44 protein-coding genes and 1 tRNA gene (1 of these 45 running past the window's edge) are annotated in these 57,671 nt (G+C 38.9%); 25 read left to right on the top strand and 20 right to left on the bottom strand.

Features of this window, described 5'->3' with window-relative positions:
* Both DXB58_RS16095 and DXB58_RS16090 read left to right on the top strand, forming a co-directional pair.
* A protein-coding gene (locus DXB58_RS16095; protein ID WP_122137516.1) for a hypothetical protein crosses the window boundary here: on the top strand, positions 1–55 show its final stretch. The gene continues 404 nt to the left of window position 1, outside the view; only the last 55 of its 459 coding nucleotides appear in the window; its start codon lies off the left edge, out of view; its stop codon occupies positions 53–55.
* Positions 52–588, top strand: a complete 537-nt coding sequence (locus DXB58_RS16090; protein WP_122137515.1) for a GNAT family N-acetyltransferase — start codon at positions 52–54, stop codon at positions 586–588. The genes DXB58_RS16095 and DXB58_RS16090 overlap by 4 nt, the downstream gene beginning before the upstream one ends.
* Before the next feature lie 4 nt (positions 589–592).
* Here the strand turns inward: DXB58_RS16090 and DXB58_RS16085 are convergent, their stop codons facing one another.
* Both DXB58_RS16085 and DXB58_RS16080 read right to left on the bottom strand, forming a co-directional pair.
* Positions 593–1,183 carry a YqgE/AlgH family protein gene (locus DXB58_RS16085; RefSeq protein ID WP_117933236.1) on the bottom strand — a complete coding sequence of 197 codons (591 nt, stop codon included), beginning with the start codon at positions 1,181–1,183 and terminating at the stop codon, positions 593–595.
* A gap of 94 nt (positions 1,184–1,277) precedes the next feature.
* Complete coding sequence (locus tag DXB58_RS16080; protein WP_122137514.1) at positions 1,278–2,594, bottom strand: pyridoxal phosphate-dependent aminotransferase; 1,317 nt, start codon at positions 2,592–2,594, stop codon at positions 1,278–1,280.
* A 152-nt stretch (positions 2,595–2,746) separates the two neighbouring features.
* Between DXB58_RS16080 and DXB58_RS16075 the strand changes: the two genes are divergently transcribed.
* A tRNA-Asp gene (locus DXB58_RS16075) sits at positions 2,747–2,820 on the top strand.
* Positions 2,821–2,892: 72 nt separating this feature from the next.
* Here DXB58_RS16075 and DXB58_RS16070 read toward each other — a convergent pair.
* Entirely contained in the window at positions 2,893–3,897 is a 1,005-nt protein-coding gene (locus DXB58_RS16070) for a beta-ketoacyl-ACP synthase III (RefSeq protein ID WP_122137513.1), read from the bottom strand.
* A gap of 281 nt (positions 3,898–4,178) precedes the next feature.
* Between DXB58_RS16070 and DXB58_RS16065 the strand changes: the two genes are divergently transcribed.
* On the top strand, positions 4,179–4,397 hold the full coding sequence (locus DXB58_RS16065; protein WP_117933171.1) for a DUF4248 domain-containing protein: 219 nt from the start codon (positions 4,179–4,181) through the stop codon (positions 4,395–4,397).
* Between the two features lie 123 nt (positions 4,398–4,520).
* On the opposite strand, the gene dnaB is transcribed toward DXB58_RS16065, so the two are convergent.
* The 3 genes from dnaB to DXB58_RS16045 all read right to left on the bottom strand — a co-directional run bounded on the left by dnaB (position 4,521) and on the right by DXB58_RS16045 (position 7,105).
* Complete coding sequence (gene dnaB / locus DXB58_RS16060) at positions 4,521–5,912, bottom strand: replicative DNA helicase (protein WP_122137512.1); 1,392 nt, start codon at positions 5,910–5,912, stop codon at positions 4,521–4,523.
* An 8-nt stretch (positions 5,913–5,920) separates the two neighbouring features.
* Positions 5,921–6,538: a hypothetical protein gene (locus tag DXB58_RS16055; RefSeq protein ID WP_117933175.1), complete on the bottom strand. Its 618-nt coding sequence runs from the start codon at positions 6,536–6,538 to the stop codon at positions 5,921–5,923.
* A gap of 264 nt (positions 6,539–6,802) precedes the next feature.
* Complete coding sequence (locus DXB58_RS16045; protein ID WP_122137510.1) at positions 6,803–7,105, bottom strand: DUF4248 domain-containing protein; 303 nt, start codon at positions 7,103–7,105, stop codon at positions 6,803–6,805.
* Positions 7,106–7,337: 232 nt separating this feature from the next.
* On the opposite strand from DXB58_RS16045, the gene DXB58_RS16040 reads away from it, so the two are divergent.
* The 9 genes from DXB58_RS16040 (at position 7,338) to DXB58_RS16000 (ending at position 17,237) form a co-directional block, all read left to right on the top strand.
* Positions 7,338–7,745, top strand: coding sequence for a hypothetical protein (locus tag DXB58_RS16040; RefSeq protein ID WP_122137509.1), 408 nt, complete (start codon positions 7,338–7,340; stop codon positions 7,743–7,745).
* Positions 7,746–7,857: 112 nt separating this feature from the next.
* Positions 7,858–8,265: a hypothetical protein gene (locus DXB58_RS16035; protein WP_122137508.1), complete on the top strand. Its 408-nt coding sequence runs from the start codon at positions 7,858–7,860 to the stop codon at positions 8,263–8,265.
* A gap of 3 nt (positions 8,266–8,268) precedes the next feature.
* A complete protein-coding gene (locus DXB58_RS16030) occupies positions 8,269–9,573 on the top strand; it encodes a DUF3440 domain-containing protein (RefSeq protein ID WP_008999483.1) in 1,305 nt (434 codons plus the stop codon).
* Entirely contained in the window at positions 9,570–10,112 is a 543-nt protein-coding gene (locus DXB58_RS16025; protein ID WP_008999484.1) for a ParB/RepB/Spo0J family partition protein, read from the top strand. The genes DXB58_RS16030 and DXB58_RS16025 overlap by 4 nt, the downstream gene beginning before the upstream one ends.
* Before the next feature lie 424 nt (positions 10,113–10,536).
* Positions 10,537–12,351, top strand: coding sequence for a DUF4906 domain-containing protein (locus tag DXB58_RS16020; protein WP_117933185.1), 1,815 nt, complete (start codon positions 10,537–10,539; stop codon positions 12,349–12,351).
* An 18-nt stretch (positions 12,352–12,369) separates the two neighbouring features.
* On the top strand, positions 12,370–12,942 hold the full coding sequence (locus DXB58_RS16015) for a DUF3575 domain-containing protein (RefSeq protein WP_122137507.1): 573 nt from the start codon (positions 12,370–12,372) through the stop codon (positions 12,940–12,942).
* 4 nt (positions 12,943–12,946) lie between these two features.
* On the top strand, positions 12,947–14,464 hold the full coding sequence (locus DXB58_RS16010) for a DUF3868 domain-containing protein (RefSeq protein WP_199487975.1): 1,518 nt from the start codon (positions 12,947–12,949) through the stop codon (positions 14,462–14,464).
* Positions 14,465–14,501: 37 nt separating this feature from the next.
* Positions 14,502–16,148, top strand: coding sequence for an Mfa1 family fimbria major subunit (locus DXB58_RS16005; RefSeq protein ID WP_122137506.1), 1,647 nt, complete (start codon positions 14,502–14,504; stop codon positions 16,146–16,148).
* Positions 16,149–16,280: 132 nt separating this feature from the next.
* Entirely contained in the window at positions 16,281–17,237 is a 957-nt protein-coding gene (locus DXB58_RS16000; RefSeq protein WP_122137505.1) for a FimB/Mfa2 family fimbrial subunit, read from the top strand.
* 96 nt (positions 17,238–17,333) lie between these two features.
* On the opposite strand, the gene DXB58_RS15995 is transcribed toward DXB58_RS16000, so the two are convergent.
* Together DXB58_RS15995 and DXB58_RS15990 are read right to left on the bottom strand one after the other, a co-directional pair.
* Positions 17,334–18,293: a hypothetical protein gene (locus DXB58_RS15995; RefSeq protein ID WP_117933193.1), complete on the bottom strand. Its 960-nt coding sequence runs from the start codon at positions 18,291–18,293 to the stop codon at positions 17,334–17,336.
* A gap of 237 nt (positions 18,294–18,530) precedes the next feature.
* Complete coding sequence (locus DXB58_RS15990; RefSeq protein ID WP_008999491.1) at positions 18,531–19,490, bottom strand: hypothetical protein; 960 nt, start codon at positions 19,488–19,490, stop codon at positions 18,531–18,533.
* Between the two features lie 200 nt (positions 19,491–19,690).
* Between DXB58_RS15990 and DXB58_RS15985 the strand changes: the two genes are divergently transcribed.
* Together DXB58_RS15985 and DXB58_RS15980 are read left to right on the top strand one after the other, a co-directional pair.
* On the top strand, positions 19,691–20,620 hold the full coding sequence (locus tag DXB58_RS15985) for a UDP-glucuronic acid decarboxylase family protein (protein ID WP_008999492.1): 930 nt from the start codon (positions 19,691–19,693) through the stop codon (positions 20,618–20,620).
* 19 nt (positions 20,621–20,639) lie between these two features.
* Positions 20,640–21,773 (top strand): hybrid sensor histidine kinase/response regulator, encoded by a 1,134-nt coding sequence (locus DXB58_RS15980; protein ID WP_008647350.1) that lies wholly within the window; start codon positions 20,640–20,642, stop codon positions 21,771–21,773.
* A 95-nt stretch (positions 21,774–21,868) separates the two neighbouring features.
* Here the strand turns inward: DXB58_RS15980 and DXB58_RS15975 are convergent, their stop codons facing one another.
* From DXB58_RS15975 to DXB58_RS15950, 6 genes are read right to left on the bottom strand one after another with little or no spacing between them, the layout of a single operon-like run.
* Positions 21,869–24,748 (bottom strand): PD-(D/E)XK nuclease family protein, encoded by a 2,880-nt coding sequence (locus DXB58_RS15975; protein ID WP_122137504.1) that lies wholly within the window; start codon positions 24,746–24,748, stop codon positions 21,869–21,871.
* Between the two features lie 30 nt (positions 24,749–24,778).
* Positions 24,779–25,798 (bottom strand): energy transducer TonB, encoded by a 1,020-nt coding sequence (locus DXB58_RS15970; RefSeq protein ID WP_122137503.1) that lies wholly within the window; start codon positions 25,796–25,798, stop codon positions 24,779–24,781.
* Positions 25,791–26,408: a radical SAM protein gene (locus DXB58_RS15965; RefSeq protein WP_122137502.1), complete on the bottom strand. Its 618-nt coding sequence runs from the start codon at positions 26,406–26,408 to the stop codon at positions 25,791–25,793. Before DXB58_RS15965 ends, DXB58_RS15970 begins: the two co-directional genes overlap by 8 nt.
* Complete coding sequence (locus DXB58_RS15960; protein WP_122137501.1) at positions 26,405–29,575, bottom strand: exodeoxyribonuclease V subunit beta; 3,171 nt, start codon at positions 29,573–29,575, stop codon at positions 26,405–26,407. The genes DXB58_RS15965 and DXB58_RS15960 overlap by 4 nt, the downstream gene beginning before the upstream one ends.
* 8 nt (positions 29,576–29,583) lie before the next feature.
* The gene (locus DXB58_RS15955) at positions 29,584–30,210 is read right to left on the bottom strand and encodes a YhcH/YjgK/YiaL family protein (RefSeq protein WP_004308167.1); all 627 of its coding nucleotides are present in this window, start codon (positions 30,208–30,210) and stop codon (positions 29,584–29,586) included.
* Positions 30,207–30,815 (bottom strand): RNA polymerase sigma-70 factor, encoded by a 609-nt coding sequence (locus DXB58_RS15950; protein ID WP_004300457.1) that lies wholly within the window; start codon positions 30,813–30,815, stop codon positions 30,207–30,209. Before DXB58_RS15950 ends, DXB58_RS15955 begins: the two co-directional genes overlap by 4 nt.
* Before the next feature lie 160 nt (positions 30,816–30,975).
* On the opposite strand from DXB58_RS15950, the gene DXB58_RS15945 reads away from it, so the two are divergent.
* A complete protein-coding gene (locus DXB58_RS15945; RefSeq protein ID WP_122137500.1) occupies positions 30,976–31,968 on the top strand; it encodes a FecR family protein in 993 nt (330 codons plus the stop codon).
* Between the two features lie 334 nt (positions 31,969–32,302).
* Here the strand turns inward: DXB58_RS15945 and DXB58_RS15940 are convergent, their stop codons facing one another.
* The 6 genes from DXB58_RS15940 to DXB58_RS15915 all read right to left on the bottom strand — a co-directional run bounded on the left by DXB58_RS15940 (position 32,303) and on the right by DXB58_RS15915 (position 41,879).
* Positions 32,303–33,253: a DUF4999 domain-containing protein gene (locus DXB58_RS15940; protein WP_122137499.1), complete on the bottom strand. Its 951-nt coding sequence runs from the start codon at positions 33,251–33,253 to the stop codon at positions 32,303–32,305.
* A gap of 23 nt (positions 33,254–33,276) precedes the next feature.
* Complete coding sequence (locus tag DXB58_RS15935; RefSeq protein WP_122137498.1) at positions 33,277–34,476, bottom strand: DUF1735 and LamG domain-containing protein; 1,200 nt, start codon at positions 34,474–34,476, stop codon at positions 33,277–33,279.
* A gap of 8 nt (positions 34,477–34,484) precedes the next feature.
* Positions 34,485–35,624 carry a glycoside hydrolase family 18 gene (locus DXB58_RS15930; RefSeq protein ID WP_122137497.1) on the bottom strand — a complete coding sequence of 380 codons (1,140 nt, stop codon included), beginning with the start codon at positions 35,622–35,624 and terminating at the stop codon, positions 34,485–34,487.
* A 27-nt stretch (positions 35,625–35,651) separates the two neighbouring features.
* The gene (locus DXB58_RS15925; protein WP_122137496.1) at positions 35,652–37,202 is read right to left on the bottom strand and encodes a SusD/RagB family nutrient-binding outer membrane lipoprotein; all 1,551 of its coding nucleotides are present in this window, start codon (positions 37,200–37,202) and stop codon (positions 35,652–35,654) included.
* Positions 37,203–37,219: 17 nt separating this feature from the next.
* A complete protein-coding gene (locus tag DXB58_RS15920) occupies positions 37,220–40,024 on the bottom strand; it encodes a SusC/RagA family TonB-linked outer membrane protein (protein WP_122137495.1) in 2,805 nt (934 codons plus the stop codon).
* 619 nt (positions 40,025–40,643) lie between these two features.
* Complete coding sequence (locus DXB58_RS15915; protein ID WP_122137494.1) at positions 40,644–41,879, bottom strand: site-specific integrase; 1,236 nt, start codon at positions 41,877–41,879, stop codon at positions 40,644–40,646.
* Positions 41,880–42,256: 377 nt separating this feature from the next.
* Here DXB58_RS15915 and DXB58_RS15910 point away from each other — a divergent pair, with 377 nt between their 5' ends.
* From DXB58_RS15910 to DXB58_RS15870, 9 genes are all read left to right on the top strand, one after another.
* The gene (locus tag DXB58_RS15910; protein ID WP_122137493.1) at positions 42,257–45,583 is read left to right on the top strand and encodes a TonB-dependent receptor; all 3,327 of its coding nucleotides are present in this window, start codon (positions 42,257–42,259) and stop codon (positions 45,581–45,583) included.
* 18 nt (positions 45,584–45,601) lie between these two features.
* Complete coding sequence (locus DXB58_RS15905; RefSeq protein ID WP_122137492.1) at positions 45,602–47,179, top strand: SusD/RagB family nutrient-binding outer membrane lipoprotein; 1,578 nt, start codon at positions 45,602–45,604, stop codon at positions 47,177–47,179.
* A 32-nt stretch (positions 47,180–47,211) separates the two neighbouring features.
* Positions 47,212–48,276 carry a glycoside hydrolase family 18 gene (locus DXB58_RS15900; protein ID WP_122137491.1) on the top strand — a complete coding sequence of 355 codons (1,065 nt, stop codon included), beginning with the start codon at positions 47,212–47,214 and terminating at the stop codon, positions 48,274–48,276.
* A 22-nt stretch (positions 48,277–48,298) separates the two neighbouring features.
* Positions 48,299–49,510 carry a DUF1735 and LamG domain-containing protein gene (locus DXB58_RS15895; protein ID WP_122137490.1) on the top strand — a complete coding sequence of 404 codons (1,212 nt, stop codon included), beginning with the start codon at positions 48,299–48,301 and terminating at the stop codon, positions 49,508–49,510.
* Positions 49,511–49,533: 23 nt separating this feature from the next.
* Positions 49,534–50,499: a BT_3987 domain-containing protein gene (locus DXB58_RS15890; RefSeq protein ID WP_122137489.1), complete on the top strand. Its 966-nt coding sequence runs from the start codon at positions 49,534–49,536 to the stop codon at positions 50,497–50,499.
* 163 nt (positions 50,500–50,662) lie between these two features.
* On the top strand, positions 50,663–52,861 hold the full coding sequence (locus DXB58_RS15885; protein ID WP_122137488.1) for a DUF4838 domain-containing protein: 2,199 nt from the start codon (positions 50,663–50,665) through the stop codon (positions 52,859–52,861).
* Between the two features lie 98 nt (positions 52,862–52,959).
* Positions 52,960–54,285, top strand: a complete 1,326-nt coding sequence (locus tag DXB58_RS15880) for an MFS transporter (RefSeq protein ID WP_122137487.1) — start codon at positions 52,960–52,962, stop codon at positions 54,283–54,285.
* Positions 54,286–54,305: 20 nt separating this feature from the next.
* Positions 54,306–55,274, top strand: coding sequence for a 1,4-beta-mannosyl-N-acetylglucosamine phosphorylase (locus DXB58_RS15875; RefSeq protein ID WP_122137486.1), 969 nt, complete (start codon positions 54,306–54,308; stop codon positions 55,272–55,274).
* A 7-nt stretch (positions 55,275–55,281) separates the two neighbouring features.
* On the top strand, positions 55,282–57,555 hold the full coding sequence (locus DXB58_RS15870) for a GH92 family glycosyl hydrolase (RefSeq protein WP_122137485.1): 2,274 nt from the start codon (positions 55,282–55,284) through the stop codon (positions 57,553–57,555).
* Positions 57,556–57,671: the final 116 nt, after the last annotated feature.

The raw sequence follows: 57,671 nt of genomic DNA, 5'->3' as shown, positions 1-57,671 counted from the left end.
CAGTGAGAAAAGATTACGTAATGAGCTTCACATTGCAAAAGATGAGAAACTATGAGACAATCTTTCTTAATGAACGAACGTATTTATCTTCGTGCAGTAGAACCGGAAGATATGGACATTATGTACGAGATGGAAAATGACCCTTCCATGTGGGATATTAGCAATTTTACGGTTCCTTATTCCCGTTATGTGCTTCGTCAATACATCGAAGGCTCACAGTGCGATGTGTTTGCTGATAAGCAATTGCGGCTGATGATTGTACGCAAATCTGACCAGTGCATACTCGGTACAATTGATATAACAGATTTTGTGCCCCTTCATTCGCGGGGAGAAGTAGGGATTGCCGTCCATAAGGATTATCGGCAACAAGGTTATGCTACTGATGCATTGAAATTGATTTGTGAATATGCTTTTGATTTTCTATCTTTAAGTCAACTCTATGCACATGTCATGACGGATAATAAAGTGTGTGTAAAACTGTTCACCTCTTGTGGTTTCGTTCAATGCGGAATCTTAAAAAACTGGTTGCAGGTGGAGGGTTGTTACAAAGATGCATTGCTTCTCCAATGTTTGAATCCTAAGAAATGAGATATTAATTGAGAGTAGGCACTTGTGGGAAACGTGACCACGTTTCATACTTGCTGCCTAACTTCTCTAAAGCTTTCCGCCACATATCTTTAATATTGTTTTTCATCAGATATGATTTCTCTTCCTCGGACACCAACCAAGTGTTTTCTCTGATTTCGTTGCTCAACTGTTCGCTATCCCAACCGGAATATCCCAAGAAGAAACGAATGCATTCACTGATTTTATTCCCTTGTAATATGTATTTCTTTATTTCATCAAAATCTCCATTCAGATAAAGCCCTTTACTGATAGAAATAGACCCTGGAATGTCAGATAATGTGTGGAGATAAAATAAGGTATCAGTGGCAATAGGTCCACCTTTATATAGAGGAATCTCATCCAGATATTTAAATTCCATGATGATATCATTGAGGAGTAGTGGCAGTTGCTTGTTGATAACCAATCCCATACTTCCTTCGTCCGTGTGATCGACCAGTAAAATTACGGATCTGCCAAACGTTGCGTCACGCAGAAAAGGTTCGGATATTAAAATCCTTCCTCTTGATGGTAACATATTATTCGATTGAATCTTAAATATGTCATAGTCGATATTCATGCCACTAAAGTAATAAAAAAAACGGAAAAACAATCGTTCTTTCCGTTTTTTTTCATTTTAAGAATGGCTTTTATGAATATCTGATGTCAAATAATCACGCTGTCGGATGATTTTCAGCGAATAGTTTCATTCTTTCATCCAGTTGTGCGTATTGATGGTCTTTAATAAAAGAGGTACACGCGCGCAATCCTTCCTGATGGCTTCCTGTGGTCACTAACGAGATAGCGCTTACTCCGTAGTACATCAATTCTTTCGCGAGTTCGCCACTGGTCATTCCCGGATATCCGATGGTGAAATAAAATCCGTCTGCAATCGGATCGCCCAGATCGTTGTCATATACCAGATGGAAACCGTGACGGAGGAAGATTTCTTTTAATTTCTGTGCCCTTTCGCCATATATCTTCACTTCGTTGAGGAAATTATATTGTCCTTCATTCGCTGCTTTCAGCATGGCGGCCATGGCGAACTGTGCAGAATGACTAGTTCCTGAAGAAAGCGCATAAAGCACACGGTGAATGAAAACCGTTCCGAAAGTTCCGCCACCATATCGTTTGGTCAGTCCCGGATAGCTTCGGTGGTATAGTTTATCAGAGATACAACTTACACCAATGCGTTGCCCGGCGTAACTGAATGCTTTTGAGCCGGAAATCAGCAATACGTAATTGTCCGTATAATGGGCAACCGATGGCTGGAAAGGAGATTGATACGGCTTGCTTAAATCTTGGCGGAAGTCCATGGCAAAATAAGCCAAATCCTCCAGAACAATCACATCATACAGTGTTGCCAATTCACCGATAATCCTCAATTCTTCCTCTTTCAGGCAAATCCAGCTGGGATTATTGGGGTTTGAATAAATGATGGCTGATATATTTCCTTTTTTCAGATAGCTTTCCAGTTTCTCTTTGAGTTTTTCTCCGCGGTAGTCATACACATCAAATGTTTCAAACTTTTGTCCCATTACAACCAACTGCTGTTTCTGTACCGGAAACCCTGGATCGATAAACAAAATCGTATCTTTCTTTTCATCACATTGGCTGCAAGTAAGAAATGAAGCGAATGTACCTTGCATGGAACCGGTGACAGGCACACAACCCTCCGGGCTTAAATCTACGTTGATGAATGCTTTGATAAAGTTGGATGCCTCTTTCTTTAGTTCCGGCAATCCGTTGATGTCTGGATATAGACTGGCAATGCCATTTTGTAGCGCTTCAATTTCCGCTTTCACGCCTACTGCGGAAGGAGGAAGTCCCGGAACACCCATTTCCATTTTAATAAATTCAACTCCCGATGCTGCTTCTGCTTTTGAAGCAATAGCTTTCACTTCACGAATGGTAGCTTTGGAAAAATCGACAATTTGAAACTCATTGATGGTTTCATCAATCAGATGTCGTTCAATTGGTGTATTTTTCATTCTATTTTCTATTTTATTAGTAGCTGCAAATGTACACGATAATTCTTAATAAACCCACTTTTTCAGAAAAAAGATACTGAAGCTATTGCAGGTTTCAAAAAAATATCTACCTTTGCATCCGCAATCGAGAGAGATGCTAAAGTGAATATTTTGGTGCGTTAGTTCAGTTGGTTAGAATACATGCCTGTCACGCATGGGGTCACGGGTTCGAGTCCCGTACGCACCGCACTAGGAAATAAAAAATCCTCTGATTTACTAGAAATCAGAGGATTTTTTATTTTGAAGATAGCGATTATCGCTATCTCTTTTTTCCATCATATCCCCATTTCACATAGATGGCTCCCCAGGCAAATCCTGCTCCAAATGCAGTAAGAATTAGATTATCTCCTTTTTTGAGCTTATCTTCAAAATCCCAGAGGCAGAGTGGGAGAGTACCGGCGCTAGTGTTGCCGTATCGTTCGATGTTGACCATGACCTTTTCGACAGGAACTTCCAAACGTTGTGTTACGGCGGTGATAATACGTTGATTAGCCTGATGAGGAATTACCCAGTCGATGTTGTCTTTGCTAAGATGGTTTCTTGCAATGATAGATTCACAGGCATCAGCCATGTTGGATACTGCATATTTGAATACAGTACGTCCTTCCTGATAGATGTAATGCATTTGATTATCCAATGTATAATAAGAAGGAGCACATACAGAACCACCCGCTTTAATGTGCAAGAAAGGCAATCCTTTGCCATCTGTCCTTAACACGGCATCCATAATACCTAAATCTTCAGTAGTAGGTTCAAGCATGACAGCTGCTCCGCCATCACCAAAAATCGGACAAGTTGCACGGTCGGTATAGTTGATTATTGACGACATCTTTTCAGCGCCTACAACTACCACTTTCTTATAATTTCCGGAACGGATAAAATTGGCTCCAGTCTCCAACGCATATAAGAAACCGCTGCAAACAGCTTGCATATCAAAAGCAAAAGCTCTTTTCAGTCCCAGTCTTTCACATAAAATAGAAGCCGTGGAAGGAAAGCGATAGTCAGGGGTTGTTGTAGCTACAATTATCAGATCAATATCATCCGGATTTGTTCGGGTACGTTTTATTAACTGTTTGACAGCTTTACGGGCTATGTAAGAAGTTCCCAGCCCTTCCTCTTTCAAAATTCGTCTTTCCTTAATGCCGATACGCCCCATAATCCATTCGTCGGTAGTGTCTACCATTTTGGAAATCTCATCATTGGTCAAGATATAATCGGGTACATAGCCTCCGACTCCTGTAATTACTGCGTTTATTTTTTCCATTCGTTTTATCTAGTTTTGGTAATTTGAATAAGGAGGTTCATTCGAAAATCAGAAATGCGGGCGCAAATATATGGAAAAGAGACCGAATTCCAATAGTAGTTTGTGAAACTGTAGCCTTTTTAATTAATAAAAAGGAATATTTGACCAAATTTTGTCTAATGCTTGGCAGGTGCTTTTTGTTAAAAGTAATGTGCAGTAATAGTCCGTTATTCATGAGGAAAGTATTGTGTATGTGAAAATGTTTTGTTAATTTTGTAGATATAAATCAAAGCATATCCATCATGAAAGAATTCACAATACGTGCCTATGGCCGCATGGAACTTGCATCACTTTATTCTCCCGAACTTACCGACATCGCTGCATACCGAAAAATGAAGAAATGGATCCAATTATGTCCAGGGCTTTTACAACGCTTGTATGACTTGGGCTACCAGCCTAACTGCCGCTCTTACACTCCTCTGGAAGTAAGAGTCATTATAGATGCATTGGGAGAACCTTGAAACCTGTAAAAAAGGACAGTTGAAACATGAAAAAAGAAGAGATCGTAAAGCAGCGCTTTGCATGGCCTAAAGCATAGCTTTACGACCTCTAAAGCTAAGCTTTAGACCTTACAAAGCACTATGTTATTTTGCGGATTCAGCAGTCGTATTCTTTTTCATCCAATCTATTCCGGGCACGTAATCTTCCAACTTCGTCATGCTCGGATCATGTCTGAAATAAAGCTCACGTGTTGCTCCGTTACGATGTTTGACAATATCCATTACGCCCAGCCCTTCGGTAGGGTACGTACTCTTACGGTCTGTAGTACGTCCGGAGAGGGCAGGACGGGAAAGCATTAGTACGACATCGGCATCCTGTTCGATGGCTCCACTCTCGCGAAGATCACTTAAGTTGGGACGGTTGTCCGGATGTCCTTCTACATTACGGTTTAATTGACTAAGTAGTATCACAGGTATATTCAACTCCTTTGCCAACATTTTGGCTTTACGACTGGCTTGTGCCACTTCCTGCTCACGATTTCGATTATGCTGGTCGCTTTTCATGTCACAAAGTTGCAGGTAATCGATAATGACTCCATCACATTTACCTTTGCTTTGCAGCAGTTTTGCAGAAGAACGAATGTAATCCATGCTTACGGACGGATTGTCATCAATATGGATGGGCAGACGGGAAAGTTCTGTCGATGCTTCATGTACTTGCCGTAGTTCGCTGGGAGTCAGTTGTCCACTACGAAGATGGTCAGGGTTTACTCCTGTAGTGGCAGCCAGTAACCAGCGATCTCCCAAACGCTCACCTAACATTTCAAGACTATACACAGCGATATGATAACCGGCAGAAGCGGCAGTACGTGCCAGATGCAGCGCGAATGCCGTTTTACCTACCGCAGGACGGGCGGCAATAACGATTTCCTCACCGGGTTGCCAGCCGCATGTCAGTCGGTCAAGGTCGGCAAATCCTGTGGGTAGTCCCGTAACACCGTTCTTGTTGCCGGCCACGCGGGCCTCTATCGACGTTATGGTATCCTCCATAAGCTGCAACATGGAACGGAGATGTTCGGCAGTACCACATTCATTTTCCAACCGGTCGAGGAGGGTATGGGCATCTGCCAGCGTATCGTCTATATCAGTTGTTTCATCGGCTGCCAGTGCGAGCAGTTTGTGGAATCCCAGAATTGCTTCACGACGGATATATTTCTGTTTGAGAATTCGTGCGTGATATTCCAGGTGTGCACTTGACACTACACGTGAACTGATGCGCACCAGCGTATAAAGTCCTCCTATCGATTCGAGCTTGCCACGTCGGGCAAGTTCTTCTTTTATAGTCATGATATCAATGGCCTGACCGGCATGGTACAGACTCTGCAGGGCAGCATAAATATCACGATTCGTTTCTGTATAAAACACTTCCGGTCGCAATATGCTTGCAACCAGTGTGATGGCTTTGCTTTCCAGCAGGCAGGCGCCGAGTACGATTTCTTCGAGTTCGACGTCCTGCGGGTTTGTTATTTCACTCATTTTCTTTTCTAATAATCATATTCATCCATAAATGCTTTATTTGACAGATAGGAAGCCGCCTGCATACAATATTTGATATCCGTTAGATTATCATAATACGCATCAATGTGATTCAGACTAAGACAACGTTCGTTGACAGATAGCTTTTTCCATTCCCGGCGGGCACGGCCGATATTGGTTTTAGGCTTCCGGGTAATCTCATGATATTTTTCCCAAAACGCATCGAAAGTGATACCGTCAGCTTCGGCACGGATACTTTCGCGGCGTTTCTGCCCGACCAGCAGATCGTAGTCGGGTATACGGATATGAGTGATATACGGATTAACCACCCTTTCAATAATACCTTCATCATACATCTTATTGAAAAAATACCGTGTGCGACTACGTTTCCACCCAAATAGTTCTGCCCAATGGGCAATGGAGATTACAGATTCGCCTCGTCGGCATTGAAAGGTGTAATGGTGGACGTGGCACTCTACAGTGCTATAATTGACATGGGTTAATACCAGAATAAACGCATCGAAATAACCCGTTGCACCTTTAGTCACTTTTATTTGCTCCTCGAATAAGACTTTAGGGAAGAGAAGATAGCCCTTTTTAAGCATTTCTGCCGTAGATTTAATCATGCTTTATATTGTTTTAATTCGGTGCGAAGGTAGCCCGACTGGTTGAACTGTACAATTTTCAGGTTATGAATGGCTAAATATCATAATTTTGGCTCATGTAACGATTATGCTGATTGTGTGCCAATATTTTTGAACCTTCCCGAACGCCCTCCTGCATTCTCTTTAAACGCCCTGCTGAAGGGGGAAGCCGACTTGCTATTTCTGCACATCGACCACCCCTTAGTCCATTAATATATAAATAAGAAAAGAATGTATTAAAATACATTATATCTTTTTCTTCATTTTCGGGACAGCGAGATATGAATTCTTTTTTATCATTTCAGATGCGAATGCAGGCATCCCCCAGAACCTTACAATAATGGCAATTTGCTGCGGAGTGAGTGTTGTAGTATGCGGGGTGAATCCCGCTTCCGTGAGTTGGGACAGTAATACCGCATGTTCTTTGATGGTCCGGCGGAATGCTTTCACCGCTGAACAATTATACCGATAGTTGGGAAAATAAGCTACTGCCACCTCGGACAGTACGTGGCAACCGTGAAGCAGCCAGTCAAAAGATTGATTATCCATTGTTTAAAATATTTTAGTACGCCGCAAAATTAAGACTCGTTTCATTGGATGGAAAAACCGTTTTTCTGATGCTGGTAATTTAAATGTGAAATAAGTATGAATATTTTTAAATAAAAATCTAATTATTTAAACAATCTTCTCTATATTTGCATTCGAGATTAGATTTTATATGGCAATTTTGTCGGTTAATAATCAGTAATATCAAACCATTTATATATAACTAAATTTTATAATTTTGAAAGGATTAGAAATAATAAAAGATCGTTTACAACGAAAGCGGGAACAGTACATTCATCAGGGAGAGAAAATAGAACAAATGAAGTGTACAATGCAAAACACCAGTGAGGAAATTGAGCAACTGGAATATGTGCTTAGTGAGATGGAGCATATAGAGGATGTAAATCGTGCGCCACGAGTGGTTTCAAATGCCAGGGTGGAGGAGGTGTTTGCCTATCTCTGCCGAGTGTTTGAGTTTTTGCAGCACCGTTTAAAATTGCATTTCAAATATAAATTGGCATGCGAAGTCATCTTTGCCCGCTATCAGTTTAAAAGTCGGTTGCATACTCCCGGACGGGAATATTTGAGTTTTGCCACTATACTGACTTACTTTAAACGTGAAAGAGGAATGGCGTATGGGTGATTTCAAAAATATCGAAATATAGAGATAATAGTATGAAAAACAAATGTTTTAGGAACAGAAATGACGAATTTGATATTTTTTCCTTATTTTTGTGTGTCCATTTTTGAATGATATGATGCAGATAATACGATTAAAAGGAAAAGACAAACATTTATATCGGCTTTTAGCGCCGATGGTGATGGATCCCGAAGTGATACGCGCAAACAATAATTACCCTTTCAAGACGGGCGAAGAGTATGTGTGGTTCATTGCGATTGAAGACAAAGAGGTAGTGGGTTTCGTCCCCGTGGAACAGAAAAGCCGGAAGAAAGCTGTAATCAATAATTATTATGTGAAGGCAGAAGGCACCGTACGGGAGGAAATCCTGTCGCATCTGTTGCCTGCCGTCGTTGCGGAATTCGGGCCCGAGAGTTGGTTACTCAATTCGGTCACACTGGTACAAGATAAAGAAACATTTGAAAAGTTTGAATTTGTATCCATGGACAAGAAGTGGACACGGTATGTTAAAATGTATAGATAGCTTATGGCGAAAAAGAAAATAGCAGGCACAAAGAATGTATATGAACTAGCACAAGAACGACTGAAAGTTATATTTAATGAATTTGATAATATATATGTGTCATTTTCCGGAGGTAAGGACAGTGGGGTATTGCTGAATATGTGCATCGATTATATCCGGAAGAACAATTTGAAGATACGTTTGGGAGTTTTTCACATGGATTATGAAATCCAGTATAAAATGACTATTGATTATGTAGACCGGATGCTGGAGGCCAATAAGGATATTTTGGATGTATACCGGGTATGCATCCCTTTCCGTGTGGCTACCTGCACCTCGATGTATCAATCTTTTTGGCGTCCGTGGGAAGACAGCAAAAAGAATATATGGGTTCGTTCCATGCCGAAAAAGGCAATGACCAAAGAAGATTTTCCTTTTTATAATACAACCATGTGGGATTATGAATTTCAGATGCGTTTTGCGCAATGGATACATAATAAAAAAGATGCAGTGCGCACTTGTTGTCTGATCGGGATTCGTACACAGGAAAGTTTCAATCGGTGGAGATGTATCTATATGAGCCGTAAATTCCAGATGTATCATAAATATAGATGGACTTCAAAAGTGGGGAATGACATTTATAATGCCTACCCTATTTATGACTGGAAGACAACGGATGTATGGACTGCCAATGGAAAATTCCAGTGGGATTATAATGTTTTATACGATCTTTATTATCGTGCCGGAGTCAATCTGGAGCGTCAGCGTGTAGCAAGTCCCTTTATTAATGAGGCCCAAGAGAGTTTGCAGCTTTACCGGGTGCTTGATCCCAATACCTGGGGTAAAATGGTGGGAAGGGTGAACGGTGTGAACTTTACCGGTATGTATGGTGGTACTCATGCAATGGGATGGCAGTCGGTGAAACTTCCTGAAGGATATACATGGCGCGAGTTTATGTATTTTTTGTTGTCCACTCTGCCGGAGCGGGCGAGGAAGAATTATCTCCGGAAACTTTCAGTAAGTGTGAATTTCTGGCGGACAAAGGGCGGATGTCTAAGTGATGCCACTATCCAAAAGCTGATTGATGCGAAGGTGCCGATTATCGTTATGGACAACAGTAACTACAAAACGTTGAAGAAACCGGTGCGTATGGAATATCAGGATGATATTGATATTCCGGAGTTTAAGGAAATACCCACGTATAAGCGGATGTGTGTCTGTATCCTCAAGAATGACCATGCCTGCAAATACATGGGATTCTCGCCAACAAAAGAGGAGATGAGTAAAAGAAGTCAAGTTATGGAACAATATAGAATCATAGTATCATGAGTGTAGATAAAAGCCCTGTTTACGAAGTAAAAGCAGTACCTGTAGAAAAAGTATATGCGAACGATTATAATCCGAATGTCGTAGCACCACCTGAAATGAAGTTGCTGGAACTTTCTATTTGGGAAGATGGTTTTACGATGCCTTGTGTATGCTATTATGATAAGGAGGCGGACAATTATATCCTGGTAGATGGCTACCATCGTTATACAGTATTGAAAACTTCCCAACGGATCTATAAGCGTGAAAACGGCTTATTGCCGATTGTGGTGATAGACAAGGACTTGTCTAACCGTATGAGTTCAACAATCCGGCACAACCGTGCCCGCGGAATGCATAACATTGAATTGATGTGCAACATTGTTGCGGAGCTTGACAAGGCAGGTATGTCCGATCAATGGATTATGAAAAATATCGGTATGGATCGTGATGAATTGTTGCGCCTGAAGCAAATTTCAGGACTTGCCGATCTGTTTGCCAATCGCGAATTCAGTATTCCTGATGAGGTGGCTCCTACGGAAACAGAACGCAAAACCTTATAATCTGATAGCTATATATATACAGGAATTGAACATTTTGTCATTTAGGCACAAATTATACAAGTTATCAGACTGCTTTATTGTATAAAATGGTCGTTGATCTTGCTTAATTTGTGCCTGAATTATATCTAAATGACATAAAAAACTATTAGCACATCTTGTTAGTGTGGTTTCAATAAACGAAACTCTTTTCTTTTAAATGGTGCGCATATCGCAAAAAAAACTTCCCGTCAACATTCTTCTTTTATAATGCGTAATCCCTTCGATTGTAAATAGCATTAATAGTCTTACTTCTGGAATCTGATTATCTGTATCAGAAATGAATACAATTTTGTATCTCCTTTAATATTCCGAAATTTGCAATATGAGATTTGGATAAAATTAGGTATCGCCAAGAATGAGGTGTTTAAGAGGTGTTTAAAAGGTAATGAGAGAGAGTAAGAGATATATAACTATTTTTTTCTATTTGATTCTTCTTCTATTTATGGCTGGATGCGAGCATGATGTAAGCACAATAGGTCAAGAGAATGAAGAGGAAGCACTGAAAGAAAAAGTGCAAATAGAGATTTTTGCCAGGGCAAAATCGTACTCTCTGCCTCCGACCAGAGCTTTGGAAAGTGAGGTCGGTAAAACTCCATGGATACTGGTCTTTAAGGGACAGGGTGCGGGAGCCACCTTTATAGAAGCTGTACAGGCTTTTGAAATGATAAACAAGCGATATGTGTTATTGACTAAGCAGCCTGCTGGTAACAAATACCAATTACTGATACTTGCTAATCCGTTGGATCAGTTCTATTATGGAAATGCATCTACGGGATATGATTTTAACCAGGCAGCTTTGCTTTCCAAGTTAACTCCGGGAGTGACTACTTATGGAGAAGCTTGTAGCAAGTTACTGACTAAACCATTGGGTAGTAATCCACTTACTACTGTACCGTATAGTGGAGATGAAGAGACGATTCCGATGAGTCATCGATTGGAAGTGGATCAAATAGACAATACGACGAAGATAGCCAATACTGATGGAAGTTCATTATTGCTTACCCGTGTGGTTGCTAAGATTGTCATTGTCAATAAAGCATCTAACTTTATTTTGAAGGGAGTGACCGCTGTCATGAATGTGCCCCGGCAAGGTAAATTGCATGATGCTGATGGGATATTAATGAATAATACAACCAATTTGACAGAGTATCGGTATGATGCTGCTTACTCACTTCCTGTGGTAAAAGCGGAAACGATTGCAACCGACGTGCAGAGTACAGAGAAATTCCCTATATATATGTACGAGTCCGATGTGCAGAATAATACATATCTTATTATTCAGGGTACTTATGACAATAAAGACTATTATTATAAGATGTCACTGCTCAATAGTAGCCTGCAGGCGATGGATATAGAGCGTAATCATTCATACACATTTACGATTAATAGAGCTAAAGGACCCGGCTATGATACGGTAAGTGATGCAAAAACTGCGAAGCCATCTAATACAGATCTTGATTTTGAGATTATGGTAGATGATAGTGAATCTTATGAGATCCTAGCCAATAATGATTATTATTTGGGTGTAAGCAACTCGGTTTTTATAGCCTATTACAGTGGTGAAAATATGGAGGATTATGATGCTTTTAGTGTGATTACTGATTGTACAAAGGATTTTCAGGATGCTCGAACAATAACAGATAATAAACTGGAAGTATCAGGAGCCTTTCAGTTAAGCGGGCCATTTAAAGTGCCGATAGTAACTTCCAATGGAACAAATCCGGTAATAACACCGGTAACAGTTGGAGTCACTAACCAGTTGATGGGTTATGAAGAGGGAATTGATGATAAGAAAAATGCGTATATAACATTAAAACTTGGAAACTTGGAAAAAAAAGTTCATATCAGACAAAGAAAAGCGATTTCCGCAGGAGGAAGCACACTAAAGTTTATGCCTACTAATAATACCGATCCGGTAGTAAGCGAAATAAACTATTTCTGTCTTACTGGCCAGGTAGAAGAGGGGACTGACAATCCTAAGGAGTGGATTCGTTTATACTCTTCTGTAATGCCGGAAGGACATACAGGAGAAGATCACATTATCGTAGAAGACGGGAGAATATATGTGGAAGTGTTACCTAATACAAATGCAACTCCCAGATCCGGTATTGTGCATCTAACCACCATGGCATCTGTTGGTGGGGTTAGTTTAAACTCTGTGCAACGTATAAAATTAGATATTACTCAATTAGGGCAGTAAACAGTAAATGTGTTATTAATGAAGAAAGTAAGTTTACTCATATTATTCATGCTCGGATGTATTCTTTTCGAGAGTAAGGCACAGAAAGTTGCGCTTAAAAGCAACCTTTTGTATGATGCTACCACGACCATGAACTTAGGAATGGAGCTGGGATTGGCACGTAAATGGACATTGGATATTCCAGTCAACTATAATCCATGGAAGCCTTCCGACGGCAAACGATTACGTCATTGGGGAATACAACCCGAAGTTCGTTATTGGTTTTGTGAACGCTTCCGCCGTACGTTTATTGGAATACACGGACATTATGCGGATTTCAATGTGGGAGGATGGCCTGATTGGTCTTTCATCAGCGAAAATATGCAAAAGAATCGCTATCAGGGACATTTATACGGAGGTGGTTTTTCTGTGGGACATTCCTGGATTCTGAAAAAACGCTGGAGTATTGAAGCATCTGTTGGAGTGGGGTATGCACATATTGTATATGATAAATATCCCTGTACCACTTGCGGTACGAAGGAGAAGGAAAGTAGTAAAAATTACTTTGGACCTACTAAAGCAAGTGTATCGCTTATTTATATAATTAAATAGAATGATGATGAAAAGAAATATAAGTTTTATCGTATGTATGTTAGTGGTTTGCAGCCTGAATATAAAGAATGTGATGGCACAATCCCGCTCTTATGAGGGCAACATTGCTGTGAAGCCGGTTCAACTGGAACAAAAAGGTAACTTTCTTCATATCGATATAGACTTTAGCTTGAATAATGTGAAGGTCAAATCAGCGCGCGGAGTGGATCTTATTCCCCAACTGGTATCTCCGGAACGTACGTTGAATCTTCCAAAGGTATCTATTAAAGGTCGTGATGAATATCTGGCTTATGAACGTGAACTTGCGGTAATGAGTGCCAAAGAGAAGAAGACCTATGAGAAACCTTATGTGGTGGAAAAAGGAAGCAAATGGAGAAATGATACGATTTGCTATCGGTATGTGGTGCGTTTTGAGCCTTGGATGGAAGATGCGCGTTTGGATGTGCAGCGTGATGAGTGTGGTTGTGGTGAAACTGCGTTGATGGATGTGGAGCAGTTTGATAAGGTTACGTTGGAACGTGTATTGTTGCCATACGTGGTATCACCTCAATTGGCATATTTGCAACCAAAGGCTGAAGAGATCAAACGCCGTGATATACAGGCAGAGTGTTTCCTTGATTTCGAAGTGAATAAGGTGAACATCCGTCCTGAATATATGAACAACCCTCAAGAGTTGGCTAAAATTCGCAAGATGATTGATGAGTTGAAGTCTGATCCCAGTGTAAAGGTTAACCGCTTGGACATCATAGGTTATGCTTCTCCGGAAGGAACATTGGCAACGAACAAACGCCTGTCCGAAGGACGTGCTATGGCACTCCGGGAGTATCTGGCATCCAGATATGACTTTCCAAGAAACCAATATTATATCATTTTTGGCGGTGAGAACTGGGAAGGCTTGGAAGAGGCATTGAATACCATGGAAATGGAATATAAAGATGAAGTGCTGGATATTATAAGGAATATACCTATTGAGAAAGGAAGAGAGACTAAGTTAATGCAACTTCGTGGGGGAATACCCTACCGGTATATGTTGAAATATATTTTTCCGAGTCTTCGTGTAGCTATCTGTAAAGTGAATTATGAGGTTAAGAATTTTAATATAGATGAAGCAAAAGAGGTTATTAAAAGCCGTCCGCAGAATTTAAGTTTAAATGAGATGTTCTTGGTGGCTAATACCTATCCGGTTGGTTCGCAAGATTTCATTGATATATTCGAGACGGCTGTCCGGATGTATCCGAAGGATGAGATTGCTAATATAAATGCCGCTGCTGCCGCTTTATCGCGCAATGACCTGTTATCGGCAGAACGCTATTTAGATATGGTACACTCAAATACTAATTTATCAGAATATAATAATGCCATAGGGGTACTAATGCTATTAAAAGGAGAATATGAGAAAGGAGAAAAGTATTTAAAAATAGCCTCCGAATCGGGTTTGGAAGCTGCCGGACATAATTTGGAAGAATTGGTTAGAAAGAGAACAAATGCAGCTGAAATTGAAAAGAAAAATAGGGATAAATAAATTAATTACAAACGCTTTTATTAAATTGTAAAAAACAATGAAGAAAAAAAACTTTTTTATGCTGGCACTTGCTGCTATTGCATTTGCAGCATGTAGTAATGAGGACATCGTTCCTGGTGGGGAGAACGGGACTGATGTAACGAACTCTGATGGAGATGCATGGGTGGCTTTAACTGTACAATCAACTAAAACACGTGCACTGAACACCCCCAATCAAGAAAATGGTACACCTGATGAAAGTACGATTACTAAGGTTTACGCAGTTTTCTTTGATGGGCATACTGATGCAAGTGTTGTAACGAAAATTGTAGATTTTGGAACAGAGGATATTAATAACCTGCCGAACAGAACAAATGCTTTTAAAGTACCTTCTACTTCTGTAGCTGTGTTGGTTATTGCTAATCCACAGAATTTGGGTCGGACTATTCAAGAAGGTGACACTTATGAAAATGTAAATAAGGTAATAACGCTTACGGCAGAAGCTGGAGTGACTACTGGGGTAGCAAAATCAGGTGGGTTTGTGATGACAAATGCCAAAGGTGACCTGGAACCTTCAAAGGCTAATGGAGATCCGGAAGCATTGACTTTGTACAATACACCAACAGCGGCAACAAGCTCTCCTCTGACTATTAGAATAGATCGTATATCAGCTAAAGTGCGGGTATATGTGAAACCTGATGGTGGTGAAAAACTTAGTGAAACTGCAACTATAGACTCGGATGAGACAGAGTGGTATTTGAATATAACAAACAAGAAATTCTATCCTGCATCAAAAAGAATGAAAACAGCCATGAATACGTGGACTCCTTATGATCAGTATAGTCTTGGTTCATACAGAGTAGATCCGAATTTTGGAGTAATCAATGATATTGGCGCATGGGATGATGATGATCAAACGGTGTATGCTGGAAACTATTTTTATGTGTCATCTGCTACTAAAAAAGAAGATATAGATTGGAATGAAGTAAATACGTCTGTTAAATATTGTCTTGAAAATACCCAGAATCAAACTGATGTTGTAAACTTCAATATGCATGCTTATACAACTCAAGTATTGTTGAAAGTCGGTTATGCTCCTGCTACCATTACCAATGAAGATGGTTCAAAAGTGACTTTAGCTAATGGAACAGATTGGTTTAATATGAATGGTATATTCTATACTCAAGCTTCGGTATTGACTTATATCGAAAAGGAATTGACTAATAAATATACACATGATAAGCCGTCTGAATATGCTACGGATATAACAGATGCTTATAATGAATATATAAAGGCACTTCTTAATACCCAAGTTGCTATTCCTGCTGATAAGGATGATGCTAAGACTGCAGCACAAATGGCAGAGGAACTTACACAAGAGTTTAGTGATCTTGCTACTCAAATCTCAACAGCAAGTAAAGGAGGTAAGAATCTGAAAGGTGTTGAGTACTATTCAGAAGGTATTTGTTACTATAAAATCATGATTAAGCATGATGATAGTCCTACCATCATGAATAAGTTAGGTGAATTTGGTGTAGTTCGTAACTCTGTTTATGATATTACTGTAAATAAAATCAATAATCCGGGTTATCCAATCATCCCCGATCCGGATCCTAATACACCGGATGAAGAAGAAGACCGTTACTTGTCTATCAAGATTGAGGTTAATCCATGGACTTGGTACAGTCAAGTTGAACCACTATAATTTGGAATTCATTGTTTTAATATAATTAGAGGTAAGGAGGGGACGCTCTCTTTACCTCCAAAACAAACAATAGAAAATAGAAAACAAACAATAGAAAACTTTATAGTTTGATAGAATTAGAAGAATAGAAATATGAACCTAAAAAGCCTTGTACGTCATGTCACCTTCGGGATTCTCATCATTAGCTCCTGGATAATGACTTCTTGTGATAACTTTAATGAAGACCTGCCGGAATGCCGTTTGTTTGTAAAGTTCAAATATGACTATAATATGGAATTTGCAGACGCTTTCCATACACAGGTTGATAAAGTAGAGCTTTATGTGTTTAATAAAGACGGAAAGTTTTTATTTAAACAGGCAGAAGAAGGAAGCTCATTATCGACGGGAAATTATCTGATGGAGGTAGCATTGCCTATAGGAGAGTATCGGTTTATGGCATGGGCAGGTGCACGTGATTCATACGATATTACTTCGTTAACTCCCGGTGTCTCTACGATTACTGATTTACGATTGCAGTTGAAACGTGAAGAGTCTTTTATCATCAATAAAGAGTTGGAAACGCTTTGGTATGGTGAGATTATCGATGTAAACTTTACAGGGAAAACTCATCAGACAGAGACGATTAACCTGATAAGGGATACAAAACGGGTACGTTTTATATTCCAGGGTTATACTAATGATTGGGAACTCAACGTGGATGATTATGATTATGAGATTCGGGAATCCAATGGGTATCTAGGGCATGATAACTCTTTGTTGGAGGATGATATGCTTAGTTTCCAACCTTATCGCAGAGATCAAGTGAATTCTTCTGCTGCTTCAGTAGACCTTAATACGATGCGGTTGATGAAGGATCGAAAAACCCGGTTAGTGGTGACGGAGAAATCTTCTGCAAAAAAGGTATTCGATATCAATCTGATTGATTATCTTGCTATGACTAATATGGAGGATAAGAAAATCGGAATGCAGGAATATTTTGATCGCCAAAGTAACTACCATATCGTTTTCTTCATCTCTGATTCATGGCTTGCCATGAGAATCGTGATTAACGGATGGACTGTTTATTCGCAGACAGAAGGAGAACTGTAATATCAACAAATAGGGAGAAATCCCAGAAAAAATACATTAGTATAATAAGGGACAAAAAAAGAACCGGCTAAGTTGATTAACTTAGCCGGTTCTTTTTTACAAGGTATCAATTATACTTTTTTGATTTTGTAGGAATATGATACGCTGTGCTTCTCCGCTTTCCGAGATCAGAGTGGAGTGACGTTTCAAAGATAGAATCCAGTCACGTTGCATCTGACAGATATGCGGGCTTTGTGAATCCATAGAATTGATTGAATATATCCGCAATAGACTAATCTGGTAGTTCAGCTTTTCGATGTAGCTGTAAGTCGCTTCAAAGTTTATATTGGATAAATAGAAATACACTTTCCGTCCTTCGCTAAATTCTCCTTTACTTGATAACGTTTCTATATACGTCAGTAGTTGATATAGCTCTTCTTTTAGGTTCTCTACATCATTCAGTGTAATCATGTGCAAACTGGCAAAGTACTTAATCTCATTGACGAAAGAATAGAAAATACTGGTGTCCCAGATAAAAAAGGTTTTGGGACATTGCTTCACACTTTCACTCAACTTCTTATGCGCCTGCACGATTTTCTTCTCTACGCGCATATCCTCCAAAGAGTGTGGAGTCTTGATTTGTCCATGCTGATAAATCCATCGGCTAAGACGAAACTTAGACAGATTCTCGAAAGAAGAATAAAGCGTAAAAGGTAAAAGATTGGAAGCCGTATATATTTCCGTGCTATTATCTTCTTTTACAAAATCAAATATCTGTAGATAACGATTAAGTATTTCGTAATAGCTATCTATCGCATTAGAAGAATGATGCAGGTTGAGGTCGAAAGTCACCTTGTTAGAATGGTGATCGCCGACTACCTGATCGATAGAAATTCCCAATTTGTGAGATATGATGGCTACTTCTTCTATCGAAAAAGATACCTCACCCCGAAGTCTGCGGTATACAGCTTCTTTGCCCATACATAGGATATCCGCCAAATTACTGGCAAGATTTTGCCCTTTGGGAACCCTCTCTTTCATAACTGTTATTAATTCATTTAGAATACCATTTTTCATTGTCTGTTCCTCGCATTTAATATTAATAATCACTGTGATACATTTTATGCAAAATTAAAGCTTGTAAGTGAAAGATTAGTGTGGAAAAACGGCTATGAGTTGTGTGCTCATTTTCTGATTGGAAAGAAAAAAAAAGAGTGGGGGCATATAATGAAAAAAAGTAGATAATGTGGTTATCTACTTTCATTTATTGTAATTCTATAATTTACTTGCTTCTGTTTTACGAAAAAATGGAAATTAAAGAGTATCAATGATTTCCCGTTGTTGCTTAAAAAAATGAATACGTTGCATTTCACCACTTTCGGATATCAGAGTGGAGAATTTCTTTAATGACTGAATCCATTCTTTTAAACTATGGAATATCTCATGATCCAGGGTAGTCAAAGAATTGATGGAATAAACACGTATCAGGCTAAGCTGTAGCGAATTGGTTTCCACATAACTGTATGTCGCCTCAAAATTGATGTGAGACACATAGATACGGACCGTATTGCCATCTTTGGTTTTTCCTCGTGTAGCAAGTTCTTCCAGTTCGTCTGTAAGCAGAAACAATTCCTCTTTAATCTGCATTTTTGCTTCATCCGAAATGAGATGAACGTCAGAGAAGTATTGGATGTCATTGATGAGATGCTGGAAAATCATACTATCCCAGATATAATCTATAGAATGAATATGACGGGTCATATCCACATAATCTTTCTGGATATTGAGCAATTTCGCAGGAATCTCCAATTCATCGAAATTGTTACACTGAATATATTTGTTTTGGTACATCCATTTGAAAAAACGGAATTTAGCCAAAAGATCATGTTTCAGATAGAGAGTCTGGGGAATAATATTAGAAGAAGTCCCCATGGTAGACTCCGGATCATCCTGCATTGTATTAATCAATGATACATATTTATATAAGGTATTATAGTAACTTTCAAACGGATCATCATAATCTACGATATTTATGTCGAACATTGCATTCGATTTGAAGCTGGTTCCTATAATCTTATCCAGCGATATGCCAAGTTTCCTTGAAACAAGAGCTGCTTCCTGTAGCGTGAAAGGTACCTCACCACGCAATCTTCTATATACGGCTTCTTTACCTATGTATAGTGTGTCCATTAACATATCTGCCAGTTTACCTTTTGCCGGAAGCTTTTCTTTCATCGCCTCTATCAGGTTTGTATTAGGGTCATTTATCGTCATAATAGTCTAAATAAAATGTACTTTTGTATTATAAACATTTCACTGTGGCAAGTTGTTTCGGAATTTGAAACTATTTAAATCTTCTTTTTTTTAAAATATCCTCTCCGAAAATTGTTTATTTTAAGCAAATCGGTTACATTTGTGTCCATAAACAAAACGAAGGGACAGCGTCTCTTTAGTAAACAATAGAAAAACTTAGAATGAAAAGAATATTGGTAAGTGGCGGAGCCGGTTTTATAGGTTCTCATCTCTGTACTCGGCTTATAAACGAAGGTCACGACGTGATATGCCTGGATAATTTTTTTACGGGTTCGAAAGATAATATCATTCATTTGATGGATAATCATCATTTTGAGGTGGTGAGGCATGATGTCACTTATCCTTATTCGGCAGAAGTAGATGAAATATATAATTTGGCATGTCCCGCATCTCCTATCCATTATCAACATGACCCGATTCAAACAGCTAAAACATCTGTGATGGGGGCTATAAATATGTTGGGATTAGCAATGAGGCTGGATGCCAAGATTTTGCAAGCTTCTACGAGCGAGGTATATGGAGACCCGATCGTTCATCCGCAACCGGAAAGCTACTGGGGAAATGTGAATCCGGTAGGTTACCGGTCTTGTTATGATGAGGGGAAGCGTTGCGCAGAAACGTTATTTATGGATTATCACCGTCAGAACAGTGTGCGTGTGAAGATTATCCGTATTTTTAATACGTATGGTCCGCGAATGTTGCCGAACGACGGCCGGGTTGTTTCTAATTTTATTCTTCAAGCGTTGAATAATGAGGATATAACTATATATGGTGATGGAAAACAAACACGTAGTTTCCAATATATTGATGATTTGATTGAGGGAATGATAAGAATGATGAATACGGAGGACGGATTTACAGGACCTGTGAATTTGGGGAATCCGAATGAGTTCCCAGTGTTGGAACTGGCGGAAAGGATTATTAGTCTGACCGGCTCATCTTCGAAAATTGTATTTAAGTCTTTGCCGGATGATGATCCGAAACAGCGACAACCGGATATTACATTGGCTAAAGAGAAACTGGGTTGGCAGCCTACCGTTGAACTGGAAGAAGGGCTGAAGCGTATGATTGAATATTTTAAAAATGTCTGAAGCATAAAAAAAGAAAATTATGAATATGGAAATTAATCCTTCCGAATATAAAGTCCTTATTGTGGACGATGTAATATCAAACGTCCTTTTATTAAAGGTACTTTTGACCAACGAGAAATTCAAGATTGTGACTGCCGGTAATGGAACACAGGCGTTGGAACAAGTGAAGAAGGAAAATCCGGATCTAGTATTGTTGGATGTGATGATGCCGGATATCAGTGGATTTGAGGTGGCTCAACAAATGAAAGCGGATCCCGAAATGGCTGAAATTCCCATTATCTTCCTGACTGCTCTTAACAGTACGGCAGATATCGTCAAAGGATTTCAGGTGGGTGGTAACGATTTTATCTCAAAGCCATTCAACAAAGAAGAACTGATTATTCGTGTGACACACCAGATTTCGTTAGTTGCAGCGAAAAGAATCATTGTTGCACAAACGGAAGAGTTGCGTAAGACGATTATGGGACGTGACAAGCTCTACTCTGTGATTGCACATGACTTGCGTTCGCCTATGGGATCCATCAAGATGGTATTGAATATGCTGATTCTGAATCTGCCAAGCGAAACGATTGGTGAGGAGATGTATGAATTGCTAACGATGGCCAATCAGACAACTGAAGATGTATTCTCATTGCTTGATAATCTGCTGAAATGGACGAAGAGCCAGATTGGTAAACTAAAAGTGGTTTATCAGGATATTGATATGGTAGAAGTGGTAGAGGGTGTAAGTGAAATCTTTACGATGGTGGCCAGTCTGAAGAATATTAAGATTGTACAGGATGTACCTGTGGAAAATATGGCTGTCCGTGCTGATATTGATATGATTAAGACGGTGATCCGTAATTTAATCAGTAATGCGATTAAGTTTAGCAATGAAGGTTCGGAGGTAGTGGTGTCACTGGCAGAAGAAGACGGTATGGCAATCGTAAGTGTGAAAGACAGCGGTTGTGGTATCGATGATGAAAATCAGAAGAAGTTGCTGCATACCGATACTCATTTCAGTACCTTTGGTACAAACAATGAGGAAGGTTCGGGACTCGGATTGTTATTGTGTCAGGACTTTGTTGTTAAGAATGGCGGTAAACTTTGGTTTACTTCAAAGAAGGGAGACGGGTCTACATTTAGTTTCTCAATCCCATTGTTGGAGAAATAAGATAACTATAGATAATACGACTAGAAATAATAAGGGCACGGTTTGCATGAATATGTAAATCGTGCCCTTATTTAATGGTATATTCTATTTTCGGCCTATCGTTTGCAGATAGCCTTAAAATCGCAATACGAACATTTTTTAGTATCTTCTGTCTGCGTAAAAGGCTCTTTTTCGCTGAATATTTCTTCTAATAATGCTTGTAGGCGTTCACGGAATTCATCTTCAAAGAAAGCGAAGTTGTTTACCGGTATTTTCGGTTTACGGGGTTCTCCCATTTCGATAACAGGCGAATAGCTTTCCGATGCTGCCCGGTGGATGTAGAGCAGGGCAGGAGCTACCATTAACGATTGTTGTCGGCTCATGATAGCGGCATATAGAAAAGTCTGGAAGATGTAGTTTGGGCGTGTTTCCGATGGGGTAAACAGTTGCTCGATATTAGCAGGTATTTTAGGACTTCCTCCTGTCTTGTAGTCAACAATCCGCAGGGTACTTTCTTTAGCATCCATACGGTCGATTGTGCCACCCAGACGGAGAGTGAACGGTCCTTGTCCTGTTTGTATAGTTATCTCTTCTGAAACTTTCTTTTCCATAGCGACCATTTCGAAAGGAGCATATTGAAGGTCGTTGCGCAGCAATTGTTTCAGATAGGAAACAATTACTTTGGAGTTGATAAGTTGTATGCCGTTATATTCCGGTTTTTCTTCGGGAGAAACCTTGAATAATTCTTCTTTGAAGGCTTGGTCAACGTAGCTTTGTAGCTTCACGTCATTGCGTAATAAGCGTTCAAGATCTTCTTTCTGTATTGTTTTTCCGGCTGCAGTCAGGTCAGTGTATGCCAATTGGGCGGAGAGGTGGAAAATGGTTCCGAATAGAGCGGAATCAATTTCAGCACTAACTTCGTCCGGTGTTTTCAAGCCCGCTACATAGCGGTAGTAGAATCTCAACCGGCAATCCAGATAAGCATTAAGGGCGGAAGGAGAGAGAATCACTGAATTTGGATTAGTGCTATCGTAAGCACGATAGAGTCGTCTTAGTACTTCAGGTGTTTTTTCTACTCGTATCTCTTGGGTACTTTGCGGAGATTGTCCGGCTTCCAGATACTCGCGAGTGATATCATGCGGACCTTCTACAAGTAATTGCAGCATGAAACGGGATTCTTCTCCACGGTTGAGACCGTCCGAAGAAGTATTGTAGAGTAGCGTGATATTCTCTGCCCGTTGTATCAGTCGATAAAAGTAGTAGGCATACACTGCATTTTTGTGTTCGATAGTGGTCATGCCGAATGCTTTCCGGAGATTATAGGGAATAAAAGAGGAATCTCCTCCGGATTTTGGAAGTTGTCCTTCGTTGAGAGACAATATAATGAGATTCCGGAAGTCCAGGTTACGTGTTTCCAATACTCCCATAACTTGCATTCCGATAGCAGGTTCTCCGTGGAAAGGAATGTTGGAAGATGTCAGTACTTTGGTAATCAGTCGTTTCAGAGTATCGGTGCGTATATTTAATTCTCCGCTTTCAATCAAACTGTAGAGACGGTTGATTTTGGTATGGCTTTGAAAGAGCGATTCTCTATATAGTTGATTGAAAATATCGTTGTATTCTCCTTCTTTCCGATAAATGGTTGAAATGTATTTGATTAATTCGATCAGATAATCGCATAGTTCTTTTATGCCATTACGGGGAGTGAAGAGGGTAGTTAGGAAATCATCCTGTTTAAGTTCCGACGGGAGTGGATAAAAACGATTTGTTTGGGTCAGTTCACGTTCCAGGGGACCGGCATGGGATGAGATTTGCTGGGTATAGGGATGTTTCAATATGGCGGATACTGCCTCATAAGTGAATCGGCCGGTGTCGGAGCGGTAACCATTGGTTTGCAGTTCCATTGCGGCATTGATAAAGCTATAAACAGGAGTTTGTGCCAATGGGAATCCCATGGTGATATTGACATTTTTCACTTCCTGCGGAATGGAGTGAAGTACGGGGAGTAGCAGAGCTTCATTGCAAAGCACTACAGCATTTTCTTTTTCCTTTTCTATGGCAATTTGCGAATGATCGTTTGTTATCGCCTTAATCCATTCGGGAAGGAAACGTGCTTGGGCATTCTCGGTAGAAGCGGAGATATAACGTATTTTCTTCGGTTCTTTAAAGGTGTTGAAAAAGCTTTCCGGGAGTTCGTTCGGAAATTCCTCGAGATTACGTTTCAGGAATTCTCCGGCCTCATGTTTTTTGATTTGTTGGGTATAGAAAATATCATAGTCCCAATAGAAGAGTGCCTTGCCCGCATCTTTCAGTTTTCTGAAAAAAACATTTTCTACCTTGTTCAATACATTGAACCCGACAAATATGTATTTGTCGTATTTGAGTTGGTCGGTATCGAGTTGTTCGATCACGTTCCGGTAGAGCATGCCTTCGTAAGCAATGTCTAAGTCTGTCAGGTTTGCACGGTAACGATGGTAGATAGTACCTAGCTTGTCCCAAAGGGAAATAAATTTTTCTTTTAGTTCAGTCCGTTTTTCAATGGAGAAATTCTGAAAAAACTGTTGTATGGCTTCTTCCTGCTCTTTGTCGAGGAATTCATAGTCGTCCATCAGGTTTTTCAAATCTTGTAGATTACTGAATAATTTGTCGGCATCGACCATATTTTTATCTACATCATCAAAATCACTAATCAACAACTCTCCCCAGAAGTAGAAATCGTCCAATGTTTCCTGACTCTGCGTTTCCTCTTTGAACACTTTATAAAGTTCGCAGACCAATCGAATAGGATCGCCGCTTTTCTGTACGGATAGTTTCTGAAACAGGTCGCTGATACTCATGGCAGCTGGTGACCAGATCGGTTGATCGGATTCTCCTGCTAAATATTCATTGAAGAACAAGTTAGCACGTTTATTAGGAAAAACGAGTGCCGTACGTGACAGGTCGTTTCCTATCTTGGTATATAAATCATGAGCGACTAGTTGGAGAAATGATTGCATATTGATTAAACTATTTTCTGATTTTTGTATTTATTGTAATCGGAACATAACAGGAACGGTGAAATAAACAGCAACTTTAGTACCATCTTCCAGTTCTCCCGGTTTCCATTTAGGCATTTGATTAATGACGCGTAAAGCTTCTTTATCCAGATAAGGATCTACGCCACGTAAAACTTTTGGCTTGACTACATTTCCTTCTTTATCAACGATGAACTGAATAATAGTACGCCCCTGTACACCATTACCTTCTGTTCCTGTATTAGGGTATTGAATCTTTTTTGCAAGAAATTCCATGAGAGCTTGCTGGCCTTCAGGAAAATCGGGCATAACAGGTACTTTCTCGTAAACGTCAGGATAGTTTATACGAGTATAAGTGATTCTCAATTCCGGGCCATACATCGCACTGAATGAGAGAATCAGATTGTATGTCACTTGTACTGTCTCATTTGCCAACATGCCGGGTGTCCAACGAGGAATGAGAGACATGACTCTTAATATTTCAGCTTCAACTTTGGGATGTATCTTGCGAGTAATCTTTGGGTTGATAACTTGTCCGTCATGATCTATAGTGAATTGTACATCAGTGTATGTATTATTAGCAATACTATCTATTTCTGAATAACGAAGATTTTCTTTCAGAAATTCTATAAATTTTTCTGTTCCTCCGGGAAATTCCGGTAGCTTCTCCGGACCATAAAAGGGAGCTTCCCCTTTCATGTCTTTTTCTTGTATCAGGCTGTCAGCAGTAATGGTCCAATTCATTTTAGGGCATTGTAGTGTTTCTGCGTTCAATGAAATAGGAGGTATTATTGTTAGTATGCCAGTTGATAGTCCAAACAGAGTGATGGCCTTACCTACACGGCGTTTTCGCTCAAGCTGTTGCTCCAGATATCGAACTTCAGCTTCGCATTTTGGGCAAGTGCCCAGACAATCTCCCTGATACTGACATTCAGAAGTAATGAATTCAATATCATTCGCTTCGGCTATCTGCCGACGAATCTCTTTTAAGATTTTACAGGTTTGTTTTCCTCGTGCCATGGCATTAATCATTAGGGGTTTTATAGGTGAATCGGTCGAATTGGGTGATTCCCATTTCTTTCAAAAGCTCTATGCTGTAGTCTACATCTTTCTCCGTATTATAAGAAGGAATGAGCGGTGTTCGAATGATAATTTTCCCGGTTTTGCCTTCTTCGATTAAATACCGGAGATTGCATAAAACCCTTTCATTTCCTTTTCCGGTATATCGCTGATAAATGCCATTATTCATGTCTTTGATGTCGACGATATAATTATCTACAATAGAAATCAACTCTTCTACATTCTGTAGTGGAACATTGAGAGACGTTTCGACAGTGATTCTCCATTCCGGTCCGCAAAGTTGGCGAAACAGCCGGATGAATTCGTTATGCAATAATGGTTCTCCACCTCCAAATGTGACTCCTCCGCAACTCGCCAGAAAGTAAAGTTCGTCTTTACGTACTTCCTCGTAGAGTTGGTTACAATCGTATCTCTCCCAAACGCCATCAGGCTGTAGAGAGGTTGGATTGAGACAATATCTGCAACGCAGCGGACAGCCATGGAAAGCAACTAATGTTGTAACTCCTTCACCGTCAATCGTTAGTCGATGGCGGGCAATGCCGATGAGAGGAACAGCTTTCATACTTTTTCTATTTTTTCTTCATCCACATACCACAAATAGCCGGTGATATTTTTATATCCCATCTTAGTAAGAAGTTGCATATATCCTTTCACTTGTTTGTTATATGTAGGATTTTCCTTACCAAACTTGAAATCGACTACAACAACCTGATCGTCTTTCATCATTACACGGTCCGGACGACGGGTTTGCAAAACTCCTTTTTCTTTATAGATAATAGCACATTCATTAAACAGTGTCCATTTTCCGGAATACCAATCTTGAATTTCAGGGGAAGAAAAAGCTTTCTTTGCAACTTCACGAGCTACCTTCTCTTTCTCATCATTTCTGATAACTCCTTCAAAAATAAGCCGTTCGATGGCCGGATCGATATCTTCTGCCGTTTCGATGACAGAAAATAAAGTATGTAACATGCGTCCGCGGTTGATAAAGCGGTCGTCCGAATCTTCTTCTTCAATGCCCTGAATGAAGTCAGCAGAGCGGTTGGACTGACGAAATTCAATATCATGCCGCATGGATTCCATCCGGATAGGGAGTTTTTCTGGTTTCTGGGTTAGCTTGTTTGTGGATGTCTTTATTCTTTCTTCTTCGGAAGGGCACAGTTGTCCTTGCTCGTAACAGTCTTCTTCCCAGTCAATCCCCTCTTCTTGGGCTACTATCGGGAGGGTGTTTGCCAATAGTTCGGACATGGTGCCTTTTTGGCTTTTTCTACTCCAGATAATAAGGTTTTTCCCTGCGCGGGTAAAAGCAACGTATAGTAGATTGAGATTATCTACCCAAAGTTGAAGACGTTCTTGCAGGTAGTCGTTACCATAAATCGATTCTGCCATTTGAGTGGAATAGTTAATAGGAAGAATATCCAATGCATTGAACGGTGCTGTTTGCGGGGCACACCATACGAGCTGATTATTGGTTTCATTCTCCAGCTTCCAGTCGCAGAAAGGAAGGAGCACGGTATGGAATTCCAATCCTTTGGATTTGTGTATGGAGAAAATCCGGATACCTTCTACTTCTCCACTTGGAATTGTTTTACTGCATAATGTTTCGTCCCAATACCGGATGAATCCGTCCAGCTCGGAAGAATTGCTTTGCAGATAATCGGTCACGGCATCAAAGAAAGCGAATAAATAGGCATCCTGATCTTTGATAAGATTCATCTCGAATATACTGAAAAGTTCTTCTAAAAGCTCATAGAGAGGCATTAGTCTTAGTTCCTTTATCCTTTCAAAAAACGCTGCGGGAAGATAATTCTCGGCAGGGAGGAGTAGGAGAGTATTCCAATCCAGTCCTTTCTGTAAGACCTCGTTTTGATAGGCTACGGCCAGTTGGGCACGAGCTATTTTATTGTTTTCATCGGAAAGGAATCGCAGTGCATTCAGCATCATACAAATGGCAAGAGAGGCGTCCAAGCGGAAGGCTTCGTCTGATACCACTTTATAGTGTAGCTCCTTATCGAAGTAATCGGCGATTCGGGGAATACTTTTATTTTTCCGTACTAGGATGGCTATATCATTAAGTCGTACTCCGGAGGTGAGGAGATGTTTTACTTCTTCTCCCAGACTAATTAATGTCTGCTCGGTATAATCATGTTCTTCGTCGGGTTCGAGAAAAGATACTTTTACATATCCTTTTTCTGTACTTCGTGGAGATTCCTGCACAACGTCGGCATAGGCTTTCTGCAGATCCTCACAATCCTTGCCTAGCTGTTGCTTATATACTCCGTTCAGATAGTTGGTGGCAGCTGTGAAGATTTGGTTATTAAACTGGATAACATTGGTTTCACTTCTCCGGTTGGTAGCTAATGTCTTGACGCGGATCGGGAAATGTTCGATGTGGTCATTCAGGCTGTTGAGAATTCCCCAATCTCCATTTCGCCAACGATAAATGGATTGTTTAACGTCTCCTACAATCAAACTGTCTGCTCCTTGAGACAATCCTTCCAGTAAGAGCAATTTGAAATTTCCCCATTGCATCCGGCTGGTATCCTGAAACTCATCTATCATGACGTTATGGATATTCGTTCCTATCTTTTCGAATACAAAAGAGGAGTCACCGTCTTTCACCAGCTGATGGAGCAGGGCATTCGTATCTGATAGTAGAAAACGATTGTTGTCGTGATTCAACTGACGTACTTCTTCATCGATATTGGCGAGAAGTTGTACTTTGTTGAGATGTTGCAGGGATAATCGGCAACTATTCAGTAACAAATTATTCTTGGAACGTAACTTTTCAGCATCTTCCAGAATTTGCATGAGACTGGAGTTGGCTACATTAATGATGTCCGCGTAGCGGGGAGAAGTCTTGGTTGCCCAGTTCTTTGCGTCTTCCAGACATTTTTCTACTGTGGCATTACGGATATCATTGCCTAAAATACCATTATTAAGTTTACGAAAATAACTTCCGATTCCGCGTGAACCGTTTTTCAGATCATCAGCAGTCAGTGCGTGTCCATCCAGTTCTCCTTCGAATTGGTCGTAGAATCCTTTCATTTGCTCCAGTATTTCCGTTTCCAGAGCTTTCAGTTGCTTACGATACTCTTTGATGGTATCCGGGTTTCGTAACCGTTGCCGGAGCCCTTCTCCCTTTTCAATATAACCTTCATCGAAAATATTGCGTCCGAAACTTTTTACTTCATCCGATACGTTCCAACGTTTATCATCGGCAATCCGCTCGTTGATATAATCTAGCAACCATGCGAGGACGGGAGAAGTGGGTCCTAGTTTCTCAATCATGCTATCTACAGCGTCACTAAGAACTTCGGTGTTATTTAACTCGATATTCAGATTCGGGCTAAGTTCCAGTTCCCGTGCGAGATTGCGCATGACAGATTGAAAAAATGAGTCGATAGTCTCTACCCTGAACCGGCTGTAATCATGCAGCATATAGCTAAGGGCGACGCCTGCCGCTTCCCGTATCTCATGTTCGGTTTTTCCTGTCTCTTCTTTAATTCGGTTGAGGTAGGCTTCGGAATCTTTATCGCCTATCTGTATGCCGTAAAGCTGACTAAGAATGCGTTCTTTCATTTCTGCTGTTGCCTTATTGGTAAAGGTGACAGCGAGAATTTGCCGGTAGGCGCGGGGATTGAGAATTAACAGTTTGATATATTCCACTGCCAGGGTAAATGTCTTACCCGAACCTGCGGAGGCTTTATAGACTAAAAGTTCACTCATGTTTCTGTTTATGGGATATACTCGATTTTAGCAACAATGACCCGTATGTCCTCCGGTTCTTTCCCTGCCTTTACCAATGCCTGATGAAAGTTTTTGGGGAAGAACATGAAGAATGTATCCGGAGTGGAATCTACATATTTTATTTTCTTGGCTTTGTAGAAAGTAACATCCGGTTTGTATTCAGTGATAGGCTCTGCATATTCTGCTGAAGTAATTCCGAAACGTTCGGTGCCTTTCACTACATATTGCAGATCAATACCATGGCGATGTGCTTCGATTTTACGTTTACTGACATCTTGTGTTGTTGCATCCTGTACATTGATGTAACAATGTTCGCCATCCACTTCATATCGTCCGGCAGGCATATTCGCAAGGTCGTGGGTAGCTAGCCATTGGAAAGTCTTGTCCCACACTTTCTGGTTCTTATGATATTGTGACGCAAATTCCTGATAATCGGTTGTTTTATGAGGCATTGCCTTCAGTCCGTTTGCCCATTCTTGTTTTTGTGTCCATTGACGGGCCTGCTTAAGAGTCCAGTTATCAGCGGATTCTTGTGAACACACGTTTTCAGTGAAGAAGAAAAGAAAAAGTCCGATAAACAGGCTTGAACTACTAAATACGAATTTTGATTTCATGATTGTTCGAAAAAATTAGGTCCGAAAATAAGTATGAATAAAGGTAGATAGTCTTTTAAAGCTACTCGTAATAACTTTAAAGCTTGTCCGATCCTGTAATTAATCGTTTGTGGAGATACATTCAGCTTCTCGGCAATTTCTTTATGCGTCAGATGTTGATTGCGGTTCATCTCGTAAGCTTCGAGATATTCTTTCGGAAGTTTTTTTAGTGCTTCTTCATATAAACGGAAAAGCTCATCACTCAAATAGAAGTCCGGGTTATTGAACTCACTATCATATTTATCAACGATTTCCTGATGAACTTTTCGTTTGATCTCAAAATGGGAAAGACGGTTGAGAGCTTTGTTCTTGACAATCGTAAAAAGAAGTGTTTTGAGTGTCAGCTCTTCCATAAGAGTGCAACGATTTTCCCACAGCCACATCATCGTTTCTTGTACAATCTCCTCTATTTCTTCCTGCTCACCTACATACTGGGAACAAAAAGCACATAGCCTACGGAAATAATGTCTGTAGACGACGTCAAAAACTTTTTCTTCTCCTGCTTTTAGGGCAGTGATAACGGACTTATTATTATTAATATCCAAATATATCGGAGATTGTGACATTCTCTTTTAATTTATGTAAGACAAAAATAATGAAAGAAGTAGATAAATGAAATAAAAATGCGAGAAAAAATATTTTTTTCTTTTTCTCTTTAGTATATTTGTACTCACAACTGTATTACTACAAAGGTATTATAGTTTTTTTGTAAAAAGATAAAAGAGCATGGATGAAACTATCTTGGTGAATTACCTGCAAGGTGAATGTAATGATGAAGAAGCTGCTCGGGTGGAAGCTTGGTGCGAGGAAAGACCGGAAAACCGGAAAACTTTGGAGCAACTTTATTACACTCTCTTTGTAGGTGAGCGTATAGCGGTGATGAATACTGTAGATACAGAGGCGTCATTGGATCAATTTAAATCAGCTATCAGAGAAAAGGAGAAAAAAGCTAAGCGGAAAAGTATATCGATCCGTTGGGGACGTTATGCAACTGTGGCGGCTGCTTTTCTTACCGGACTCGTTTTTGCCGGTGGAATTGCCTGGGGATTACTTTCTAATAAACTTTCGGATTATGAGGTGATAACTGCTGCCGGACAGAGAGCGCAGACTGTGTTACCGGATGGTAGTAAGGTATGGCTGAATGCATCTTCAAAAATAGTTTATCATAATTCTTTCTGGAGTTCGGATCGTCAAATTGATTTGTCGGGTGAAGCCTATTTTGAAGTGTCTCATGATAAACATGCCCCATTTATAGTAAATAGTAAGCAAATCAAGACTTGTGTGCTTGGTACGAAATTTAATGTGCGTGCACGCGAAGAAGAGAATAGGGTAGTGACTACCTTGCTTCAGGGACTGGTACGGATAGATTCTCCGCGAACGGAAGAGAATGGCTATTTGCTGAAACCGGGACAGACATTGAATGTGAATACGGATACTTATCAAGCAGAGTTAATTGAATATAACCAGCCTACAGATGTGCTTCTCTGGATTAAAGGCAAGTTGGAATTTAAGCAACAATCTTTATTGGAAATCACCAATATTATGGAGAAGTTGTACGATATCAAATTTATTTATAAGGATGAAGCATTGAAGTCAGAACGGTTTACCGGTGAATTCTCTACTGATAGCACTGCTGATGAGATACTGAATGTATTAATGCATACCAATCATTTCTCTTATAAGAAAGACGGACGGATTGTCCGGGTGATGAAGAAATAAGAGATAGGTTAGTGTTTCTAAAAGGCTGTCTAATTAGATCTTGACAGATTAAGGTTTGTTCGTTATATAAAGATGTGAAGTGCTCCCAAAAGTTAGATACATAACTTATCTGGGGGCATTTCGCATATATGTAGTGGCAAACTGATTGGAATGGGATTTTATTAGATAGTCTTTAAAACGAAAAATCACCCTCACTACATGACTGAACTGCACTCCTTAAGTTTTGTGTTCAACTTTTGGGGTGCAGTTCATTGTAATGAGGGTGATTTTATGAACTTAAGGCCTGTTTGATAGCCTCTATTCTATATTTTTATAGTTATCTATTCATAAATACTTACTCACTTTTGGGTTCGTAAACATTAAATTCTGTAACATCTGTACGACCGTTTGTAGAGATAGTAATAATCTGATATTTCAGATATCGTGTAGTAATAGGAGAAATGAACGTAATATTCTGTGTAGCACCGGTGATTGCTAATGAACTCAATGATTTCCATGTCGTACCATTTTCAGACTGTAATATTTCCACTTCTCTAGGAGCATATGCATTTGCCCAATGATTCGTTTTGATACCTGTTAATAGCTTAGTTTCTCCTAAATCAACGGTAAACCAGAATCCTTTATTATTTAGAGCAACGTCAGTTCCAGTCTTGCCATCGATTAAATTATTAGGTGCGCCTTCTACTCCTTCTTCTACATTAATAATCCAACCTGCACGATTACTGATAAGTTGGCTATTGTTAGGAGTACCACTTTTTAGATTGCAGTAGGCAGCTTTATTAATAATGACAGGTAATGTACTTAAACTACTGCTAATAACAGTGTTCTTATCATTGGTTGTTACATTACTGATTGATACACTGAAAGAGAAACTTGTTTTTTCCATGATACCGGCGAATATCGTCGGATCAACCGTCGCAGTGATTTCTTCAGAAGTCATCTGTCCTTCTTTGAGAGTAACCTGTGAGGAACTTAAAACGATCTGGCTTGCATCAAGCCCTTCTGTTTCACTTTTTGCACTTAATGCGATAACCATATCTGTAGAGACTGCTTTCTGTGTTTTTACAGTAAAAGCCATCTTAATTTCATCTCCTCCGATTCCATTCGCATCATGAGTCAGATTGAACTTTTTTACATTCCCTGATAAATAGTCATTTCTCTGTAGAGACACATACGTAGCATTCCACTCGTTAAACACTTCTTCATCATCACTACAGGACGAAATGAACGGGACAAACAAGCCGAGTAGAGTTGCTATTGATAGTGATTGAAATATATTTTTCATATGTACATACGATTAAATTATTACTATTTCCATTCGGTAGATTTATCTGTAGATAAAATACCGTCAATCCAGGTAGGAGTAGCAGAAGTAGTCAAAGTATGACCTTTGCCGGTTGCATCTTCGAATACATTGCCTTGTCCTTCATTAAATCGCCAATAGGCTTCCAAACCCACAGATTTTGGGCTCACTTGAGTCATGTTATTCTGAATTTGAGAAGCGGAACGAACTACAGACCAGATACGTGCTTCGCTCATCAAAATTTTACAGTTTCCCCATCTACTATAAGAATCATCACCTAAGCAGAACCAATTTACATCAGAGAAAGTTGTTGCTCCTGTTGGTATATTCAACACACCCGAATCAACTCCGTTTATGTAAAGTCGATAGTTGGAACCATCACAGACCAATGCTAAATGTTGCCATTCGTTTGGCTTGAAAGAATTACTTGGATTCAAATAAAGCCGGTTACGTCCTACAATTTGTACTAATGAATGTGCCTTATAATTTTCATTATCACTTTGAGGATCCTCAAAACGTAAAAGGATAAAGTTTGCATCATCTCCTCCGTTCTTAAATACTGCACGGTCACGGTCAGCTGTGTTGGCTACTTGGAAACGAACCTCTATCGTATATTGTGAATACGTTTCGGGAGATTCTGTGAATTTATTAGCTTTTAGACTAGGAGCACCAACAAACATTGGGGCTGAAAATTCGATAATACTTTCTGCCAAAATAACAAAGGTTCCGGTATTTTCCATCGGTGAAATATTTCCATCTTGCAACACTAGTTTTACAGGCAGTGCATATGATTCTCCCGATTTCATCATTTCCTGGCTAAAAGCTTTCAAGGCGATAGAAAGGGCATCGGCTGCATATTGTCCTGCTTTTACAGTAATTGTTTCTGGCAATGTATAATAATCTTTGGGCAACATTATATATCCGGTTCCATTTATATGGTTATAAGTGTCCAGTACTGATTGATCTGTAACCAATTTATAATGATTATCTGTAGAAGAAAGATTACTAAGATGCACATTTAGGGTAGTAAAACTTTCTCCAGTGGCCTGTACGGTCACTTTTTGACTTGTACTGGAAAGAGCTTCTTCAATATAAGCATGTGTATCTAAAGTATCGTATTTGGCATCTCCACAACTTACTATACTTCCTAAGCCTGTTATGACTGCGGAGAAGCATAAAATTTTTATACAATTCATACGTTTCATAGTTTACATTAATTTTTAAGTAATGAATGTGATGACGGATTCATAATTTGAATAGCACGGCGTATATTTTTATATTCTGGTGAAGTTCCATACTCTGCTTCCATATGATAGGTTCCTGCACCACCTTTACGGAATCCGTTACTTGGTTGCCAGCGTGCCATTCCTTCGAGAGATTTCATTTTGTTACCATAACGATCAGTGTAATCATATCCACCGTCCATAGCAGCATCGGTAGCCTCGAAATTCTCGGTCATGATGGTCATCTTCGTGATTTGTTCTTCAGACATGACACTGCTATACGTCTGAACAAGTCCTGCACCTGCTACGCCGCCTGTGATAAGACGTTTATCGAGTTTAGAATCACTGCCAGGACTACTATTATTGTAGGCCTGAATGATAAAATAGTCAAAATATAACCCGACTTCAGGTCTACCTGTTATGCTCTGTGGTTCGCCATCGATAACTAATAATTTACCTGTTCCTGATTTCGGACCGAAATATTTGCCTAGTTCATCAACAAATGCAAACATTCTATCGTCTTCGTCTACGATATTACCGGGATTACCGAAATTGGGTTCGTAGTCGATATCAAAGCCGTCATAACTATATTTGTTGACTGTATCGGCAATGGCACTTGCATATTTGCGAATAGATGCTTCTATTGCTTCCTTGTTTGATTCATCGGAAGGCCATCCCCAAAAATCATTCACAGCTTCCTTTTCGGATGAAAATCCCATTTCTTCCCAGTTGTCACGAATATTCTGCGGGGTAATCTGATCTCCTACACTTCTGATAATGAAACACATGGTAAAACGAGTACCTTTAACTTGTTGGCAAAATTGGAGATCTTTTTTTTGAGCTTCTGTAATGTTCGACCAATTTCCCCAAATAGAAACAATATCAACACTATCAGGAATACCGGCTAAAGAGCTTTTCATATAGGCACCTTCACCGCTCCAGCCACCAAACCAGCCAAAGGCAACTTGGTGATCTGTCTGTTTATAGGCACGCAAAGCCGCATAATATTCATCCGATACGATCGATTCGGGAAAAGTTTTTGCTTCCGACTCCGTCCAGTCACTGCAACCGATCAATGAGGTCGTTGCCAGTGATATGAGTACAATGTATAATAAATAAATTTTCTTCATAAAAGTCCTTTTTATGCATTATATAAATTAGTTCTTCTTAGCCCACTTTAAGTCAGTAGCTTCATTATCAGCACCGCCAAGTTCTGCTACTCCCTGCTCATAATTGGCTTTATTGTTTTGTGCCTCTGTATAAGGAAAGCTTAAACGACGCATGCCGCGTTGGCTGCTCACGCCACAATCTGATAGATTGTCGATGCAAGGATAAAGTTCCGGATAACCTGTACGGCGATATTCAGCCCATGCTTCCAATCCTAATGGATAATTGGCGATCCATTTTTGAGTAATGACACGTTGGAAATTCTTTCCATTTACGTTATCAGCCTCGCTGTCATCCCACACCACACTCACTGTATTGGTAATTGTAGCAGTAGCATTTTGTACAGCATCACTTTCATGTGATACGACAGGAGCTTCGTCAATCTTCAAATATTCAGTGGCTGAAACCTGATATTGTTCCATTGACAAATTAATGCCATCTTCATAATAGGCTTTTGCTGTTTTAGAACCGACATTCCAACCACGCAATTTTCCTTCTGCACGTAAAAACGCTGTCTCTGCAGCACAGAAAACCATTAATTTAGAAGTTGCCGTATATGCAGGAATAGAGAATCCTGCTGCATCTGCTTTTTTAAAATTGGCATCTCCGGTACGCATACCTACATACTTATCTGTTTTCCCGGTAAGGGTAGACTTATTAAAGAACTTCGGCATACGTGGATCATCATATGCATTCATATAATCTACTATATTTGCATTCACACGCAGGTCACCCCAACTTACAGCTGCCAATTGATATGGATTACTCTGTGTGCCACAAGAAAGCATAGCATTATCCGAGTTACTTTCAATCAATCCTGCTTTATGTGTTACCGCTGCTTCAGCTGCTTCTTGAGCAATGCCAGGCCATGTTCCGCTGATTCGCATTGCAACACGTAAACGCATTGAATTGGCTAGCTTAGCCCAACCTGAATAATTGCCATCGAAAACCGGATCATTGGCTCCCAATGGTGCATTACCATTTGTTTCTACATAATAGTTGTACAAAACATCAGCTGCATTGGCTAAATCACTTAATATATTAGTATAGACCTGTTCCTGGGTATCATAAGATACATAGAAATTGCCTTTCTTTACTTGGCTGTAAGGCATCGGTCCATAACAATCTGCAATGCGAAGCATTGTTATGGCACGTATCATACAGGAGAAAGCATAATAATGTCCGGTAGAATTAGTTGCTTCCTGTATCTGGAAAAAGTTCCCATATATTTTTTCAAACGGAGTGTTCCAAGGGGTAGCATTCCAGGCATCACTCTGATTGAATGTGCTGAAGTTTGTACCACTCCATGTGTTGGAACAGCATAAATAGCCACCTAATTGTCCCACCATTTGATCCTGCATTTGAGAGTCATTCTGCTGAATATTCACAATTGTTTCAATCATAGACTTCATCAAAGTAGCAGGGTCTGCATCATGAATTTGATATTGATTCGTATTATACTCCTCAAATTTATCGGTACAACTTCCTGCCAGTAACAACAGAACGGCACCGACTGTGATATTTCTTAAATATTTTCTCATAACATTAGCTTTTTCTTTTAGAATTGAACTTTCACATTAAAACCGAAGTTACGCAAGCTAGGTTGCATAAAGTAGTCTACATTCATATAATAGTTACTGGAGGTAGAGGCAGACAATTCCGGGTCGAATGGAGCTTTACAGTAAATCATCCATAAATTACGTCCTACAACACCCAAAGTAACATTAGCCACATTTTTAAACCATCTTTTAGGAAGTGTATAGTTTAGGCTCAATTCCTGCAAACGTACATTGGTTGCACTGTATAGATAATAACGACCATAGCCACCTTCACCCGTACCAATAGCCTGGTAATACTTTTGGGCGTTAACTTTACCGTTATTAATAGGTATGCCACCATTATCACGAGCTGTTGCAGATGTTTCGGATACTCCATAATAATCTAAAATACCTTGAGTAGCCGAATAAGCTAATCCGCCTACACGGGCTGATAATACAACTCCTAAATCAATTCCTTTATAAGTGAAATGATTGGTCCATCCGAGGTTGAAATCAGCATCCAGATTACCTACTTTTACCGGAGTGTTTGATGAAGTGATACCCAGATTACCATTCTGATCGACTTTTATATTACCGTTATTGTCTTTTGTCAGCTGGTTGTATACATAGATATCAGTCATGGAGCCTCCTTCTGTCAGGATGACGCGAGGAGCTACATTCTCTTTACCTAACCAACCTACATTCATTTCATCCATTTGGATAGCTTCTCCTGTCACAGGATTTACGCTGCCGCTTGCCAGTCGTTTCACCTTGTTACGGTTTAAAGTGAAAGTAGCATTAGAAGACCATCCGAATCCTGCCCATTTATCACTGAATCCTAAAGCTAATTCAATACCCTGATTTTGCACGTTACCGGCCTGTACAATCGCTTGTTTATATCCGGAAGAAGAGGGGATATCCACTTTAAATGTCTGGTTCAATGTGTTAGAACGATAGTAAGTAGCGTCTAAATTGAAACGATTTCCCCAGAATTTCAAGTTCAAACCGATTTCCCAGGATTTAGTCTTTTCAGGTTTCATATTGTCCATCGGATATACGGTCGGATTCGCCCAGTTATGTGTCTGGCTGTTGTATTCGTAACCCGGATTAGTAAGGAAACGATCGAAAGAAGAGGCTACCACTGTATACGAACCGCGTATTTTAGCATAAGAAATCACCTCTGGTAGTTTTACCATTTCTGATAATAAAGCCGATAAACCGACTGATGGATAAAAGAAAGATTTCTGTTTGGAGAATGCGAGTTTTGAATCCCAATCATTACGTCCGGTTACAGTTAGATACAGTTGATTTTTCCAACTTAATTCAGCACTGGCAAAAATACTTTGAATTTCATCTTCATATCCAGTAGGATCCGGTTTATAGTTGGCGGAGAAATTAATATTGTTGATCTGGAAGAAGTTGGGAATAACCAGGTCACCTGCAATATATAACTGATCCATTGAAGTATGATATATGGAAGCACCAACATTGGCTGTCAAATGAAAATCACCAAATGTTTTATCTATATTAGCCAGGAAATCGGCATATAAAGAACGTTCCTGACGCATGGCATCTTCAAAACCACCACTTACACCACAGAATGTTGTTAATGTAGAAGCAGATTTCTCATTTTTATTCCGGTAGTCGGAGTTGTCCAGATTGACACGACCGACAACGTTGAGCCAATCTGTAGCCTGCCATTTCAAAGAAGCGTTCATCATATAACGTTTCTTGTTGGAAGTACGGTTGATGCGATTTTGTATCCAATATGGATTTTGTAATGACAAACTTGCATCACCATAAGGCCAATATTGTTCCATATAGCCGTAGTTAGTATTATAACGTTCATACAAACGAATTTCGTCAAAGTTGTCTCCACGAGGGAATAGATACAGTGATGGGAGAGGGTTATAATACTGTCCTTGAGAAACCATGTTTTTGTTGTTCTGAACGATATATTGTGCACCGATATCCAGAGTAAGTTTATCATTCAGGAAATGGGTGGTATTACGTGCCGTAAAATTATAACGGTTATAGGAGTTATTCGGAAGAATTCCGCCGGAGTTAGTTGTAGAAGCAGAAAGATAAGTCTGGTTTTTGGTATTTCCTGTAGATAATGCTACCGAATTGATAACATTGGATCCTGTTTCAAAGAAGTCAGATGGGTTATATCGACGGTTTGTCAATTCTCCCCAGCTGAATAATCCGGAACTTGTACCATAACGGTTCTGCATATCCGGCATAATATATGCTTTAGAGAAAGTAGTACTGTTGGATACTGTTATGGTAGTTTTCTCTGTTTGGCCTTTTTTAGTGGTAATTAAAACAACACCGTTTGCCGCAGCAGAACCATATAATGCTGCTGCAGAAGGACCGGTCATCATACTAATACTAGCAATATCATCCGGATTTAAGTCAGCAACAGCATCTGATCCTCCCATCTCTCCAAATAATCCTTCGCCACCGCTTTTTCCTGTATTAAAAATAGGTACACCATCAATTACATACAAGGCATTGTTATCTTTAGTCAGAGATTTCATACCACGCATAACAACACGAGTGGCACCACCAGCACCGGTTGCACCACTATTAATCTGAACACCGGCAACCTTTCCTGATAGTGAATTCATAAAATTGGCGTCCTTAACAGCTGTCAATTCGTCACCTTTTACCTCTTGTACATTATAACTTAATGCCTTAGTTGCACGCTTGATACCCAATGCAGTAACAACGACTTCGTCCAATACTTGCGTATCTTCTCCTAAGGTTACTTTTAAGGGTTGTGCGTTGGCGAGTGTGATTGTTTGGGAGAAAATCAGTTTCATATACTTTCCCTAAATTCTATTCTTGTTTGATAAATAGATTAGATGTTCTATTTTTAAGATGTCAGACTAAATACAATTAAGTAAATTCAATGAATGAGAGAAAAGGTTAGTAAGATTGCGCATGAATATGCAGTAATCAACTTGTTTTTATTTATATATGCGGTATGAATATTCGATAAAAGACGTTTCTTCAGGAATGTTCCACACCGAGAATCACTTCGTTTCTCGGTGTGGAACATTTTGAATCTTTAAATGGAACCTAACAAGTCATTTAAAGAATAATAGTAACTCGTTTTATAGTAGTTATTTTCTTCTAGTTAGTGCCGATAACATCAAGAACGGAATCTTTCCATTTGATTAATATTGCTAATATTAGACATTATTCTATCACTATACTAGTGATCAAAAGAATGAATTGCAATAATATCAAACCTTTTTATTAAAATTACGTTTGGCTAAAGTGGAAATCCCTGCGTTTTTCTAAACCACTCCTGATAACGGATACATATTCTAAATTATAGGTAATCTGAATATGCGTTTTTTAATATTATACTCACTTTTATCCTATATCAATTATTGGTCCATTTTTCATTGTACATACAATTTGCATACAAATGTATTAGAGATTAAAGTTAGTCAATAGTTGAGCATTCCTTATTCTTTCCTCTTTTTCAAAGTATGCTAAATAGTGCTCGGTTACAGATAAGTTAGAGTGTCCCAAGCTTTCAGAAATATATGAGGTTTTTGCACCTCCACGTTTTAATACTGTAGCAAAAGAATGCCTTGCCGTGTAGGTCGTCAACTGCAAAATTCCAATGTCTTGGGCTATCTTTTTAAGTTTTCTGTTGCATTTGGTTATAACCCGCCGTACCAATCTAATTTTTTCAAAGGCATTTTCAGTCCCTCTAGCATATTTAAAAATATATGTTTGTGGGCTTAATCTTGGATTACCCCATTTTTGAATAATATTCCACATTTCAGGAATAATGATTGCATGTATCTCTTTGTTATGTTTGGTAGCCCGAGATGTCTTAGAGCGTACAAAGCATATTTCTCCATCTACAATATTTGAATACTGAAGAAATAATAAATCCATAAAATTAATACCATTACATAAATAAGAAAATACCCAAAGATCCCTAAATTCTTCTATGTCTTTTGTTTCACATTGATAAGACATTACTTTTTTTATTTCAGAAAGGGTAAGTGCTAATTTACGTCCACACCCTTCAGGTATTTCATATTTATTCTTTCCAAAAGGAAAAGATGATTCTTTTATGATGCCATCATGTACAGCACGATTTAATACACACTTTAAAGCCCGGAAATAAATGCTTATGCTTGAATAACTTTTACCTTCTGATATCCAAAATCTTTCACAATGTTTAAGCCAATCAATTGTAATTCTATCTAAAGGAATAGTGGAACCTCCGAAATCTTCCAAACTTTTCAAAGCACTTTGATAGTTTAGGTACGTGTTTGCTTGTTCATTAGCTTCCAGTTCTTTCATCTTTAAATGAAAAGCACTGCGCAAAGTTATATCATTCACCTGCCTTCCTAACCTGACGCTTAATACTTCAATACTAAATTCTCCTTTTTGTATCAGTTCGTTAACTTGTTGTTTAATAGTTGAAAAACTACTCTCTATATCTGATCGAATTTCTGCCAATAATCGGCTTTTTACTTTTAATAACCTTGCCCAATCTTCTTTTGACACTTCCTTCCCAGTTGAATAATATTTTTGCTTTCTTCTATATACCACTTGAACTTTAACAGGAAACTGTCCACTCTTTTTGGCTCTTCTGGTATCTAATATGGTTAAAACCGAAATTCCATCTTTTGAATATTTGAACATAAAATGAATATTTATATCTATACAATAGGTAAAGCATACATATATTGTATGCAAAATGTATGCAAATGTAATAAATCAGCCTGATTTTAATAAGTACATAAGATTCTATTTATCAAATATTTGAGTATTTATTTTTCAATTAGGAATCTTTCTATTCTAGTTTTTTCAAAAAAAATCTTATCTTCGTTTAGTAAGGTTACAACATAAAATGTATTACTATTGAATAAGCGCTTATGGAATTTATTTTAAGTATAACCTTTAAATTTATTAATTATGAGAAACAGAGATACATGAAACCTTTGTGTGAAAACGGTAATCTCATTTACCGACTCTAATTACAAATTCTCTAAAAACTATTTCTAATTAAAAAGAATAAGATGAAAGAAATTATAAAACACAAGTTTTCATACTTGTTATTCTTCCTTTTGTTGGTTTCGTGTTTTGCTTCAGCTTATGGGCAAGAACGAACGATCACTCTTAATCTATCGAAAGTACCCTTAAACACTGCTTTGAAAGAAATTGAGAAACAAACTTCAATGTCAGTAGTCTATAACACAAATGATGTCGATATAAATCGTGTCATATCTATCAAGGTAACAAAAGAATCTTTGAATAATGTAATGAATCAGTTATTCAGAGGAGTTAATGTCAGTTTTTCAATAGTAGATAATCATATTGTGCTTTCTGCAAAAAGTAATAAAGAAGACCAGCAGAAAAAAACACCAATTACTGCAAGTGGTACTGTTACTGACTCAAAAGGAGAACCATTGATTGGAGTTAGTATTTTGGTAAAAGGAACTTCAAATGGTACTATCACTGATATGGATGGAAATTTCAAAATACAAGCAGCTAAAGGTGATGTACTTGAAGTATCCTATATCGGTTATGCCTCCCAAGCAATCACGCTTACCAATGCTCAACCTATAAAAGTAACTTTAGGAGAAGATACGCAAGTATTGGATGAAGTTGTCGTTACCGCATTAGGTATCAAGCGTGCAACTAAGGCGTTAAGCTATAATGTGCAAGAAGTAAAGGGTGATGAGTTGACAACTGTAAAAAGTGCCAATTTTATGAATTCACTGGCTGGAAAGGTAGCTGGTGTTAATATTAATGCATCTTCATCCGGTGTTGGAGGGGCTACACGTGTGGTTATGCGTGGTACCAAATCTATATCTTCAGACAATAATGCTTTATATGTAATTGATGGTGTTCCTATCTTTAATACAAATAAAGGTGATACTAACGGACAATATTCAGCCCAGCCGAGAGGAGAGGGGATATCTGACATCAATCCGGAAGATATTGAAAGTATGTCTGTGTTAAGTGGACCTGCTGCTGCGGCATTGTATGGTTCTAATGCAGCGTCGGGTGTAATTTTAATTACTACTAAGAAGGGAAAAGAAGGTAAGGCACGAATTATTATTTCTAATAATTCTACTTTTTCCAATCCTTTTATAATGCCTGAATTCCAAAATTCTTATATAAATCGTGCAGGTTCCTTTGCTTCATGGGGAGATAAAGCGTCTTCTCTTTTCGGGACTTATGAGCCAAAAGATTTTTTCAATACTGGTACTAATATTCAGAATAACGTTTCTTTATCTGTTGGTAATGAAAAGAATCAAACTTATCTGTCTGTAGGTACTACTAATGCAACCGGTATCATTCAAAATAGCAAATATGACCGTTATAATTTTACATTCAGAAATACTACAAAATTCTTGAAGGATAAAATGACATTAGATGTGGGCTTTAGCTATATTATCCAAGAAGATCTTAATCTAATGGCACAAGGTGAATATTTCAATCCACTACCAGCCGTATATCTGTTCCCGCGTGGCGAAAACTTTGAAGCTGTGAGGATGTATAAAACGTATGACACAACTCGTAAGATAGATGTACAGAACTGGGGATGGGGGGACCCTGGATACAGTATGAAAAATAATCCATATTGGGTAGCTAATGAGATGAACCATGGCATGAAAAAACAACGTTACATGGCTAATGCTAGTTTAAAATATGAAATTTTGGATTGGCTTGATGTGACAGGGCGTGTTCGCATTGATAATGCAACCAATGATTATTCAGATAAAAGAAATGCTTCTACTGACCTTTACTTTACTAATAGTTCTATTTATGGATTCTATAAGTACTATAAAGCTGACGATAGACAGGCTTATGCAGACGTGATGGCTAATATTAATAAACGCTTTGGTGACTTAAGTTTAAGTGCTAATATTGGCGGTAGTTTTACTCAAACTTATTATGACGAAAGAGGATTCCAAGGTGGCTTGAAAGATATGTCTAATGTATTTAGTCTATATAATATGACTACTACCTTGGATAAAGATACTTACCCTATAGAAAGTGGATATAAACAACGTACCAACTCTATTTTTGCTAGTGCGGAAATTGGTTGGAAGAGTATGTTGTATATGACTTTGACCGGACGTAATGATTGGGATTCAGCATTGATTAATACAGAACAATCATCTTTCTTTTATCCATCAATAGGACTTTCAGGAGTTATTTCCGAAATGGTAAAATTACCCAAAGCTATTACTTATTTGAAGGTACGCGGCTCATTTGCTTCAGTAGGTGCTCCTATTCCTAAGAATCTTTCTTCTAACAAAACGTATGAGTGGGACCCTGCAACTAGTCAATGGAAATTACAAACTTATCGTCCTTTGCCTAAACTTTATCCTGAACGTACAAATTCTTGGGAGGCTGGTTTGAATGCCAAATTTTTTAATAATAGTTTAAGTTTAGAAGTTACCTGGTATAAGGCTAATACTCGCAAACAAACATTCCAGGTTCCTTTGTCTGGAACCGCTGTATATGCGACTATGTATGCACAGTCTGGTAATATTGAGAATAAAGGTATGGAATTTTCTTTAGGGTATAATAAATCATGGGGAGATTTCTCGTGGAATTCCAATTTGACTTTTAGTTTTAATAAAAATAAGATTGTAGAGCTCTTGGATGATGCAGTGGATGATGAAGGTAATCACTATAGCTTAAGTGAGATTGATAAAGGTGGTATTGGATCGGCTAAAGTTATCCTTCGTAAAGGAGGAAGCATGGGAGACATGTATGTCACTAATCGTTTGAAACGTGATAACGAAGGAAATGTATTTATTGATAAAGCGAGCCAGAATGTGAAGAAAGAGGATATAAAGAATTCGGATGAATTTATTCATATTGGCTCTGTATTGCCTAAAAGCAATTTAGGTTTTAGAAATGACTTTTCTTATAAAGGCATTAGCCTGGGATTCATGCTTGCTGCCCGCTTTGGAGGTATTGTTATCTCACCGACACAAGCTGTAATGGATCAGTTCGGAGTATCTAAGGTCACCGCTTTAGCACGTGATAATGAAGGTGTTCCTGTAAATAATGGAAAAGTGGATCCCCAGACTTATTATACAGAAGTGGGTGGAATAAGTGGATTGATGTCTAACTATGTATATAGTGCTACTAATGTTCGTTTACAAGAGTTATCGGTGGGCTACTCACTTCCAGCCAAATGGTTTAATAACAAATGTAATCTTAGTTTGTCAATAACAGGGCATAACTTGTGGATGATTTATAATAAAGCACCATTTGATCCGGAGGCTACCGCTTCTACTGGTACTTATTATCAAGGTGTTGATTACTTTATGCAACCAAGTTTGAGAAGTTGGGGATTTAATGTAAAAATACAGTTTTAACGATAAAAGAATAACCAAATGAAAATATATAAATTCATAACGCAGATTTCTATTGCAGGCTGTATGCTTGTTGGAACTCCAATGTTACAAGGATGCATGGATAATAGCTTGAATGATCCGCTGGGAAAAGTTTCGGAAGAAGAACTTGGACGAGATGGATTTGCTGCCAATGCTTTCTTCTTGACTTTATGTGATTATGCATATCCCATAGCTACTGAAAACATTTATAATACCAATGAATCCTTGATTGGTGACTGCTATGGACGTTATCAAGTAATGGCAACAGATAAGTTTAAAGGGGCAAATTTTGCTACATATAACGCACCCGAGAACTGGTTAAACTGGCAGTTTGCAGATGATAATGTAATGGTATTGACGTATGGCGCATGGAATAAAATAAAGAATGTAACCCAGGGAACAGGAGTTAACTTTGCATGGGCGCAGATCCTAAGAATTGCGACAATGCATCGTATGCTTGATATGTATGGAGCACTTCCTTATTCCCAAATTTCAAGTGATAAGCTTTCTGCTCCTTACGATACGATGGAGGAAGCATATCATGCAATGTTCACTGATCTGACTGATGCTATTAATGTGATGACTGTTTATGTGACCGAAAATCCAAACAACAGAACGATGGCTAAGTATGATAAAGTTTATGACGGTGATTTTGAGAAATGGGTGAAATTTGCAAATTCACTGAAACTACGTATGGCTATTCGTATCCGTTTTGCAGATCGCGAATATGCCAGACAAATGGCGGAAGAAGCTATTAATCATTCTATCGGGGTAATTACTTCCAATGAAGATAATGCAACTTCTTTAGGAACTAAGAATCAATTGTATACAGTGTTAGTGCAATGGCCCGACCAATGTGTTTCTGCCGATATTACATCATATATGAAAGGGTATAACGATCCGCGTATGCCGAAATATTTTAAAAAGAAAACAAGTGATAAAGGAGATGACGATTATGTGGGGATGCGTGCAGGTTTGTCTTATGGTAATGATATTACCGGACCGACTTTCTCTAGAATAAATGTTGGAGAGATGGATCGTACTTTATGGATGAGTGCAGCTGAAACTGCTTTTAACAAAGCTGAAGCAGCAATGTTAGGATGGGATGTAAAAGGAGAAACAGTGAAAGATTTGTATGAGTCAGCTATCAGACTTTCTTTTACACAATGGGGAGTATCAGAAGGTATTGACCAGTATCTGAATGATGAATCAAGTACTCAGGCTGATTATGTAGATCCTAATGAGAATAAGGGGAATGAAAGTGCTATTAGTTCTATAACCATCAAATGGAAAGATGATGCTGGTGAAGAAGAAAAACTGGAAAGATTAATAACTCAAAAATGGATTGCACTGTGGCCTTTGGGACAAGAAGCATGGAGTGAGTATCGTCGTACTGGATATCCACGTTTTTTCCCGTTATTGAATGGAAATATAACCAATCTTCCTTCTGCTAATCGTATTCCGTTCCCACCGTCGGAATATATTCGCAATGCTGCTAATGTAAATGCTGCTGTAACTAAATTGGGTGGCGCTGATAATTATCAGACTAAGGTTTGGTGGCAGCGTAGGGATAAGTGAATAATAGTATAATCTATATTAATGTAAATAGTATGAGAAAGATATTCTATTTTATAATGTTGTTATTTGGCATAACGGTTGCGAATACGGCGTGTGATGATTGGACAGACATGGAACCTAAATTCCAGGAAGATATGACTCAGTCGTCACTTCCGGAAGAATACTATGCCCAGCTTCGCGCTTATAAGAAAACAGATCATCCGGTTGCTTTCGGATGGTTTGGTAATTGGACGGGAAATGGGGCTACCTTAGAAAAATGTTTAGCCGGACTTCCTGATAGTGTGGATTTTGTTTCTATTTGGGGTAACTGGCGAAATTTGACAGAAGCGCAAACAAAAGATTTGCGTTATGTACAAAATGTAAAAGGGACTAAAGCTTTGATGTGTTTTATTGTTCAAAATATCGGTGACCAATTGACTCCCGAGGAATACAAAGATAATTATCTGGACTTTTGGGGATGGAATGAGAATAAGGAAGAAGCTATAAAAAAATATGCACATGCAATATGTGATAGTATTGATAAATATGGATATGATGGCTTTGATATTGACTATGAACCTAATTATGGACATCGAGGTAACATGAGTGGAAGCGATGAGAATATGTTGTTGTTCATTCAGACTTTGGGAGAAAGAATCGGGCCGAAATCGGGCACAGACAGGTTATTAGTAATTGATGGTGAACCACAAAGTATTGTATCGGAGTCAGGTGCTTATTTTAATTATTTTATAGTGCAGGCTTATGATTCTCCGGGAGATAATACTGGACGTGACAATTTGGATAGCCGTTTAAACTCTACAATAAGAAACTTCGATGGACATTTGACAGCAGAGGAAGTTGCTAAGAAATATATTGTAACTGAAAATTTTGAAAAATGGGCTTTGTCTGGTGGTGCTGACTTCACAGATCGATATGGAAATAAAATGAAGTCTTTGGAAGGTATGGCGCGTTGGACACCTATTATTAATGGGAAAAAATGTGTAAAAGGAGGAGTTGGAACCTATCATATGGAGTATGAGTATACAATTGATGGTACAGAAGAATCTTATCCTTACTTGCGTAATGCTATTCGTATTATGAATCCACCGGTAAAATAACAAATCTAAAGATATAATAATTATGAGATATCTGGTAAAAAATAAAAATACAATAATGTTCGCTTTTGCTATATTGCTTTGTGTAATAATAGCAAGTTGTGAAGATGCAAAGTATGATACTATCGGCAGTAGAATCTATTTAGCTGAATCCAGTAGTTTGTCTTATGAATCTAAAAAGGTAACAGTAGCTGAAGAGGGTAGTGTTGTCACTGTGACTCCGCGGTCAGGACAAATTGCAACAGAGGATATAGAAATTACCTTGGGACTAAGTCCGAAATCGTTGGAAGTATATAATACAAAAAGTGGTACGAACTATAAATCTATGCCGGAAGGTTCATATTCTTTTGATCAAAAGACAGTGGTTATAAAAAAGGGAGAATTAGTGGCTCCTACTGTTAAAGTATCAATTGATCCGTTGACAAAGGAAATGCTTGATTCTGGTGATAAATTTGCACTACCGGTTGCTATTACTTCTGTATCAGGTGGACAACAAACGTTGGAAGGTGCAGATGTTATGATTTATATCATGGATCAGGTTATTATAACCTCTGCACCAGTGTTGACGGGTACAAAACCAATTACTATGGAAATGCGTCAGGATTATACAGTAACTCAATGGTCACTTGAAATGCGTATTAATATGAGTGAACTTGGTGATGGGGTGACTCCTGGAGTTGGTCATCCTGGTCCTCCTAGCTATCAGAATCAAGCAATATTCTCTGCAGGTCCGGGTAATGGTATCGCAGAAGATGGTGAAATTTATATTCGTTTTGGTGATGGCCCGATTCCTGGTAATATTTTGCAGATAAAAACACAAGGTACTCAAGTAAATGCTGCTACTAAGTTTAAAAATAATCAATGGTACCATTTAGCATTTGTTTGTGATGGAGTGAAATTGACTATTTATGTAAATGGAAATATTGATGCAACACTAGATCTTCCAAGAAAACCTTTGCGTCTTGTTAAAAATAGCTTTGGCATATGCAATGGTGATTGGATGGTTACAGATGCTATCGTTAGCGAAGTACGTTTTTGGACTACTGCTATTTCACAATCGCAGATTCAAAATAATATGTTTGCGATAAATCCGGGTACAGATGGTTTGGAGGCTTATTGGAAATTGAATGAAGGGTCAGGAACCGAGTTTAAAGACGCAACTGGTCATGGAAATAAAGCCACGGCACTTAAGGGAGTTGTCAGATGGGTAGATGGCATTAGATCAGATGGTAAATAATATAATATTCAAATGATGTAATTATGAGATTGAAAAATATAATATGGAAAACAGTAGTGATGTCATTAATGGCATCACCACTGTGCATCTCTTGTGATGATGATGACGAAGTTACTGTAAACTCTAAGTTTTATCTTTCTACGAAAGTTTTTCCGGTAGATTCTTATGAAGCATCGTTGTCTGTAATTTTGAAAGATAATTCAGTGGTGGTAAATGAGTTACAACCTAATTATCGGTTTGTGGCATGTGCAACGGAGAGATTGTCGAAAGATGTGAAAATAACAGCCGCTAGTGATGATAATCTAGTAAGTGTTTACAATAAAGCTAATGATACGGAATATAACATATTGCCTGCTGAAAATTATTCTTTCACCAATAAAACTGTTACTATTGAAAATGGAGAAAGTGTATCTGGAGATTCTATAAAAATAGAGCTATTAAATGTAGAATCTTTGACGACAGAAGGAGGGTATTTGTTGCCGGTTACCATATCTTCTATAGAAGGTAATAACTTAGATGCACTTAGCTCTAATAGAGGAGTAGTTTATGTGAAAATTCAAAATATTCATGTCAATGTAGAATCTGGACAACCAGCTGAAGGTAGTTTGATTGCAGATCGTTCTGGTTGGACTGTAAAAGTTGCCCCGACGACTCGTGGAGATGCTAAAAATTTGATTGATGGAACAAGTTCTGATGTAGCTCGTGATGGAGGAGCAGAATATTGGCTAACTGTGGATATAGGTAAGGTGCAGACATTAACAGGAATAAGAAATAAGTGTTATGGTAGTAGTTATTCACCGACTGCAGTAGATGTATTTACTTCGGGTGATGGAATAAAATGGAAATCTATCGGAACTGTAACCATTTCAAAAGGTAGCACACAATATATTAAGTTTTCGAAAGCTATTGAAACGCGTTATTTAAAGTATTATGTGAAACAAGGTCCCAGTACGGTCAGCCTTACGGAATTTGACCTATATGCGAAATAATTAATAGGTTATTGATTTTTTGAAGTCCCACTTTTTCGTTTTTTCGAATAAAGTGGGACTTATTATATAAGTTAATAAATAAAAAAAGAAAAAGATTGATTGTTTAATATCATCATATTGATTGTATTACTATTATATAATAACTTTTAATAGCAAGAAAAACATGAAATTATCTATTCTACGACTCTGTTTATGGTTTATAGGAATTTGCATAGCGTTTCCTTCTCTCTCTCAAACTGTGTTAGTAACTAATGGGAATACGAGCTCCAAGATCATTTTGAAAGAGAATAATCAAATATCTTGGACAGCTGCAAATTTGTTACAAACATTTATTCAAAAAGTAACTGGTTGTAAGTTGCCTGTTGTTATAAGTCAAACGCCTCGGAAAGGAGATATACTGATTGGCGGTCAAACTCCGCAAACAGTGACGGAAGATGGTTTCTCTATCTCTACTCAAGACGGTATTTTAAGAATATCAGGAAAAGAAAAAGGAGTTGTATATGGAGTTGTCACTTTGTTGGAACAATATCTGGGAGTTGATTATTGGGGAGAGAATGAATACTCTTTTACTCCTCAAAAGACGGTGATCTTGCCTTTAATTAATAAAGTCGAAAACCCGGCCTTTCGTTATCGTCAGACGCAATGTTATGCCATCCGTACGGATTCTATTTATAAGTGGTGGAATCGTTTAGAGGAACCCAATGAAGTGTTTGCTGCCGGTTATTGGGTACATACCTTTGATAAGCTTCTGCCTTCATCTGTTTATGGGAAAGAACATCCGGAATATTATTCTTATTTCAAAGGAAAGCGCCATCCGGGGAAAGCAAGTCAGTGGTGTTTGAGTAATCCGGAAGTTTTTGAGATTGTAGCTCAACGTGTAGACTCTATTTTCAAAGCTAACCCCGATAAACATATCATGTCCGTCAGTCAGAATGATGGTAATTATACGAATTGCACCTGTGATGCTTGTAAGGCTATTGATGATTATGAAGGGGCACTATCGGGAAGTGTGATTACTTTTCTGAATAAGTTGGCTGCTCGTTTTCCGGATAAGGAGTTTTCTACATTGGCTTATCTGTATACAATGAATCCTCCGAAGCATGTGAAGCCTTTGCCGAATGTGAATATTATGTTGTGTGATATTGACTGCGATCGTGAAGTAACCTTGACGGAGAATGCTTCGGGAAAGGAATTTGTGAAAGCCATGGAGGGATGGTCTAAAATAACCAATAATATTTTCGTATGGGATTATGGTATCAATTTTGATAATTATCTGGCCCCTTTTCCTAACTTCCATATTTTACAGGATAATATCCGTCTTTTCAAGAAGAATCATGCTACCATGCATTTCTCTCAAATAGCAGGGAGCAGGGGAGGAGATTTTGCCGAACTTCGTGCCTATTTAGTTTCAAAGTTAATGTGGAATCCCGAAGCTAATGTAGATTCTTTGATGCAACATTTCCTACATGGATATTATGGTGAAGCAGCGCCACATCTTTATCAATACATAAAGGTTATGGAAGGTGCATTAATAGGTAGCGGACAGAGATTATGGATTTATGATTCTCCTGTATCACATAAATATGGCATGTTGAAGCCTGCTTTGATGCGTCGTTATAATCATTTATTTGATTTGGCCGAAAAGGCTGTCGCAACAGAGCCGGATTTCTTGAAGCGAGTTCAACGGGCGCGTCTGCCAATTCAGTATTCAGAACTGGAGATCGCACGGACAGAGACAGAAAAAGACTTGGCAGATATAAATAAGAAGTTAGATCTTTTTGAGGAACGTGTGAAAGAGTTTCAAGTCCCTACCTTGAATGAGCGTTCCAATTCGCCGATAGACTACTGTAAATTGTATCGGGAACGTTATATGCCACAAAAGGAGAATAGTCTGGCTTTAGGAGCAAAGGTTACTTATATAACTCCTCCTACCGGAAAATATGCAGCGTTAGGAAAGACTGCATTGGTTGATGGTTTGTTTGGTGGAGCAACCTTTGTTGATAGTTGGATTGGTTGGGAAGGAACGGATGGTGCATTCGTTATAGATTTAGGTGAAACGAAAGAAATACATAGTGTGGAAACGGATTTTCTTCATCAAATAGGGGCATGGATTCTTTTCCCTTTAAAGGTGGTTTATTCGTATGCTGATGACGGTGAGCATTATACACACTGGAAAACGATTGATTTGCCGGAAGAGCGTACGGGGGAGGTGAAATTCCGTGGAGTCAAGGCAGAATCAGCAGAACCGGTAAAAACTCGTTATGTAAAAGTAGAAGTCACCGGAACGAAAGAATGCCCGACTTGGCATTACGGCGTGGGACATCCTTCGTGGTTCTTTATAGACGAAGTGATAATAAAATAAAAAAAGTAGGGGGGAGACGTTAGTAGTTTCCCCCTTTTAGTTGTATTATATATAGATGGGTTAGAAAAATGGATTTTTTCATCTATATACTATGATTTATGCAACAGAATAAAACTGCTTCTCAACGAAACACTATTAGCCCGGCTTGCTGGGTGCCTACCGCTTATTTTGCAATGGGACTTCCTTTCATTGCTATTAATCTGGTTTCAGTTTTCATGTTTAAGGATCTTGGAATTTCGGATACGCAAATTGCATTCTGGACATCTCTAATTATGATGCCTTGGACACTGAAGTTCTTGTGGAGCCCTTTTCTTGAAATGTATAAGACGAAAAAATTCTTCGTATTAATAACAGAATTGTTGAGCGGTGTACTGTTTGGAGTAGTAGCTTTTTCTTTGTTCTTCGATTATTTTTTCGCTATAAGTATTTCTACAATGGCAGTGATAGCTTTTAGTGGAGCCACACACGATATAGCTTGTGATGGTGTATATATGGCTGAATTGAACAAAGAAGATCAGGCAAAATATATCGGAGTGCAGGGTGCTTTTTATAATGTAGCCAAATTGGTCGCTAATGGAGGATTGGTTGCTATGGCGGGAGCACTGGCAGAACATTTTGGAGCGATAGAAGGTGCTTCAATAGATGCTAATAAAGGGGCATATTCATCTGCATGGATGATTATTTTCGGTGTAATTGCTGTAATAATGGTACTAATCGGAATTTATCACATCAGAATCTTACCTTCTACACAACTACCTGTAACAACTAAAAAGACGACTTCGGAAATTAAAAAAGAGTTAGTAGCAGTAATAGGAAACTTCTTTACTAAGAAACATATTTATTATTACATTGCTTTTATTATTTTATATCGACTGGCAGAAGGATTTATCATGAAAATAGCTCCGCTGTTTTTGCGTGCTTCAAGAGATGTAGGTGGTTTAGGATTGTCATTAACCGAGATCGGTACGCTGAATGGTATCTTTGGTTCTGCAGCTTTCGTTCTAGGTTCATTGTTGGCAGGAATTTATGTCTCTAAGTTCGGACTGAAAAAGACACTGTTCACTCTCTGTTGTATTTTTAATCTTCCGTTTGTAGCCTATACTTTTTTGGCAGTTGCACAGCCTACCAATGTATATCTAATCGGAACTTGTATAACAATGGAATATTTTGGTTATGGTTTTGGTTTTGTCGGACTGACGTTGTTTATGATGCAACAGATTGCTCCTGGAAAACATCAAATGTCGCATTACGCATTTGCTTCAGGAATCATGAACCTGGGAGTGATGCTTCCGGGAATGGTGAGCGGTTATCTTAGCGACTTGCTTGGGTATCGAAATTTCTTTATCTATGTATTAATCGCAACTATTCCTGCTTTCCTGATTACTTATTTCATCCCTTTCACGTATGATGATTCAAAAAAATAATAATATAAAAAATAACGATTATGAATAAAATTCAAATTCCTTGGGAAGATCGTCCTGTCGGATGTACGGACGTTATGTGGCGTTACTCACAAAATCCGGTTATCGGACGTTATCATATTCCTTCATCTAATAGTATATTCAATAGTGCTGTTGTTCCTTTTGAGGATGGTTTTGCCGGCGTATTCCGCTGCGATAACAAAGCGGTGCAAATGAATATCTTTGCAGGTTTCAGTAAGGACGGTATTCATTGGAATATCAATCATGAACCTATCCAGTTTAAGGCTGGTAATACAGAAATGATTGAGTCGGAATATAAATATGATCCCCGTGTTACATGGATTGAAGATCGCTATTGGGTGACTTGGTGTAATGGTTATCATGGTCCTACAATTGGTATTGCATACACTTTTGACTTTAAGGAATTTTTCCAATGCGAGAATGCTTTCCTGCCCTTCAACCGTAATGGCGTACTTTTCCCACAGAAAATTGATGGCAAGTATGCTATGTTGAGTCGCCCGAGTGACAATGGACATACTCCGTTCGGTGATATATATATCAGTTATAGCCCGGATATGAAATATTGGGGTGAACACCGCTGTGTAATGAAAGTGACTCCTTTCCCGGAAAGTGCTTGGCAGTGTACAAAGATTGGTGCAGGATCAGTGCCTTTCCTTACAGACGAAGGCTGGTTGCTGTTTTATCATGGTGTTATTACTACCTGCAACGGTTTCCGTTATGCTATGGGAGCTGCCATACTGGATAAAGATCATCCGGAAAAAGTCCTTTACCGTACACGTGAATACCTGATCGGTCCGGCTGCTCCTTATGAACTTCAAGGTGATGTTCCCAATGTTGTATTCCCTTGTGCTGCTTTGCAGGATGGTGAACGTGTGGCAGTTTATTATGGTGCAGCAGATACGGTGGTAGGTATGGCTTTTGGATATATAAAAGAGATTATCGATTTTACTAAGCGAACGAGTATCATTTAATTAAGATATGAAACGTATTATATTAACTTACACACTTGCTTTTTCCCTTCTTTCCGCTTATGCGGGGGAAGGGGGAAGCCCTCCCCTAAAAAATACGGATAAAAGTCTTTTGATAGATTATGTAGATCCTTTTATCGGAACTACTAATTTCGGGACTACCAATCCCGGAGCGATTTGTCCAAATGGTATGATGTCTGTGGTTCCTTTCAATGTGATGGGATCTTCTGAAAATACCTATGATAAAGACGCACGGTGGTGGTCTACGCCTTATGAATATACAAACTGTTTCTTTACCGGATATGCTCATGTAAATTTGAGTGGAGTCGGTTGTCCGGAATTAGGTTCTTTATTGCTGATGCCTACTACCGGAGAACTGAATGTGGATTATAAGGAATATGGTAGTAAGTATAAGGATGAACAGGCTTCACCGGGTTATTATTCTAATTATCTGACTAAATATAATGTAAAAACAGAAGTCTCGGCTACTCCTCGTACCGGTATTGCCCGTTTTACTTTCCCAAAAGGAAAAAGTCATATATTGTTGAATTTAGGTGAAGGATTAACGAATGAGAGCGGTGCCATGCTTCGTCGTGTAAGCGATTGTGAGGTGGAAGGAGTCAAATTGCTTGGTACATTCTGTTATAACCCTCAAGCTGTGTTTCCTATTTACTTTGTATTACGGGTTAAAAAGAACCCTTCTGCAACAGGGTATTGGAAGAAACAACGTGCGATGACGGGTGTTGAGGCTGAATGGGATCCGGACCAGGGAAAGTATAAGCTTTATACTCGCTACGGAAAAGAAATAGCAGGAGATGACATCGGTACTTATTTCTCCTTCGACACAGAAGAAGGTGAGCAGGTAGAAGTACAAATGGGAGTTTCTTTTGTAAGTATAGAAAATGCCCGGTTGAATCTGGATCGTGAACAGGCTGGAAAGAATTTCGAGCAGATTCATGCTGAAGCACGCTCCAAATGGAATGATGACTTGTCACGCATAACTGTAGAAGGTGGTACGGATGCTCAAAAAACTGTATTTTACACAGCACTTTACCATTTGCTGATTCATCCTAATATTTTGCAGGATGTAAACGGAGAATATCCGGCAATGGAAAGTGATAAGATTCTGACAACAAAAGGAGATCGCTATACTGTCTTTTCTCTTTGGGATACTTACCGCAATGTTCATCAATTGTTGACTTTGGTTTATCCGGAACGTCAGATGGAAATGGTACGTACAATGCTCGATATGTATCGCGAACATGGATGGTTGCCTAAATGGGAATTATATGGCAGGGAAACATTGACAATGGAAGGTGATCCGAGTATTCCGGTAATTGTAGATACCTGGATGAAAGGTTTGCGTGATTTTGATGTTGATTTGGCTTATGAAGCAATGTACAAATCTGCTACATTACCCGGAGCGGAAAACTTGATGCGTCCTGATAATGATGATTATATGTCCAAAGGATATGTGCCTCTTCGCGAACAGTATGACAATTCCGTATCTCATGCATTGGAATATTATATTGCTGATTTTGCGTTATCTCGCTTTGCAGAGGCTTTGGGTAAAAAGAAAGATGCAGAGATGTTCTACAAGCGTTCTCTGGGATACAAACATTATTATAGCAAAGAATTTGGCACTTTCCGTCCGATTCTTCCAGATGGAACTTTTTACAGTCCGTTTAATCCGAGACAAGGAGAGAACTTTGAACCGAATCCCGGTTTCCATGAAGGTAATTCCTGGAATTATACATTCTATGTGCCACATGATGTATATGGCTTGGCAAAACTAATGGGTGGGAAGAAACCTTTTATTGATAAGCTACAAATGGTTTTTGACGAAGGGCTTTATGACCCGGCAAATGAACCGGATATTGCTTATGCCCATTTATTCTCATATTTTAAAGGTGAAGAATGGCGCACACAGAAAGAGACGCAACGTTTAATAGACAAGTATTTTACTACCAAACCTGATGGTATTCCAGGAAATGATGATACGGGGACGATGTCTTCCTGGGCTATTTTCAATATGATTGGTTTTTATCCTGATTGTCCCGGACTACCCGAATATACATTGACGACTCCGGTTTTTAATAAGGTAACGATTCGGTTAGATCCGAAATGGTATAAAGAGAAAGAGCTAATAATTGAAACTAATCGCACTCAACCAGGAACTTTATATATTGATAAGATACTGTTGAATGGTCAAAAGTTTAATAAATATCATATTACACATGATGAACTTGTTCACGGCAAATATTTAAAATTTGAATTGAAATAACACACAGTGTTTCATAGGTATCGTTTTTGGGTTGACAGGGCTGTCGGACTTCTTATGGTCCGGCAGCCCATTTTTTGTACGCTCGGCATGAGCATTATCTAACGGGTGTAAGTCCC

The sequence above is a fragment of the Bacteroides sp. OM05-10AA genome (genome assembly GCF_003439055.1).
GTDB classification, from domain to species: Bacteria; Bacteroidota; Bacteroidia; order Bacteroidales; family Bacteroidaceae; genus Bacteroides; species Bacteroides intestinigallinarum.
This window is presented reverse-complemented; position numbering and strand designations above follow the sequence as displayed.

What these genes read in the sequence shown, in the direction of transcription:
- DXB58_RS15920 (WP_122137495.1), bottom strand. Translation starts at nt 40,024, where the DNA reads ATGAAACTGATTTTCTCCCAAACAATCACACTCGCCAACGCACAACCC.
- DXB58_RS16065 (WP_117933171.1), top strand. Translation starts at nt 4,179, where the DNA reads ATGAAAGAATTCACAATACGTGCCTATGGCCGCATGGAACTTGCATCA.
- DXB58_RS16080 (WP_122137514.1), bottom strand. Translation starts at nt 2,594, where the DNA reads ATGAAAAATACACCAATTGAACGACATCTGATTGATGAAACCATCAAT.
- DXB58_RS15870 (WP_122137485.1), top strand. Translation starts at nt 55,282, where the DNA reads ATGAAACGTATTATATTAACTTACACACTTGCTTTTTCCCTTCTTTCC.
- DXB58_RS15935 (WP_122137498.1), bottom strand. Translation starts at nt 34,476, where the DNA reads ATGAAACGTATGAATTGTATAAAAATTTTATGCTTCTCCGCAGTCATA.
- DXB58_RS15985 (WP_008999492.1), top strand. Translation starts at nt 19,691, where the DNA reads ATGAAAAGAATATTGGTAAGTGGCGGAGCCGGTTTTATAGGTTCTCAT.
- DXB58_RS15970 (WP_122137503.1), bottom strand. Translation starts at nt 25,798, where the DNA reads ATGATTAATGCCATGGCACGAGGAAAACAAACCTGTAAAATCTTAAAA.
- DXB58_RS15915 (WP_122137494.1), bottom strand. Translation starts at nt 41,879, where the DNA reads ATGTTCAAATATTCAAAAGATGGAATTTCGGTTTTAACCATATTAGAT.
- DXB58_RS15950 (WP_004300457.1), bottom strand. Translation starts at nt 30,815, where the DNA reads ATGTCACAATCTCCGATATATTTGGATATTAATAATAATAAGTCCGTT.
- DXB58_RS16000 (WP_122137505.1), top strand. Translation starts at nt 16,281, where the DNA reads ATGAACCTAAAAAGCCTTGTACGTCATGTCACCTTCGGGATTCTCATC.
- DXB58_RS16090 (WP_122137515.1), top strand. Translation starts at nt 52, where the DNA reads ATGAGACAATCTTTCTTAATGAACGAACGTATTTATCTTCGTGCAGTA.
- DXB58_RS15975 (WP_122137504.1), bottom strand. Translation starts at nt 24,748, where the DNA reads ATGCAATCATTTCTCCAACTAGTCGCTCATGATTTATATACCAAGATA.
- DXB58_RS15965 (WP_122137502.1), bottom strand. Translation starts at nt 26,408, where the DNA reads ATGAAAGCTGTTCCTCTCATCGGCATTGCCCGCCATCGACTAACGATT.
- DXB58_RS16035 (WP_122137508.1), top strand. Translation starts at nt 7,858, where the DNA reads ATGATGCAGATAATACGATTAAAAGGAAAAGACAAACATTTATATCGG.
- DXB58_RS16030 (WP_008999483.1), top strand. Translation starts at nt 8,269, where the DNA reads ATGGCGAAAAAGAAAATAGCAGGCACAAAGAATGTATATGAACTAGCA.
- DXB58_RS16025 (WP_008999484.1), top strand. Translation starts at nt 9,570, where the DNA reads ATGAGTGTAGATAAAAGCCCTGTTTACGAAGTAAAAGCAGTACCTGTA.
- DXB58_RS15905 (WP_122137492.1), top strand. Translation starts at nt 45,602, where the DNA reads ATGAAAATATATAAATTCATAACGCAGATTTCTATTGCAGGCTGTATG.
- DXB58_RS15890 (WP_122137489.1), top strand. Translation starts at nt 49,534, where the DNA reads ATGAGATTGAAAAATATAATATGGAAAACAGTAGTGATGTCATTAATG.
- DXB58_RS15995 (WP_117933193.1), bottom strand. Translation starts at nt 18,293, where the DNA reads ATGAAAAATGGTATTCTAAATGAATTAATAACAGTTATGAAAGAGAGG.
- DXB58_RS16070 (WP_122137513.1), bottom strand. Translation starts at nt 3,897, where the DNA reads ATGGAAAAAATAAACGCAGTAATTACAGGAGTCGGAGGCTATGTACCC.
- DXB58_RS15930 (WP_122137497.1), bottom strand. Translation starts at nt 35,624, where the DNA reads ATGAAGAAAATTTATTTATTATACATTGTACTCATATCACTGGCAACG.
- dnaB (WP_122137512.1), bottom strand. Translation starts at nt 5,912, where the DNA reads ATGAGTGAAATAACAAACCCGCAGGACGTCGAACTCGAAGAAATCGTA.
- DXB58_RS15885 (WP_122137488.1), top strand. Translation starts at nt 50,663, where the DNA reads ATGAAATTATCTATTCTACGACTCTGTTTATGGTTTATAGGAATTTGC.
- DXB58_RS15940 (WP_122137499.1), bottom strand. Translation starts at nt 33,253, where the DNA reads ATGAAAAATATATTTCAATCACTATCAATAGCAACTCTACTCGGCTTG.
- DXB58_RS15895 (WP_122137490.1), top strand. Translation starts at nt 48,299, where the DNA reads ATGAGATATCTGGTAAAAAATAAAAATACAATAATGTTCGCTTTTGCT.
- DXB58_RS15875 (WP_122137486.1), top strand. Translation starts at nt 54,306, where the DNA reads ATGAATAAAATTCAAATTCCTTGGGAAGATCGTCCTGTCGGATGTACG.
- DXB58_RS16010 (WP_199487975.1), top strand. Translation starts at nt 12,947, where the DNA reads ATGATGAAAAGAAATATAAGTTTTATCGTATGTATGTTAGTGGTTTGC.
- DXB58_RS16005 (WP_122137506.1), top strand. Translation starts at nt 14,502, where the DNA reads ATGAAGAAAAAAAACTTTTTTATGCTGGCACTTGCTGCTATTGCATTT.
- DXB58_RS15980 (WP_008647350.1), top strand. Translation starts at nt 20,640, where the DNA reads ATGAATATGGAAATTAATCCTTCCGAATATAAAGTCCTTATTGTGGAC.
- DXB58_RS16015 (WP_122137507.1), top strand. Translation starts at nt 12,370, where the DNA reads ATGAAGAAAGTAAGTTTACTCATATTATTCATGCTCGGATGTATTCTT.
- DXB58_RS16045 (WP_122137510.1), bottom strand. Translation starts at nt 7,105, where the DNA reads ATGGATAATCAATCTTTTGACTGGCTGCTTCACGGTTGCCACGTACTG.
- DXB58_RS15960 (WP_122137501.1), bottom strand. Translation starts at nt 29,575, where the DNA reads ATGAGTGAACTTTTAGTCTATAAAGCCTCCGCAGGTTCGGGTAAGACA.
- DXB58_RS15955 (WP_004308167.1), bottom strand. Translation starts at nt 30,210, where the DNA reads ATGAAATCAAAATTCGTATTTAGTAGTTCAAGCCTGTTTATCGGACTT.
- DXB58_RS15900 (WP_122137491.1), top strand. Translation starts at nt 47,212, where the DNA reads ATGAGAAAGATATTCTATTTTATAATGTTGTTATTTGGCATAACGGTT.
- DXB58_RS15990 (WP_008999491.1), bottom strand. Translation starts at nt 19,490, where the DNA reads ATGACGATAAATGACCCTAATACAAACCTGATAGAGGCGATGAAAGAA.
- DXB58_RS15925 (WP_122137496.1), bottom strand. Translation starts at nt 37,202, where the DNA reads ATGAGAAAATATTTAAGAAATATCACAGTCGGTGCCGTTCTGTTGTTA.
- DXB58_RS15945 (WP_122137500.1), top strand. Translation starts at nt 30,976, where the DNA reads ATGGATGAAACTATCTTGGTGAATTACCTGCAAGGTGAATGTAATGAT.
- DXB58_RS16085 (WP_117933236.1), bottom strand. Translation starts at nt 1,183, where the DNA reads ATGAATATCGACTATGACATATTTAAGATTCAATCGAATAATATGTTA.
- DXB58_RS16020 (WP_117933185.1), top strand. Translation starts at nt 10,537, where the DNA reads ATGAGAGAGAGTAAGAGATATATAACTATTTTTTTCTATTTGATTCTT.
- DXB58_RS16055 (WP_117933175.1), bottom strand. Translation starts at nt 6,538, where the DNA reads ATGATTAAATCTACGGCAGAAATGCTTAAAAAGGGCTATCTTCTCTTC.
- DXB58_RS15910 (WP_122137493.1), top strand. Translation starts at nt 42,257, where the DNA reads ATGAAAGAAATTATAAAACACAAGTTTTCATACTTGTTATTCTTCCTT.
- DXB58_RS15880 (WP_122137487.1), top strand. Translation starts at nt 52,960, where the DNA reads ATGCAACAGAATAAAACTGCTTCTCAACGAAACACTATTAGCCCGGCT.